Source organism: Nocardia sp. BMG111209 (assembly GCF_000381925.1).
GTDB lineage: Bacteria > Actinomycetota > Actinomycetes > Mycobacteriales > Mycobacteriaceae > Nocardia.
This window is the reverse complement of record NZ_KB907307.1, coordinates 4591704-4647819: the sequence shown is the minus strand read 5'-3', so window position 1 is coordinate 4647819 and position 56116 is coordinate 4591704. Positions and strand designations below refer to the sequence as shown.

Here is a 56116-nt window from a genome sequence, read left to right as displayed (position 1 = left end):
TCGCGGAAGGCGATTGGATGCGCACCGGCGATCTGGGCGCCTATCACCGCGGCGAGCTGTTCATCACCGGCCGGGTCAAGGATCTGGTGATCATCGACGGCCGCAACCACTATCCGCTGGATCTGGAGAACACGGCCCAGGAGGCGTCGACCGGACTGCGGCCGGGGTTCGTCGCGGCGTTCTCGGTCGCGGCCGAGGAACTGCCCGAGGAGGTCCGCGACGGATCGCCGGACGAGGTCGGGGAGCAGCTGGTGATCGTGGCCGAACGCGGCAGCGGCGCCGCCAAGGCCGATCCCGAACCCATCGTCGAGGCGGTGCGGACGGCGATCGCGCGGCTGCACGGGCTCGCGGTGCGGGATCTGCTGCTGGTGCCGGCGGGCTCGATTCCGCGGACCTCCAGCGGCAAACTGGCCCGGGGTGCTTGCCGCACAGCGTATCTGGAGGGCAACCTGCGCGGCAGTCACCGGCAGCAGTCCTTCCCCGACGCGACGGACTGAGCCACCGCATCCGGCGCGCTGGTGGCTCGCGTTCGTGGCTGCCAGCGCGCCTCGCCTCCCGGACACGCCGGTGTCCGCGCCTGTCCCAAGGGATTTGCCGAATCGTGAGCTAATATGGAGCTACTTCAGGTTCCGTGTGACGGCACAAGGGGCTGGCCATATGGATTACTCGTTAGCCGAATTGCTTGCGGTGGCGGCACATTCGACGCCGATCCGGCCGCTGACGCTCGCGCGCGCACACCGCGTCATGCAGGTCCACGCCGGTTGCGGTACGGACAGCTGTCGCAACAAGCGCGCCGCCTACGAGGCGCTGGTGAGCGCGGGGCATCTCGTCCCCGACAGCTCGCGTCGCCGCCGCTCCGGGTAGCCCGGAAGGTCCCGCATCGGACCCCTCGTTCGGTGTGCTGACCGGGCCGCATCTGTGGCAGACTCGGCAGGCACGATGCGGCCGGGCCGACGACCGTGTCCACATTGCGGGAGTTGGTATGGCCGTGGAGCTGAGCGCGATCGAACAGCAGGTCGCCGACGATCGGCGGACCGCGGCGCAGGAGCGGACGGTCGATGCCGACCTGCGATTGGCCACCTCCCTGTGCGAACTGGCCCGGGCCTTCATCGCCACCAAGAGCAACGGGTCCGATCGCGACCGCGCGCCCGCCGCGCTGGAGCCCGCGCAGGAGGCGGTGCTGATCAGGCTGCGGCACCTGGTCGGCGGCCGGGTGACGGCCCAGTTCGCCGGGCAGGTCCAGGAGGCGCTGCGGCTGTTCGAGGAGGCCGCCCGCACCATCGGCCACCGCGAGCTGGCGACCGCGACCATCCGCAAGGCCTGCGACGCGTATCGCCATGTGGCACGGCAGTATCCGGCGGCGGCGGCGGTCTGCGCCGACGGTCTGTCCAAATGCGGCGTCTGGCTCATCCGGCTCGATCCGGACACCGCCGTCGCGGCCAGCGAGGAGGCGGTGCGCATCCGCGCGGGCCTGTTCGCGGCCAATCCCGATCAGGCGGCCCGCTACCTGTCGAGCCTGAATCTGTTGTTGCGCACGTTGATGATCGGCCGGCAGCGCAAGCAGGCGCTGGCCACCTATCGGGAGCGGTACGCGGCGTGGACCTCGCCTGCGATGACCACCCGGTTGCGGGACACCCGCATCGAGGAGATCGACTTCACCAGCAAGACCCAGACGGCGCTGGCGAAACTGGACTGCCAGACCCTGGAGCGGGCCGGCTATCTCACCCAGCAGCAGATCCTGTACCAGACCGACGGCGATCTCACCACCATCGAGGAGATCAACTGGAAGCTGGGCCTGATCGGGCTCAAGCCGCTGGCCGCGGGCGCGCTGGCCGATCCGCCGTCCAAACCGGTGGAGATCTCCGCCTCCTTCGGCGCGCTGACCGTACTGTGCTCCGAACCGGACGCGGTGGGTCTGGTGCGGGCCGCAGTCCTGGAGGCCTACGCCGACGCCGGGGCCTATCCGGTGGGCAGCACCGCATTCCTCGGGGTGCACAAATCCCATTGGGGCATGCCGGATCCCGAGCTGAACACCGCCATGGAACTCGGCGACGACGTGGTGCTCGTGGAACGCACGGGCGGTAACTGGATCGCGGTCAAGAGCCTGTTCTGGGAACTCACCCCGCTGGGCAGACATCCACTGGCACTGCGGCTTTCGCAGCAGTGGCCGGTGCTGGCGGTGAACAGCACGGAGAACCTGGCATACGAATTGTGCTGGTACGAGGACGGTTTCGCGAGCAACTACGCCGCGCTGGGCCGCCCGGCCGGACAGTCCGCGCTCGATCGGCCGTTGGCGCCCATCGACTTCGCGGCGCTGGCCGAGTACGGCGCCGACTACGCGTCGGAGACCCAGGTGCGGGCCGCCTTCGGCAACACCGCCATGTTCGCCAAGCTGACCCACCTGCCGGGCAGCGGGATCCGGCAGGAGAGCCAGTCCCGTCCGCTGTCGGACTCGGGGGAGAACGTGCTGTTCTTCCGGCAGAACAGCCGGCCCACCCGTTCCCGCCGCACCACCGTGGACGAGCCCGCGCAGGCCGGCTAGTCCGCGACACCGCAGCGAGACCCATGGATCACTACCGCGGTCCGGCCATGGATCACTGTCGGGGCCCGGCAGTAGGGTCACAGGCGTGGAGCTTCACGTGGGGTGTGCGCAGTGGACGCATCCGGCCTGGCAGGACCGGCAGCCGAACCCGCGGGAACGCCTGCGCGGCTATGCGAACTGGTGCAACGCGGTCGAGGGCAACACCACCTTCTACGCCACCCCCACCCGGCAGACCGTCGAGTCCTGGGCGCGGCAGACCGCGGCCGATTTCCGGTTCGTGCTGAAGCTGCCGCGCGCGGTGACCCACGAGCGGCGCCTGCGCGGCGCCGAGCCGGAACTGCGCGAATTCCTCACCGCCGTCGAACCGCTGGGCTCGCGGCTGCACGCGCTGTGGGTGCAACTGCCCGCCTCGTTCGGCCCCACCGATCTCGGCGCGCTGTGGGGGCTGCTGCGGGCCCTGCCGGACGGACACCGGACCGCGGTGGAGGTCCGGCATCCGGCCTTCTTCGAGGATCCGCGGGCGCGGGAACAGTTGGCGCAGTTGCTCGATCGCGCGGGCGCGGAATGGCTGCCGTTCGACACCACCGTCCTGTTCGCCGCGCGTCCCACCAGCCCCGCCGAACGGGACGCGTGGTCGAAGAAGCCGCGGGTGCCGCGGCACATGCGGGCGTTGACCGAACATCCGATCGTGCGCTACATCGGCCGCGACGATCACGGCGCGACCGTCGCCGGTTGGCGGCCCTGGGTGACGGCCGTTGCCGACTGGTTGCGCGAGGGCCGGTCGCCGACGATATTCATCCATACGCCCGACAACGCCGAATCACTGTCACTGGCCCGCCGTTTCCACGCCGAGGTGGTGGCGGAAGTGCCCGGACTCGATCCGCTGCCCGAACCGGCGCCGACCGAGCCGATGACGCTGTTCTGAGCGTCCGCCTGCCCCCGTCCGGGACCGGATGGCTTGCGGCACACTGGCATCGGTTATAGTTACCGCCAGGGGTGGGAATTTCTTCAGGTTCGACAAGCGTGTGCTCGATCGGCTCGACCGCAGTACGGCAACTGTCCCTCGCGAACCGAAGCAGGCCTGCATATGACGAATTCGACGACCCGGGAACCGGCTTCGCCGACGGTCCCGGTGAGTGATGCGAGCGCGTCACTGTCGCATCGGCAGATTCTCACCGTTCTCTCCGGCCTGCTGCTGGGCATCTTCCTGGCGGCCCTGGACCAGAACATCGTGAGCGTGGCGATCGTGAAGATCGCCAACAGCCTGCACGGTTTCGACCAACAGGCCTGGGCCACCACGGCCTATCTGATCACCGCCACGATCTCCACGCCGCTGTACGGCAAGCTGGCCGACATCTACGGCCGCAAGCCGTTCTACTCGGTCGCCATCGGATTGTTCGTGATCGGTTCGGCCGCATGCACATTCGCCGGCACGATGTATCAGCTGGCCGGTTACCGGGCCTTCCAGGGGCTGGGGGCCGGCGGCCTGATGTCGTTGGCGTTCACCATCATCGGCGATATCGTGCCCGCCCGGGAGCGGGTGCGGTACCAGGGCTACTTCATGATGGTGTTCGGTTCGGCGACCGTGCTCGGGCCGGTGCTCGGCGGGCTGTTCTCGAATTACGATCGGCTGTGGGGATTGTCGGGCTGGCGCTGGGTGTTCCTGGTGAACGTGCCGGTCGGCGTCCTCGCGCTGATCGTGGTGGCGCGGGTGCTGAACGTGCCGCATCCGCGGCAGCGGCATCGGGTCGACTGGTTCGGGGCGGTGCTGCTCACCGTCTGCGTGGTGCCGCTGCTGGTCGTGGCCGAACAGGGCCGGGGCTGGGGCTGGACCTCGCACCGGGCGCTGCTCTGCTACGGGATCGCCGTCGCCGGGCTGCTGTCCTTCGTCCTCGTCGAATACCTCATGCGCGACGCGGCGCTGATCCCGTTGCGGCTGTTCGGCAATTCGACGTTCGCGGTGACGATCCTGGGCGGCTTCATCGTCGGCGTCGCCATGTTCGGCGCGATCTCCATGGTGCCGCTGTATCTGCAAGTGGTGCGCGGTTTCTCGCCGACCAAGTCCGGTCTGCTGATGCTGCCGCTGGTGCTGGGCATCATGATCGGCTCCCAGCTGGCGGGGCAGCTCACCCGCACCACCGGGCGATACAAGATCCAGCCGGTGCTGGGCACTTTCGTGATCGCCGTCGGCGCCGCGCTGTACGCGCAGGTGCACTACGACAGCCCGCTGTGGCAGCCGCTGGCGTACAGCCTGGTGATCGGATTCGGCCTGGGCGGGTGCATGCAGACCCTGATCACCGCGGCCCAGAACGCCGGTCCCCGTTCGGATATGGGCGTTTCCACCGCGACCGCGACGTTCTGCCGCCAGATGGGCGGCACGCTCGGCGTGGCGGTATTCCTCACCATCATGTTCAACCTGCTCCCGCACCGGATCGTCGCCGCGTTCGGCGGGCGGCTGCCGGCCGGCTTCGACGGCGGGGAACTGAGCCGATTGCAGAGCAACACCAGCGGTATCGCCGCGCTGCCCGCGGCCGTCCGCCGGCCGGTACTGACCGGCTTCACCGAATCGCTGCAGGGGGTCTTCTACGCCGGCGCCGGGGTCGCGCTGGCCGCCTGCCTGGTGCTCGTCTTCATGAAAGAGATTCCGCTGCAGGATGTTCCGGTGCATGTGAGCGAAGATGTCCCCGTCCGTGAGGAATTGCGCGCCGAGCCCGCGCCGGCCCGTCCGGAGACCGCCGCACCCGCCGTGGAACCGATGGTGGCCCGGCAGGCCGACCCGGCCCACTGGGCCGCGACATCGCCTGTGGCCGTGCCGGATTCGCCCCACGAGGACGGGCATCCGCTGATCGGTCACATCCGGCGCGACGACGGCCATCCGGTCCCGGCCGCGGTGCTCACCCTGATCGACCCGCTCGGCCGGCAGGTGGCCCGCGCGGTGTGCCGCTCCGACGGCGAATATCGCATCGCCGCACCGGATCACGCCGGCTATGTGCTGATCGTGTCGGCGCTCGGGCACCGCCCGGCGGCGATGAGCGTGACCGTCGGCGAGCGTCCGCAGACCCTGGACATCACGCTGCCCGGCGCCGCCGAGGTGTCCGGCGTGGTGCGATCCGGACGCGGCGACCTGCTGTCCGGCGCCACCGTCACCCTGACCGATTCGCACGGCGAGGTGATCGGCACGGTGGTCACCGGCGAGGACGGCCGCTACGTCTGCCACGGGGTGATTCCCGGCCACTACACCCTGGTCGCCGTCGCACCTCACCTCCGCCCCGCGGCCGCCACGCTCACCGTGCCCGACACCGGCCTGCTCCGTCACGACCTGGAACTGGCCTCGATGGCGGTCCTGGCCGGTTCGGCCTGGGCCCGGGGCCGGGTCGTGCCCGACGCGGAGGTGACCGTCCTCGACGCCGGCGGCGTGCCGATCGCCGCCACCCGCACCGACGATCTGGGCCACTACCTCGTCCCCGACCTGCCCGAGGGCGACTACACCGTGGTGGCCCGCGGCTACCCCTCGGTGCGCAGCACCGTCACGATCACCGGCGGCGAGGTCACCCACGACGTATGGCTGGGCTACGAGACCTCGGTCTGACACGCACCCGGCGGACGGCCCGGCGCCGGTAGCCTGGACCCGAATTCGGGCAGGCGAGCGGATCGCACGGTTTCGAGCTTCGAGGGGACGACGATGGCGGACAAGGTGGCCGACACCGCGGTGGGGCCCATCCTGATCGCGGCGGCCGAGTGGCAGTTGCCGGCCGGAAAGCGTTTGTGCACAGACGAAATCGCGCAGCACATGCTGCCGGGACCGGCGCGGGCGCTGCTGCGGGCCGGGCTCGTGCGGCGCATGCTGGTGGCGGCGATGGAGCGCGAGGCGCCGGGAGTCTGGGCCGGGATCGCCTGCCGCAAAAGGTATCTCGACGAACAGGTGACCGCGGCGCTGGACGCCGGGGCGGAAGCGCTGGTGCTGCTCGGCGCGGGATTCGACACCCGCGGGCTGCGGCTGGCGGTACCGCGCGGGATACCGGATTTCGAACTGGACAAGCCGGCGAACATCGTGGCGAAGCGGAGACGAATCACGTTGCCGGACACGGTGTCCGCGGTACCGATCGATTTCGGGACCGATGATCTCAGGGCCGTGCTGACGCAGGCGGGCTGGCGGCCCGCGAGCCGGACGATATTCGTGTGGGAGGCGGTCACCCAATATCTGACCGAGGCGGCGGTCCGGTCCACGCTCGCGGTGCTGGCGGGCGCGGCGCCGGGCAGCACGCTCGGATTCACCTACGTGCAGCAGGATTTCCTCGACGGCACGAATCTCTACGACGCGCCGAAGATGCGGCAGCGCTTCGTGATTCGTGATCCGATCTGGAAGTTCGGACTGACGCCGGCGCAGGTGCCGGACCTGCTCGCCGAATACGGCTGGCAGCAGACCGAGCAGGCCGGCGCGGCCGAATACCGCACCCGCTGTCTGACGGCGGCGGGCCGCACCGAGCCGGTCAGCGATGTCGAGCGCTGTGTCCGGGCCGTGAAGTCCTGAATTCGCTGCCGCCGGATTGTCGGTCCCGCGGAGTACGGTTGGCGGCGACGTTCATTCGAGGCGGAGGTGAGTCATGGCGACGACGGCCGATGTACTGACAGATGCGTTCGGGCGGATCCGCGAGGTGGTGTACGAGGCGGTCGGCGAGTTCGAGGAGGCCGACCTGGCCTACCAGGTCGATCCGGCGGCCAACTCCATCGCCTGGCTGGTCTGGCATCTGACCCGGGTCCAGGACGATCATGTGTCCGAGGTGGCCGGCGTCGATCAGGTCTGGACCGGGCAGGGCTGGTTCGAGCGCTTCGGACTGCCCATCGACCCGCACGCCACCGGCTACGGCGACGGCGCCGAGCAGGTCGCGGTGATCCGCACCACGGGAAAGCTACTGACCGGTTATTACGATGCGGTCCACGAGCAGACGCTGCGCTATCTCGCCACCCTGTCCGATGCCGATCTTGACCGCGTCGTCGACACCCGCTGGGATCCGCCGGTGACGCTCGGTGTCCGGTTGGTGAGCGTCATCAGCGACGATCTGCAGCACGCCGGTCAAGCGGCCTTTCTGCGCGGCGTCATTTTGCGCGCCGGATAACTCAGTCCCTGTTCCGGCCGGGATCTCCGCTGCGAGTTCCGCGACACGAAGGCCCGCGCGAGGACGGACCGCCACGCGAAGAACCGCGACACCAGGGACACAGCCGGTTCCTTCGCGGGCGTGCCGGTCTCGAATCCCGGTGCGGGCCCGGATCTTCCGTGGGTGGACTGTCCGGCGCCGGCCGGCTCTCGCTCCGCGGGGACCGGCTCCGGAGATACCAGCTCCGGCTGGGCCGGGTCAGACGACGGTACCTTCCGGGGCGATGATGTTGTCCGCGCTGTCGGTGACAGCCAATAGATGGTGCTCCGCAGGTGCGTCTTCTTCGGTGCGGACCCGGCTGCGCTTGTTGTGCACGAGGCTGCTGACGAAGGCGGCGGTGATGATTGCCACACCGATCAGGCCGGTGGCGACCTCGTTCACGTGGTGGCCGCTGGAGTACAGCAGCACCAGGGCCAGCGCGCCGATGGCCCAGTGCGCGCCGTGCTCCAGGTAGACGTACTCCGACAGGGTGCCCTTGCGGACCAGATAGATCGTGATGGAGCGGACGAACATCGCGCCGATCAGGCCGAGGCCGAGCGCGATGATGATCGGATCGGCGGTGATGGCGAAGGATCCGATCACGCCGTCGAAGGAGAACGAGGCGTCGAGCACTTCCAGGTACAGGAATCCGAAGAACGCCGCGCGGCCGGTGGCCAGCGCCGCCCTGGACGGCCCGGTGCGGCCCGCCTGCTCGTTCTCGAAGTGCGCGCCGAGGCCGTCGACGACGAAATAGGTGACCATGCCCAGCGTGCCGGCCACCATGACCACATCGGCCTTGTCGTCGGGGGCGATGAAGCCGGCGGTGAGTACCAGCAGCATCAGCGTGACGGTAACCGGGAACATCGGGAACCGGCCGAGCCGCGCCAGCGGCCGCTCCAGCCAGGACAACCAGGTCACCGGCCGTTCGGCGCAGACGAAGTTCAGGAACAACAGCAGCAGGAATACGGCGCCGAAGGTGGCGATCTTCGGGTTGGCGTCGGCGAGCAGCGCCTCGTAACTCAGCCGCCCGTCCGGAAATGCACCGGCCCCGTTGGCCGGTGGGTTCAGCGCCAGCTCCAGGGCCCGCAGCGGGCCGATGTGGGCCCCCACGGCGACCACGGCCAGCGGGAACAGCAGCCGCATGCCGAACACCGCGACGACCACGCCGACGGTGAGGAACATCCGTTGCCAGAACTGGCTCATCCGTTCCAGCACAGCGGCATTCACCACGGCGTTGTCGAACGAGAGCGATATCTCCAGCACACCCAGCACGGCGGTCAGAATCAGCGCCTGTGGTCCGCCATACCAAGCGGCGGCCGCCAATGCCAGTCCTGCGACGAGAAACGACGGGGTGAACACTCGCACGAACATGACGCTGCGCCTTTCGTCAGCCCTGCTGCGGGGTGCCTCACGAGGGTTGTTCGAACAGACGGATCACGAAGCTGTGTAATTCCCGAGACCCACGCCGATTGTGCCAGTTGTTCTGGGGGCGCGACAACGTCTCCAGGGTTACATGGCGGCGTCGAGGCATCGTCGTGGCAGCGAGAAGGCAGCGCGGGCGGTGGACAGCGGCCGTCGATCGACTCACGAGCGAGGCGCGAAATACGCCGTATCGCTACCGGTGGCCGTCGCCGGCCCCCGCCGATCCCGCCCGGATCGCCACTTTCGCGCAACCCCGCCGAGGTTGCCGGGTGTCCGTCCGCCGCACCCGGCGCAGCGCCACCCGGCCGAACGAGGCTGCCCCGCCCGGAACACCGGGCGGGGCAGCGGATTTCAGTACCAGTGGTGCTTCTGCCAGAACGCCCAGGCGGCGTTCGGACTGCCGTAGCGCTGGTTCATGTACTCGTAGGCCCAGCGGATCTGGGTGACCGGATTGACCGGCCAGTCCATGCCGGCGCTGAACATCTTGTACGCCGGCAGCGCCTGCGGCAGACCGTAGGCGCCGCTGGACGGGTTGATCGCGAACACGTTCCAACTGCTCTCGTGCGTGATGATCTGATCGAACGAGTCGAATTGGTTGGGCGGCACGATGACTCGCGCGATCGCCTGCGGCGCGACCCGGAAGCCGGGCAGGAATTGCGACAGCATCTCGGTCAGTCCGGCATCCGAGCGCAGCACCTGATCCTGCCGGGGGCCGCTGCCGTCGGCGGCCAGGTCACGGTCGGCCGCGTCCACCTCCGGCGGCTGTTCGGTGGCCGCTCCGGGATCGGGCCGGCCCTCGATGATCGGGCACAGATCGGTGCAGGCCACGGCCGCCGCCGGGGCGGACTGCCACGCGAGCACCCCGGTGGTGAGGACGGCCCCGACGACGAACCCGGCCGCACACACCCCGGCATTCCAGCGCTGACGCCTGTTCATGGGAACTCTCCTCGAAGGTCGCATGTGGTCACCGGCCCGCCGAGTTCCAGGTGTTGCTGTTCGGGCCCGCGGCGCCCGGCGGGACATCCTCGAGCGGCGGCTGTTCGTCCGTCCCGCCCGGGATCGTCTCCTCGCCCTGGGGGAAATCCATTCCGCCCGGGACGTCGTTGTCTTCGGATTCCGGACTGCCCGGATTGTCGGGGACGTCCTCCTGGTTGTTGTCCGGGTTGTCCCGCGGCGAGGTGTTCGGATCCGATTCGTGGAACGGCGTCCCCGTGACGGCCGGCTCCGCCGCGGTCGCGGCGGTCGCCCACCAGGTGATCGAGCCGATCACCGCCACCACCGCGATCCCGGCGGCGGCCGCCGTCAGTGGCCGGAGGGCCGGCACGGCGTTCCCCCGTCCGCTACGCGGCAATGATGCGGCCGCATCTGCAACGGCCCGCCGTAGGTGAGGGTCGGATCGCTGAAGGCCCGCAGAATATCGGCCGTGGACAGACCACCCAGCGGTGAATCGTCGGTGTATTCCGGCGAATCCGTGGACACGGTGGCGTCCGGGCCCGGATCGGTACAGACGGTGTCACATTCCGCGAGGGCCGGTGCGGCCCAGGCGGACAGTCCGACCAGCGCCACGGCGCTGGTGAGAGCGATGCGCCCGGCGACGCGGGGTAACGACGGCAATGTCGGCATCGGCGTTCCTTTCGGCGATTCCACTGATCACGAAAGTCGGTAACGCGATCAGAGCAAACCACTAGTGAATCCGGATGTCGGCTATCCGGAGCCGCGTGTCGGCAGGAATGGGATGTCGACGGATTCGACCGTGTCGGGCCGATCGTCCGTGTCCGGTGCGATGTCGCCGATGTTCCGCCGGCGGATCAGGCCACGCAGCGCGCGATGGCGCCGACGACCGCGGGCCAGGTCGCGGAGTTCGGATCGGTGAGTTCGAAATGGCCCGCGCCGGGCAGTTCGACCAGTTCCGCACCGGCCTTCGCGCAGTAGTCGCGGGCGATCTCGATCGGCACGTGGTCGTCGCGATCACCGTGCACGACGATCGTGCGGACCCCGGGCCCGCCGAGCAGGAACGGGTCCACCGCCGCGTATCGGGCTGCGACCTCGGTCGGGCCGCCGCCGAGCAGTTCGGCGATCGTCCCGGTGCCCCGATCGGCGTGGTACGCGGCGGTGAGATCGGCCACCGGCGCGAGGGCCACCACGCCCGCGATCCGCGGCGGCGTGAACGTCTTCCACGGGAAGCCGAGCGGCGCCCGGTCGCGCATCGCCGCCCACAGCGCCAGCTGCCCGCCCGCCGAATGCCCGGCGTAGACGATGCGTTCGCGGTCGACGCGGCCGGGAGCGACCGCGTCGATCAGGTTCGGCAGCAGATCGAGGGCGACCGCCGTATCCAGGAATGTGGCCGGGAAGCCACCGCCGTTGCCGAGCCGCCGATAGTCGACGTTGGCGACCGCGTACCCGGCCGCGGCCAGTGCCCCGGCCGTCGGGCCGGTGATCGCGCGGTCGTACTGCGCGCGCCAGCCGCCGCCGTGCAACAGCAGCACCAGCGGCGCCGGATCGGACCGTTGCGGCAGGTAGAGGTCGGCGACCTGCGCCGGATCGGCGCCGTAGGCGATGGTCGTGACGGGCGTGGCGACTGACATGGAATGCGACATTACGGCCTCGATCCCGGAGGTGCCCCGGGCCGGACCGCCTTCCCCGGGCGAGCGTCTCGAGTGTTCATCTCGGTGAACGGCCGGATTCGCCACCACGCAGTTGTCCGGACGGGACCGGGCGGCACCGTGAGCTCTGTGAAATCCACGCGCTATCTGGAGATCGCCGATCAACTGGCCGGCGAGCTGGCCGACTGCCGGCCCGGTACCCGGGTCGCGAGCGAACACGACATCGCGGCCCGGTTCGGGGTCGGCCGGGCGGCGTCGCGGTCGGCCCTGCAGGAACTGGAACGGCGGCTGGTGGTGCGGCGGGTGCAGGGCGCGGGCACCTTCGTCAACCGCCGCATCGACTACGTCATCTCGCACGATCGGCAGCCGTCGTTCGGCGCCACGGTCCGCGCGGCCGGTGCGGTGCCCCGATCCCGGGTGAAGGTGACCGAGCGGATGCCGCTGCCCGCCGAGCCGGCGCTGTTGCTGGAGGTGCCGGCCGGCACCCCGGTGCATCATGTGATCCGGCTCGACTACATCGACGACGTACCGGCCGGCTGGATCCAGGAGTGGATCCCGGTCGAGGTCGCCGCCGATCTGGATCTGGCGCTGCGCACGGTGGAATCGCTGGAACTCGCACTGCGGCAACTGGGCCGCGTGCAGCCGGTGCGATCCTGGTGCCGGGTCAGCCTGGACGTCCCGCCCCGGGTGGTTCCGGTCGAACTCGGTATCGACCAGGGAATTCCGGTGTGGCACATCGAAAGTCTCAGCCGCGATGCCGACAGCGGCCGCCCGCTGCTCTACCGCGAGGCCTGGAACCGCACCGACGCGGTGCGGGTGGTGGTCGAACTCGGCGACGGCGGACCGCCGCCGGCAGGCACCGCCCCGGATCCGGCCACGTTCCCGGGGAGGTCGTGAATTCCCTTCCCCGGGAACATGTTTCATCGTCCCGCGGCCGGCGCGGCGCACCGCGCCATCGGCCCGCCTCAGCTACCGGCGACCGAGCCGAGCGCGCGGTCCAGGATCTCCAGGGCCGTGGTCACCTCGGTGGTCGTGGTGGTCAGCGGCGGAACCAGGTGCAGCCGATTGGCATTCACCATCGGCAGCAGTCCGTCGGTGCGGCAGGCCTTCACGATCCGCCCGATCGCGCCCGCGTCCAACGGTTCCCGGGTGACCGGGTCGGCGACCAGTTCCACCGCCCAGAACGCGCCCACACCACGCGCCTCGCCGATCCACGCGTGCCGCTCCGCGAGGCGGGCGAGGCCGGGTCCGAAGACCTCCTTGCCCAGCGCCGCGGCGTGCTCGACCACCCGGTCGTCCTCCATCGCGCCGATGGTGGCGACCGCGGCCGCGCACGCCAGCGGATGACCGGAGTAGGTCAGGCCGCCGGGATACACCCGGCCGGCGAAGGTCCGGTAGATCGGATCGCTGATCGCGACCCCGCCGAGCGGCACGTAGCCGGAGTTCACCCCCTTGGCGAAGGTGAGCAGATCCGGGACGATCGGGCCGTGTTCGGTCGCGAACCACCTACCGGTCCGGCCGAAGCCCGCCATCACCTCGTCGGCGATGTACACGATCCCGTACCGGTCGCACAGCTCCCGCACACCCCGCAGGTAGCCCGGCGGCGGGACCATGATGCCCGCGGTGCCGGGGACCGATTCGAGGATGATCGCGGCGATGGTGGCCGGACCCTCCAGCTCGATGACCTGTTCCAGATGCTCCAGCGCGCGCCGGCATTCCTCCTCCGCGCCGGTCGAGGAGAAGGCGCTGCGATAGCTGTACGGGCCGAAGAAGTGCACCACGCCCTGGGTGGCCTGGTCGTTGGCCCAGCGCCGCCAGTCGCCGGTCACGTTCACGGTCAGCTGGGTGCCGCCGTGATAGGAGCGGTAGCGCGACAACACCTTCGGCCGGCCGGTGTGCAGCCGGGCCATCCGGATGGCGTGCTCGTTGGCCTCGGCGCCGCCATTGGTGAAGAAGATCCGGTCCAGGCCCTCGGGGGTGTGCGAGGCGATCAGCCGCGCGGCCTCGGACCGGGTGCCGTTGACATATCCGGGCGCCACGGTGGCGAGAACGGCCGCCTGCTCCTGGATCGCCCGCACGATCCGCGGATGCTGGTGCCCGAGATTGGTGAACACCAGCTGCGAGGTGAAGTCCAGCAGCTTGGCGCCGTTCTCGTCCCAGACGTACGAGCCCTCGGCCTTGGTGACGACCATCGGGGTCCGGCCCTCCTGGGCCACCCACGAATGGAAGACGTGCCGCTGGTCCAGCTCGTAGGCGCGAGCGGCGTCCTCGGTGAGGGTCTCGAAGTCAGACATTTCGTGGGAACCCCAGGTTCAGGCCGCCCTCGGGGCGGTTCGACGGATCGATCCAGCGGGTGGTGACAACCTTGGCCCGGGTGAAGAAGTGCACACCCTCCGGGCCGTAGGCATGCGAGTCACCGAACAGCGACGACTTCCAGCCACCGAACGAGTAGTAGCCCACCGGCACCGGAATCGGCACGTTGATGCCGATCATGCCGACCTGGATGTCCTGTTCGAAGCGCCGGGCCGCACCGCCGTCGTTGGTGAAGATCGCGGTGCCGTTACCGTACTTGTTGGCGTTGATCAGCGCCACCGCCTCGTCGTAGGTGCCGACGCGGACCACCGACAGCACCGGTCCGAAGATCTCCTCGGTGTAGATCTCCATGTCGGGGGTGACGTTGTCGAACAGGGTCGGGCCCAGCCAGAAGCCCTCGGCGCCGCCGCGCGCCTGCACGTCGCGGCCGTCGACGACGACCTTCGCGCCGGCCTTCTCGCCGGATTCGATGAAGTTCGCGACCCGGTCCCGGTGCGCGCGGGTGACCAGCGGACCCATGTCCGCCTCCTTCTCCGCGTAACCCTTGGTACCGTCGCCGACCACGACCCGGCCGGTGCGCTCGGCGATCTTGGCGATCAGTTCGTCGCCGATCGGGTCCACGGCGACCAGCACCGACACCGCCATGCAGCGCTCACCGGCCGAGCCGAAGCCGGCGTTGACGGCGGCGTCCGCGGCCAGATCCAGATCGGCGTCGGGCAGCACCACCATGTGGTTCTTGGCGCCGCCGAGGGCCTGTACCCGCTTACCGTTGCGCGCGGCGTTCTCGTACACGTACTGCGCGATCGGGGTGGAGCCGACGAAGCTGATCGCCTTGATGTCCGGGCTGGTCAGCAGCGCGTCCACGGCGGTCTTGTCGCCCTGCAACACGTTGAACACGCCGGCGGGCAGCCCCGCGTCCTGCCACAGCCGCGCGAGCCACAGCGCCGCCGACGGATCCTTCTCCGACGGCTTCAGCACCACGGCGTTACCCGCGGCCAGCGCGATCGGGAAGAACCACATCGGCACCATGGCCGGGAAGTTGAACGGGCTGATGATGCCGACCACACCCAGCGGCTCGCGGCGCGAGTGCACGTCGTGCCCGGTGGAGACGTTCGGCGACTGCCCGCCCTTGAGCAGATGCGCGATGCCGGTGGCGAATTCGACCACCTCGAGGCCGCGGGCGATCTCGCCGAGCGCGTCGGAGTGCACCTTGCCGTGTTCGGCGGTGATGAGCTGCGCGAGTTCGTCCTTGCGCGCGTTGAGCAGTTCGCGGAACGCGAAGAGTATCTGGGTGCGGCGTGCCAGCGAGGTGGCGGCCCAGCCCTTGCTCGCCCGCGCGGCCGCATCGATGACGGCCTGCGCGTCGGCCTCGTTCGCCAGGGCGACCCGGCCGCTCACCACGCCGGTGGCCGGATTGGTGACATCCGCCCAGTTGTCGGCGGTTCCGGTGAACTCGGCGCCATCCACCCAGTGGACGATCGGATTGCTCATGAGCGGGCTCTCTCCCTGTGTCGCGAGCCGTCGCGCGGACGGTCCTACCGTCCTCGATTCTCGTCGGCCGCGAGCCGGGAGGCGAGAGACAGACTGTAGTATCAGGTCCCGATATTCCGACAGTATGCAGGCCGGTGCTCGATTGCTGACAATTCGCGACGTCCTCCGCATGCCGGTGCTGCGGGCCGGTGGGGCCGAGCTGGTGGCCGGCCGGTCCGGCGCCGACGGCGAGGTCCGCTGGGTGCACGCCACCGAACTCGCGGATGTCGCACCCCTGTTGCGGTCCGGTGACCTGGTCCTCACCACCGGTATCGCGCTGCCCGGCAGCCGGTCCGGCCTGGACGAATTCGTCGCGAGCCTGGTGGCCCGGGGCGTCGCGGGCCTGGTCGTGGAGCTGGGCCGGCGCTGGACGGCGGTACCGCATCCGCTGGTGCTGGCCTGCGAGTCGCGCGGGCTGCCGCTGATCGTGCTGGCCCGGGAGACCAGTTTCGCGGCGGTGACCCAGTCGGTGGGGGAGCGCATCGTGGAGGAGCAGCTCGAGGAACTGCGTGAGGCGCAGCGGGTGCACGACACCTTCACCGAACTGAGCATCGCCGAGGCGGGCCCGGCCCAGATCCTGGACGCGGTGCAGCAGCTGTCCGGCGCCGCCGTGGTGCTCGAGGACGAACAGCACCGGGTGGTCGACTACCGGTCCGGCAGCGCGGACATCGCCGGCTTCCTCACCAATTGGCAGACCCGTTCCCGTGCCGTGGAGACCACCAGCCGCACCCTGTGGCACGAGGCCGACGGCTGGCTGGTGACCCGGCTGGGCCGCCGCGATCGCGGCTGGGGCCGGCTGGTGTTGCAGGTGCCGGGCCCGCCGCCGCAGCGGCTGATCGCGATGATCGAGCGGGCCGCGGCCGCGCTGGCCATGTACCGGCTGCACGATCAGAACCGCAGCGGGCTGGTCCGCCGCACCCACCACGAACTGCTGCTGGCCATCCTGACCGATCCGGACGCCCCCGAGCTGCCCCAGCGCTGCGAACTGCTGGGCCTGGCGGTGACCGGCCGGGTCTTCGTCGGCGTCGCGGTGCGCCCGGTACTGCCGATGGACCGGCCGGGCGGCCCGCCGTCCTCCCTGGCCGACGACGTGATCGCCGCACTGGTCCGGGCCGCGCGCGAATCGGCCGTGCCCGCCCTGGTCGCGACCGTGGAGGGCGAGATCCGGGCCCTGCTGTCGATCGCCGCCGAGGCCGATGCCCGCGCGGTGGTCGACGAGATCGCCGAGCGGGTGGCCCGGCGGCATCCGGTGGTGTTCGGGGTGGGCCGGACGGTGGCGCGGATCCACCTGGCCGACCGCACCCTGAAGGAGGCCCGGCACGTGGTCGAGTCCGTACCGCAGGAGGCCACCGGCCGTCCGGTGCACCGCATCGACGATGTGCACGTGCGCGGCCTGCTGACCGTCCTCGGCGACGACGAGCGGCTGAGCCTGTTCGTCGATCGCGAACTGCGGCCGCTGCGCGAATACGACGAGCGCTACGCGGGCGATCTGATGGACGCGCTACGGGCGTTGCTGCGCTTCCCGGGCAACAAGTCCGGGGCCGCCGCCAGCCTCAGCATGTCCCGGCCCGCGTTCTACGACCGGCTGGCGAAGATCGCCGCGCTGCTGCGGGTGGATCTGGACGATCCCGACATCCGGGTGTCGCTGCACCTGGCCGTGATAGCCGACGAGATGCTACGCCGCCCGTAGCCGAGCCCGAAGGTATCGGTAACAGCACGACCGACCGTGTCACGGAACGGTTTCCGTCGTTGTCACCACCTCCGGCATCGTGTTGGCTGAAGATCTGCCGAACTTCCGGACGGTAGTACTTCCGGGCGGCAGTACCGGAACGGGTGAACGGGTCAGAAAGGTCATCGTGACGACTGCGCCGGCTTCCGGGTTCCAGACCCGGCGAATCGTGGAGAGCGCCGCCGCGTGCAGCGGCGCGGTGGTGGCCGGGCTGTCGTTGATGGTCCCGCTGGACCCGCGGATGATGGGCAACACCTCGGCGCTGGAGGTCAGCCTCACGGTGCTGAACGCCCCGCGCTCGGCGGCGGCCGGCGCCATGCTCGCGGTGGTGGCCGCGGTCTACGCCATGATCTTCGGCGCCCGGGTGGCCTGGTGTGCCTCCTTCGTCGCCGCCTCGGTGCTGCTGATCTGCGCGATCGCCATCTCCGGCCCGGTGAGCAGCGGATCGCTGGCCATCGTCAACTTCATCGAATGCGTGACGGCGGGCATCCTGGTCGGCGCGCTGGCGGCGGCGACCCTGCGCCGGCCCGGCGTGGGGACGGCCTACACCGTCGGGATCCTCTGCGGGATCGTCATCGGTGACCAGCTCCAGATGCCGGAGGCCGGTGCGGCGATGTCCCGGTGGCGCTGGCTGTACGCCGCCGCCCCGCCGCTGTGGCTGTCGGTCCTGGCGGTGGTGCTGCTCGGCGTGGGCCTGTACTGGCATCGCGACCAGGCGCCGATCGTCTCCGAGAGCACCGTGATCAGCAACGTCCCCCTGGTGCCGATCCTGGCCGGGGCGCTGATGCTGACCGTCGTCACCACCACCTCGGAATGGACCGCGCGCTACGACTTCGGCGCCGCCGGCCTCGTCTGCGAGATTCTGGTGCTGGCCGGGGCCGCGCTCGTGGCGGCGCTGCTGCTGCCCGGACAGGACGGCACGCTGATCCTCCTGGCGACCGCGACGGCGTCGGCGGGCAGCGCCGTGGTGGCCGTGCCGCATCCGCGATGGAGCTGGTCGCTCACGCTCGCGGCGCTCGCGCTCGGCTTCCTGGCCGGCCGGCTGCGGCCCGCGCCGTTGGTCGCGGCCGGGCTCACCACCGCGCTGGCGGTGTACGCCGTCCTGACCTGCGGTATCGCCCACACCTATCTCCTGCTACCGGTGATCGGTTGTACGGCAACGGCATTCGTGCTCGGATACGCATTCGGCGCCGCGGTGCCGCACACCGTCTCGGGCATGGTGCTGGGCATCGTGATCCTGGTCGCGCCGTGCATGATCGTGGCGTTGCGCGGGCACGAGAACGGCACGGTCGGCTATTCGCCGAACTGGTACCGGGATCCGAACGGCACCGAGGGTCTGCTGCCGCCGATCGTGGCCGTGGCGGTCACCCTCGGCTGCACCCTCGGAATCCTGCTCCTGCGGCAGCTGCGGCCGGTCACGGCCGGCCACATCCGGCGCCTGCCCGGCCGGGCGCTCGGCGGTAAGTTCGCCTAGACGACGGGCCGGTACAGCGCGGCCGCGGCGGTGGCCGGCGCCGACCGGAGGCTGTCGCGTTCCCGGGCCAGCAACCGGCCGACGTGCCGATGGATACCCGGCATGCTCGCCGCGCCGGCCTCGGCGATCAGCGCGCGGGCGTGCTCGTCGTGGGCGGATCCGGGGTGGTACAGCGTGTCGCGGGTGAAGGTGGTGTGCCCGGCGTCGTCCTCGATCAGCCGGTAGCGCAGGCCGACGCCGAGGGTCTCCTCCACCAGCAGGGAATTCCTGCCGTATTCCTGTTCGACGCACTGCCACACCAGATGATGTTCGGTGCCGTCGTCGAGCTGCCCGAATTCGTAGACGATGTCACCGACCCGATAGGGCCGCTGGGTCACCCCGGCGATGCCGTGACTCGACACGTGCCATTCCGGCCAGAACCTGGCCTGGGTCACGAGATCGAACACGGCGTGGGCCGGGGCGTCGAAGGTGACGGCACTACTGTCGCCGACGATCCAGGTGTCGTGATCGGTCATGGATTACCGCGGGCCCGCCTTGTAGCCGACCCCGCGGACCGTCACGACGATCTCCGGATTGTCCGGATCCTTCTCCAATTTCGCGCGCAGTCGCTGCACGTGCACGTTGACCAGCCGGGTGTCGGCCGAATGCCGATAGCCCCACACCTGCTCCAGCAGCATCTCGCGGGTGAACACCTGATTCGGCTTGCGGGCCAGGGTGACCAGCAGATCGAATTCGATCGGCGTCAGCGAGATCATCCGCTCGCCGCGGGTCACCTTGTGCGCGGGCACGTCGATGTCCACGTCGCCGATGGTCAGCTGCTCGATCGGCTCGTCGGTGGCGCGGCGCAGCCGGGCCCGCACGCGGGCGATGAGTTCCTTCGGCTTGAACGGCTTGGCGACGTAGTCGTCCGCTCCCGATTCCAGGCCGACGACCACGTCGATGGTGTCGGTCTTGGCGGTGAGCATCAGGATCGGCACATTGACCGATTCGCCGCGCAGCGTGCGGCACACGTCGACGCCGTTCATTCCCGGCAACATCAGATCCAGCAGCACCAGATCCGGTCGCAGATCGCGGACCGCGTCCAGCGCCTGGGCGCCGTTGTTGATCGCGTAGGGCTCGTATCCCTGTTTGCCCAGCACGATCGTGAGCATTTCGGTGAGCGCCAGATCGTCGTCGACGATCAGGATCCGCGGTTTGACCTGACGGTCGCGATTCCGGTCCGGTCCGGCGTCGATCGCGGTGCGGATCTGCGGGCGATGCGTGATGCGGATACTGCCGCGGGCGAGATCCTCGACCGGCCGCGGTTCGGTCGCGGTCCGCAACATCACGTCGGGACCTGCCGGTTCGGCGGTCTCCGCGTACTTCGTGTAATCCGGTAGATACCGGGGCGTGCCGGGACGGATTTGTTGACTCACACCGACTCCATTCTGTCTGCCGCGCTTCGTATCGGGTCATTCCCTCCGTACCCGGACCGGCGGGGCAAATATGTCCAGGTCGTGACCGACGCTAGTTTCGTTACCCGAGTTCAGGCAACCTCCGGAGATACAAAACACGTCCGGTGCGGCTATTTGATCCCGAGTCGTTACTTTAATTCGACAGAAATGATATTCGGCGGATCAATTCCGTACCGATAGTACGGCAAATGATCAGCAAATCTTGGTAGGCCGGTAGCGTCGGTTTCGTGCGCGCGGTACGCGACCTCCTCGACCCGGTCACCGTGTGGGCCGCGGCCGCGGTCGCCGGACTGACGTTGACGATCCCCCTCAAATCGGCCTGGATGGCGCGGGACCGGCCGCTGCGGGTGGATCTGATGCTCTTCGATGTCCCCCGGGCGACCGCGGCCGGCTCGTTCGCGGCGGTGATCGCCGCGGCGGTGACCGTCACGCTGGGCAACACCGCCGGGCGGATCGGCGCGATCGTCGCGGCGGTGGTGCTGCTGGTGGGACCGGTTGCTGTTGCGCGGCGCCGGCAACGACATGTTGTCCACGCTGAACTACCTCGACTCGTTCTTCGGCGGTGTGCTGCTGGGCGTGATCGGCGCGGTCGCCTGGCGTCGGCGCCGGACCGCCGCCGCGTACCTGTTCGGCGGTCTGCTCGGCGCCGAACTCGGTGATCTGGCCGAATCCCCCGCCGACCGGACGGGCATGTCACCGAGCGAGCTCGTGGTGCTGCAGGCGCCCTCGGTACTGGCGGTCGTCGCGGTGCTGGTCTTGCTGATCGCGAGCATCGTGACCCACCGGAACGGGCCCGATTCGATCAACAGCCCGCTCGGGCTGATCCCCATGGGCCCGATCCTGGCCGCCGCGCTCGCGATTCCCGCGGTGCTGTGGACCTCGGAGTGGCTGGTGCGCTCGGGTGACCGGCTCACGGTGACCGCCGTCGCGGTCGTGGTCGTGGTCTCGGCCGTCGTCGGGGCCGCGCTGGTCCTCCCCGGCCGGGAGGGCCTGCCCCTGCTGCTGGCGGTGGCGTTCTCGGCGGCCGGCAGCGTGCTGATCCTGGTGCCGCGGCCGGACTGGGCACTGCCGGTGCCGATCGCGGCCCTGGCCCTGGGCCTGTACGCCGGGCGCCGGCGGCCGTCCCCGGGGATCGCGATCGTGCTGGTGCTCGTGCTCGCCCTCGCGGGCAGCGCCGCCCCGCTGGCCGCGCCGAGCAGTTTCCTGCTGCCCGTACTCGGTTGCGGCGCAGCGACTTTCGTCGCCGGATACGGTTTCGCGTCCACGGCGCCGCTGTATCCGACCAGCATCGTGCTCGCGCTGTCGGTACTGGTGGTGCCGTCGGCGGGAATGGCCATGCGCGGGCGGGATTTCGGGCGGCTGGCGTATTCGCCGTACTGGTACCGCTCCACCGACGTCTCGCACCAGTCGGCGCCGGGAGTGGTCGCCGCGGCGGTCACGGCCGGCTGCGGACTCGGCGTCCTGCTGATCGATCGGCGGCGCGCGCCGGGGCCGCTGTCCACGGTCCGGCATCGCTACTCGCGTCAGCACATCCGCCGAGAAAATATCCAGCAATCTTCTGGCTAATTATGCCGAACCGGTGGAATACCATCGAATTTCGGCCGCGGCGACCCGTTCCCGGAACCGTCCGGAGATACCGCTCGGCAGGGGTAACGGCGGGGTTTCATGAGAGCCACCGGAATGCATCGAGCCATGTACCGCAACGATGCCCGATGCTAGGTTCTACAGGGTAGCCCGTCGAATCCCCTGAAAGGCAGCACATCCGGCAGCACATCGGAGCCGGGTCGTCCGGTCGCGCAATTGTGCGGGCCCGCGGAACCCCCTCGATGTCACCGTGCACGGACCGACGACGGTCCGAACGTCCCCATCCGTATTCTTTGCACGATCGGAGTTCCGGATGAACGATACCGACCTTTCCGTCGTCATCACGGCAGCGCTGCCCGTGGGTTTTCCGGGCCGGTTCACGCGATTGCCGTCCGAGCGTCCGGATGCGCCGCTGTCATGAGCACGTCGAAGACGGTCGCGACGGTCGCGGCACTGCTCGATGCGGTGGAGCGCCGGTTCGATGTGATCGAGGTGCTGGGCACGATCTGCGGGGTTCCCCGGATCACGCTGGCCCCGGGGGTGATGCTGACCGGCGGCACCCTCTGCTTCGGCGGTAAGGGGGTCCGCCTGACCTGCGACAACGTGCTCGACGATATCGCCGTCGTATCGCCGGTCGACGAGGTCGCGGTGTACAACGACCTCGAGATCGAGGATTTCGGCACGCTGTGGCTTCGGCAGGTGCGGACGATCGGGCAGGTCGCCTTCACCGTCGGCGGGCGGGTGCGCGGCGGTCATCTGCGCATCGAGGGCCTGCGCGTCGAGGAGGCCGATGTGCGCGGTCGCAGCGACCGGCCGTCGGGCTACGGCGTGGAGACCATCCAGGGCGGGTTCACCCTGTGGAACCGCAGCGCCGATCCGGAGGTGGTCGTCACCGCCGATCTCCTGGACATCGGCGCCGGCACCGTCGAACATCCGATCCGTGGTTGCGGGGTGCTGGTCTGCGGCGCGCCCGGCGCCGGCACGCTGGGTGTGAAACGGTTGCGCACCAACGAGATCCACGCCGACGGTCATATCCCGCCGACCACCACCGATCTGATCGGCGGCGGCCTGCTGGTGCTGTCCGGCGCCCAGATCGGGCATGTGGTGGCGGCCGGGCCGGTGACCACCTACGGCCACAACGATCTCGCCTTCGACAACTGGGGCGAGGTGGCGCAGTGGACGGTGCAGGGCCCGGTGCGGTCGAAAGGCACCGGCGGCAGCGGATTTCGCAATCGGGGCGCGATCACCCGGCTCGAGTTCCTGGGCTCGCTGGAGACGTTCGGCCACCGCGCCAACGGATTCGACCTGGAGTGCGGGTCGATGGGGGAGGCCACCTTCACCACCATCGTCACCCACGGTGACGGGTCGATCGGCGCCCGCATCGGTTGCCGGCTGCGGCGGCTGGAGATCATCGAGACGCTGTGCACCCACGGCGGCGAGGCGTTCGCGGGCCACTATTCGGATCAGCCACCGCCGACGGCGTCGGCCCTGCGGATCGAGCCGGGCAGTGTGATCGAGGCGCTGTTCGTCGGCGGCGAAATCCACACCAGCGGAGACGGTTTGGCCACCGTGCACGTCGACGGGCTGATCGGCGCGCTGGCGGTGGGCGGCGAGATCCGGGCCACCGGACACGGTTCGGACGCGGTGCGTTCCGAGGAACACATCCCGGGTCTGGAGGATGTCACGCTGATCGCGCAGCACGGCTCGCGCTTCGTCCTGCAACGCGAAACTTGGGCGGACACCGGCGATTCGGACCGGGCGATGGTGAATCCGGCCGGTACGCACGGCGGCGACGGACTCGGCGGCGGCCGGCGCACCCTCGCGCCGCGACCGCCCGCGGTCACCGCCACCGATGCCGAGGCCGGTGAACCGACCCTGCGGCAACCGGTCTGAATATCGCCGGTATCGGCTACTTCTTGCGGCCGATACCGGCGGCGACACAGCGGCGGACGGGCGACAACGGCGCCAGATGCGGGCCGGTGGGCCACCAGTCGTCGGCGACGACCAGACCGGGCGGCACCATTTCCAGATCGCCGAACATCGCCTCGATCGCCGGGAAGGTACGGAAACGTCCACTGCCCATCGGACTGTGGATGAATTTGTCCTCCATATGTTCGGCCAATTCGGTCAATTCGGGCACCTCGGGATCGTGGAAATGGCAGATCGCCACATAGGAACCGGGTGCGAGCGCATCGATGTAGGTCTGCATCAATGCCGCCGAATCGTCGCCGAGATAATGGTGCAGGGTGCCGATCTGGAACAGTGCGAGTGGACTGTCGAAATCCAGTTCGTCGCGGATGATCTCGTTGCCGAGAACCTCGAGCGGCCGGAAGATGTCGGCGGTGACGATCGAGGTGTCCGGATTGTCCTCGAGCAGCGCGCGGGCGTGGGCGAGCACCATCGGATCGTTGTCGACGTACACGACCCGCGCGTTCGGGACGATACGCTGCACCACCTGGTGGGTGTTCTCCGCGGTGGGCAGCCCCGACCCGAGATCGAGAAACTGGCGGATACCGGCCTTCTGCGCCAGAAATCGTGTCGCGCGGATCAGGAAGTCCCGGTTGGCCAGCGCCAATTCGGCCGCGCCCGGCGCGACTTTCTTCACGTTCTCGAAGACCTGGCGGTCGATCTCGAAGTTGTCCTTGCCACCGAGGAAGGCATCGTAAACTCGCGCGATACTCGCTCGCGAGATGTCCACCCCCACGGGCGCGACGCTCGGATATGTGACCGGCGATTGTGATGACATCGGGAACTCCCCTGGCATCTTCGGTTGCGACATTGCCGTCAAGTCTCCCGCATCCCCGGCATTCTCGCGGAACTACCGCCGACATTCCCCCGAGGTTGTGCACATGCTGTGGAAATCGCGGCGGCGCACCGATCGCGGATCCCGGCGGCCACCGGTTCGGAATCACGATCGGTGGAACCCTGGTGCGCGGGCCGCGGCGCGGTGAAGATGGGCCGATGAGCCGTGCGAGCGGGCCGGCGATCACCGGCGAAGTCCTGGTGGGCGCGGAGATTCCCGAACGGTACCGGGTGGACCGGTCCGGGTACGTGCCGGTGGGCGCGCCGGCGGTACTGGTGCGCGCGGCCGACGTCGACGATGTCCGGCAGGCGGTGACCTACGCTGCCGGGCAAGGACTTTCGGTGGTGGTGCGGGGCGCGGGCACCGGACTGGCCGGCGGGGCCTGCGCGGGTGCGGGCACGCTCGTGCTCGATGTCGGCGGTTTGGACCGCATCCTGGAGATCGCCCCCGCGGACGAGCTGGCCGTGGTGCAGCCCGGCGTTTCGGCGGCGGTACTCGATTCCGCCGCAGGCGAATTCGGTCTGCGATACGCCCCCGATCCGGCCAGCGCGGCGATCTCCACCATCGGCGGCAACATCGCCACCGCCGCGGGCGGGCTGCGCTGCGTGAAGTACGGCGTCACCGCCGACGCGGTACTCGGGCTGAGCGTGGTGCTCGCCGACGGGCAGCTGCTGGACACCGGCCGCCGGACCGTGAAAGGCGTTGCGGGCCTGGATATCACCCGACTGTTCACCGGATCCGAGGGCACGCTCGGCGTGATCGTGGCCGCGACGGTCCGGCTGCAGCCGATTCCGGTCGACACCGTCACCGTCGCGGCGAGTTTCGACGACGTCGACGACGCGGCCGCCGCCGCGTCCGCGGTGATCGCGGCCCGGGTCCGCCCGGCCCTGCTGGAACTGCTGGACGAGGCGTCCCTGCGCGAGGCGCGGGACCTGCTCGGGATCGAGGAGCGCGCCGCCGGCGCCTTCGTGATCGCGCAGACGGACGGCTTCGGCGCCCGCGCCGAGGCCGAGGTGGTCGCGGATGCGTTCCGGCAGTTCACCTCCCGGGTCGAGGTGGGCACCGATCCGGCGTCCGCCGATCAGCTGCTCGCGGTCCGCCGCGCCGCGCTGCCCGCGCTGGAACGGCACGGCCGGGTGCTGATCGAGGATATCGCGGTACCCCGCTCGGCCATCGCGGCGGCGGTACGGCGGATCACCGAGATCGCGCGGCGGCACGACAGCCGCATCCACACCTTCGGCCACGCCGGCGACGGCAACCTGCACCCGATCATCGTGGTGCCCGCCGGCGATCCGGCAGCGGCGGCCCGCGCCACCGCGGCCGCCGACGAAATCTTCGCCACCGCACTGGAACTCGGCGGCACCATCACCGGCGAGCACGGCGTCGGCGTGCTCAAACGCCGCTGGCTGGCACGCGAACAGGGCACGGCGGCACTGGAAGTCCAGCGGGCGATCCGCCGTGCCCTCGATCCCGCCGGGTTGTTCAACCCCGGCAAGGTCGTCTGACCACGCCTGCCGGAAACATCCGGTGGCTCAGTGCGTGTCGGCCCCCGCGACGGGACGGCCGGGCTCCGAACTCCACTGCGACCAGGAGCCCGGGAACAGGGCGCCGTCGATGCCGAGGATGCGCAGGGCGGCCAGGTCCACGGCGGCGGTGACGCCCGAACCGCAGTAGGCGCCGACCCGCTCCGCGCCCTTCGCCTCGGCGAAGACGGTCGCCAATTCCGCGGCGGGACGGAAGAATCCGTTCTCGTCGAGGACCGAACCACTGGGCACGTTGCGGGCGCCGGGGATGTGGCCGGGCACCTTGTCGACCGGCTCCACCTCGCCGCGGTAGCGCTCGGGGGCGCGCGCGTCGAGCAGCACGCCGGAGTCGGCGAGGGCGGCGGCCTCGTCCGCGGTCAGCGTCGGCGCCGCACCGGAATACAGGTCGGGGACACCGATCTCGATATCGCCGGGCTCGGGCGGTTCGGCGCCGGTGGCGAGGGCGTGCCCCCCGGTGGTCCAGGCGCCGAGGCCGCCGTCGAGGATTCGCACATCGGTGAGCCCGGCGGCGCGCAGCACCCACCAGGCGCGCGCGGAGCCGGCGCGATTCCAGTTGTCGTACACCACGACCGGGACATCGCGGCGCAGACCCCAGCGCCGGGCCGCCGCCTGCAGTGCCGCACCCGACGGCAGCGGGTGGCGGCCGCGGCCGGTCACCGCGTGATCGGACAGTTCGGTGTCCAGGTCCACGTAGACCGCACCGGGAATGTGGCCCGCCGCGTACGCCTCCCGGCCGTCGGGGCGGTCCAGCTGCCAGCGCACGTCCAGCACACCGGTCGGGGCCCCGCTGCCGAGCCGCTCGGCGAGCTCGGCGGCCGTGATGAGAGTGTCCGGGCGGGAAGGCATTACGCGACTCCTCGAAGCTGTCGGTCGGATGTGGGACGGTAGTGCGCCGCGATCGCCGCGACGGCGGTGGCCTCGATACCGCTGCCCAGTCCGCGCCGGGCCACCAGCCGCACGTCGACCGAGCCCATCGCGGGCAGGCCGCGCACCTCGGCGACACCGTCGGGGATGGCGGTGTGGAAGGGTAGCAGGGCGATGCCGAGCCCGGCCCGCGCCGCGGCCAGCACACCGTCCAGACTGCCGGATTCGGCGGTCACCGACACCTCGAAGCCGATCTCGGTGAGCCGGTGCACCGCGCGGCGGCGCAGCCCGCACGGCTCCTCGAAGGCCACCAGCGAGATCGGTCCCGGCACCGCCGGCGGCTGCCAGTGCGGCCCGGCCACCCAGCGCAGCTCCAGCGCGCCGACCTCGGTGCCGACCGGATCGCCGTTACCGCCCAGTACCACCGCCAGATCGAGAGTGCCCTTCAGCACCGCGTCGGTGAGCGCGGTGGACCGCTCGATCCGGAAGTGCAGATACACGTCCGGATACGCCGCCCGCAGCACCCCCAGCAACTGCGGCAGCAAACCGTCGGCGGCGTGTTCGGTGGAGCCGATGGTGATGCGCCGCGGATCCGCCGGGGCGAAGCGCGCCAGCACGCTGTCGTGCGCGGCCAGCAGTTTCCGGGCCTCCACCACCAGGCGCTCGCCGTCGGCGGTGAACCGGGAGCCGCGGCCGTCCTTCTCCACCAGCGGCAGTTTCAGCCGGCGCTCCAGCAACCGGACATGCTGGCTGACCGTCGGCTGGCTCAGGTGCAGGGCGTCGGCGGCGCGCCGGAAACCCCCGGTATCGGCGATCGTCACCAGCGTGCGCAGATGCGTCAGATCCAATGGTTCCGGCATAGTCGAATTCTCGTCCGCGCGCCGGGCGGGGAAACCCTTGTACTCAGGCAGATCCGAAAGCACCGATCGGACTTCCCGTTATCGGTTGCTATCGGCGAAATTTATCTATAGCGCTGATTCGAAATCTGTTTCCCCCCTCCGTGTCTCCCTAACATTGCGTCCTGCATCGAGCGAGCAGACCGGAAGAGGACCCTCATGACCGTCGATCCCGCCCCGGCGGACGTGCCCGCCACCGCCGCCGCGGAGGTGGAATTCATCAGCCTCACCCACACCAATCCGTCCACCGAACTGAACCCGCTGCCCAGCCGCGGCATCGACCTCGCCTTCGTGCGCCGCTACGTGCGGACGCTGGAGGACGCCGGATTCGACGCCACCCTGCTGCCCTACGGCTCGAACAGCGCCGATTCGTTCGTGCTGGCCTCGGCGGTGGGGCAGCTGTCGGAGCGGTTGCAGCCGATCGTCGCGGTGCGCCCGAACACAGTGTTCCCGACCGTCGCCGCGCAGCAACTGGCGACGCTGGACCAGCTCACCGAGGGCCGGGCCGTGGTGCACCTCATCTCCGGCGGCAACGACACCGAGCAGGCCCGCCAGGGCGACTATCTGCCGAAGGCCGAAAGATATTCGCGCACCAGCGAATTCATCGAGATCCTGCGGCGGTCCTGGACCGAGACCGCACCGTTCTCGCATGCGGGGAAGCACTACCGGTTCGACGGCTTCGGTCCCGGCTTCCCGCCCTACGCCGGACCGATCCCGATCTCCATCGGCGGCCAGTCCGACGCCGCGTTCGAGATCGGTGGCGCGCAGGCCGACATCTTCTCGTTCTGGGGAGAACCGCTGGCGGACATCAGGTCTCAGATCGAACGGGTGCACGGCCGCGCCGCCGCGGCCGGTCGCGCCGATCGCCCGCGGATCTGGGTGACGTTCCGCCCCATCATCGATCGCACCGAGGACCTGGCGTGGGCGAAGGCGCAGGAGTACGTCGAGCGGATCGCCCGCACCTTCCAGGAGGCCACCCACCGGCTCGGCGCCAAGGGCGAGCCGCAGAACGTGGGCTCCCAGCGCGCGCTGGAATTCGCCCGCCGCCAGGAGGTTTACGATCGCGCGCTGTGGACCCGCACCGCGGCCGCGACCAACGGCAACGGCGCCTCCACCGCGCTGGTCGGCACCCCGGAGACGGTCGCCGCGGCCATCGTCGACTACATCGACCTGGGGGCGGGCCTGGTCTCGATCCGCGGCTACGACACCCTCAACGATGTCGTCGACTACGGCCGCTACGTATTGCCGCTGGTCCGTGAGGAATTGGCGCACCGCAAGGCGACCGGCCGCCGCGGCAGCCTGCAGGCCGACCATCCGGGCGCCTTCGCGACGGCGGGCCGGGCGTGAGTACCGTCACCGCGCACCCGGCGCTGACCGTCCCTGATCGGTCGGCCCCCGCGCTGGCCGCCCTGACCGCGGAAATCGCCGCTACCGCACGGGAATACGACCGCAGCGGCGAGATTCCGGAGTCCGGGCTGGCGGCCGCGCACCGCGGCGGGTACCTCACCGCGACGGTCGCCACCCGGTACGGCGGGCCCGCCGTCGACCCGATCGGGCTGGCGCGCATCCTGATCGCGCTGGGCGAGGGCGATCCGTCGGTGGCGCTGATCGCGGCCAACAACCTCAACACCCACCAGACCCAGGCCGCACACGGGACCTGGCCCGACGACGTCTACACCGAGCTGGTGCGCCGCTCGGCGGTGGCGCCGGCGCTGGTCAACGCGATCCGCGCGGAGCCGGAACTCGGCGCGCCGGCCCGCGGCGGCCTGCCTGCCACAGTCGCCCGCCGCACCACCGGCGGATGGATCCTCAACGGGCGCAAGACCTTCGCCACCGGCGGTAGCGCGCTGGCCTATCACGTGGTGTGGGCGGTCACCGACGAGAATCCGCAGCGGGTGGCGCATCTGCTGGTGCCGGCCGACGCACCCGGTATCACCTGGCACGAGACCTGGGATCACCTGGGCCTGCGCGCCTCCAACACCCACGACGTCGAATACACCGATGTCCCGGTGCCGTTCGCGAATTTCGCCGAGATCCCGTTCACCGACGGGGTGTACCGCGATCCGGCGGTCGCGGCCGGGCCGACCTCGTTCGGGCATGCCGCGCTGTATGTCGGTGTCGCCCGCGCGGCGCGCACCGCCTTCGCCGATTTCGCGCGTAGCCGGGTACCGACCGCACTGGGCCGCCCGATCGCCGAGACCGAGCGCATCCAGGCGGTGGCGGGCGAGGTCGAGGCGCAGATCGTGCAGGCCGAGACCCTGCTCTTCGGCACGCTCGCGCTGCTCGCCGCGGGCGAACCGGCGGTGCCGCACCGGCTTTCGCTGGTCAAGGCGCAGATCGCGCGTTCGGTGGTGGCGGCGGTGCAGACCGCCGTCGCGGCGCTGGGCAACGCGGCGCTCACCCGGCACAACGACCTCGAGCGGCATCTGCGCGATGTGCTCTGTGTGCGTGTGCATCCGCCGCAGGAGGACGCCGCCGTACTGGCCGCCGGACGCGCCGTACTGCGCCCGGCCGTCTGACCGTCCGCACACCACACCGCTGTCTCCGTCGCGGAATCCCTGCCGCGACAACCGTTGTCACCGCACCGGGGCGCACGCCGCCTCGCCCGAACCGAGGAACTGCTTCCGCGATGAACATCACCACCCGTACCGCCCGCCGCCGGCGGATCGGACGACGAGCCGCGGCCGCGGCCGCCGCCGCGCTGACCCTGCTGGCCGCCGCGTGCGGCAGCGGCGGTGGCCAGGCCAGCGGGCCCAGCGGCGAGGGTAAGGACCCGGTCCGCGGCGGCACGCTGAATATCGCCTTCTGGCCGGACAACACCGCATTCCTGTGCATCGATCCGTTCCAGACCTATTGGATCGAACATCGTTCGCTGATCCGCAATTTCGCGGATTCGCTGACCGATCAGAACCCCGACACCGGCGAGATCGTGCCGTGGCTGGCCACGAAGTGGGAGATCGGCCCGGACGGCCTGGACTACACCTTCCACCTGCGCGACGGCGTCACCTTCGCCGACGGCGCCCCGTTGGACGCCGCGGCGGTGAAGACGAATTTCGACGCCTTCCAGGATCTGGTGCGCACCTCGGGCGGAACCGCGTTCGGCGCCAGCTACATCGTGGGCCTGGACAGCACCACGGTCGTCGACCCGAGCACCGTGCGCTTCCACTTCACGCAGCCCAATGCCTCGTTCCTGCAAGCGACGTCGACCACCAATCTGGCGCTGCTGTCCCCGGCGTCGTTCCGGAAGACCCCCGCGCAGCGCTGCAAGGGCGATGTCGTCGGCTCCGGTCTGTTCACCCTGGACAAGTACGTGCCGGAGCAGAGCGTCACGCTCAGCCGCCGCGCCGGCTATCACTGGGGTTCGCCGCTGAGCAAGAACACCGGCGAGGCCTACCTGGACAAGATCCAGGTCAGCTACGTCGCGGAGGACAGCGTCCGCACCGGCAACCTGGTCAGCGGCCAGATCGATATCGCCTGGCCGCGCAACCCGTTCAGCGTGGAGGACCGCACCCTGATCACCGCCTCGGGTGCGTACCTGAAGTCGCGCCCGCTGCCGGGAGTGTCGTACACGTTGTGGCCCAACGTCTCCGACGGACATCCGCTCGCCGACGATCAGGTGCGGCAGGCGCTGTACCACGCGGTCGACCTGAAAACCTACGCCTCGGCCGTCTACGGCCCCGACTACCCGGTGGTCGCAGGCGACTTCGACAGCACCACACCGTATTTCAGCAGCCAGGCGGCCAAGCTGGCCTACGATCCGAATGCCGCGGCGCGGATCCTCGACGCGGCCGGCTGGAAACTGGCCCCGGGCGACCAGTACCGCAGCAAGGACGGCAAGCGGCTGTCGGTGCAGTTGGTGCTGACCACGCACGGCGCCGGCGCCGACCTGTTCCAGGATCAGTTGCGCAAGGTCGGCATCGAGGTGCAGCAGAAGATCGTGACCGCGGCCGAGCGCACCGCCGTCGTCACCAACGGCCAGTACGACCTGATCGAGAACTACTTCACCCGCGCCGATCCCGGTGCGCTGCAATTCATCCTGAACGAGCAGCTGGCCAACTCGAAGGCGATGGCCCGCGCGTTGCAGAAGCCGGACACCGCCGTGCAGATCCGGGATCTGCTGAACTCGGCCGGGCAGGCCACCGACGAGAACCGCCGCAAGCAGAGCTACGCCGATCTGCAGAGCCGGCTGATCGACAGCGGGGTCGGACTGCCGCTGTTCGAACGGGTGCAGTACGCCGGATTCCGCAACAAGGTCAACGGATTCCGCTTCACCTCCGAGAGCTTCCTGACGCTCAACGACGTCTGGATCCAGCCGTGATTCTGCTCCGCTACATCGCGGGCCGGGTGGCGCAGGCGGTCGTGGTGTTGTGGGCGGCGTTCACGGTCACCTTCGTGGTGCTCTATCTGCTGCCGAGCGATCCGGTCTCGATCCAGCTCGGGGCCGCCGGTATTGAACCGGATTCTCTCACCCCGCAACAGCTTTCCGCGGCGAAGGCGAAGTACGGCCTGGATCGGCCGGTGCTGGAACAGTATTGGACGCTGCTGACCGGCGCCCTGCACGGGAACTTCGGTCTCTCGATCGCCAAGGGCGTGCCGGTGGGACATCTGATCGGTGCGCGCATCGGCGGCACCCTGGTGCTCAGCGCCTTCGCCGGCCTGCTCGCGGTCGTACTGGGCACCGGGCTCGCGTATCTGGCCGCCTTCGTCCGGATCCGCTGGCTGCACCTGCTGCTGGACCGCGTGCCCGCGCTGGGGGTCGCGATCCCGGGCTTCCTGGTCGGGCTGGTGCTGATCCAGTACTTCTCGTTCGATCTGGGCTGGCTGCCGTCCTCGGGCAGCGGCGGCTGGAAATACCTGGTGCTGCCGGTGATCACGATGGCGCTGCCGACGGCGGCGCAGCTGGCCCAGGTGCTGGGCCGCAGTTTCGAGCAGACGCTGACCGAGCAGTACATCGTGACCGCGCGGGCGAAGGGCCTGTCCCGCGGCGCGGTGCAGTTGCGGCACGCGTTCCGCAACGCGGCGCTGCCCGCGCTGACCATTCTCGGTCTGCTGGTGGGCGTTACGGTGACCAGCTCGATCGTGGTGGAGAACGTGTTCAACCGCAACGGGCTCGGCCGGCTGGCGCAGGACGCGGTGCTGACCAAGGACGTTCCGGTGGTGCAGGCCATCGTCGTGATCGCCGCGGGCGGTTTCGTGCTGGTGAATCTGATCGTGGATCTGCTCTACCCGCTGCTGGATCCGCGCATCACCCACATCGCGAGGACCGAGGTGAGCTGAATGGCAACCGATCTCATGGCCGCCGCCGCACCCGTACTGCCCCGGCACGGTGCCGACCGGCCGGCCGAACCGGACCGGGCCGGACCGGCACGGCGACGGATCCTCCCACCCGGGGTGCGCCGGGTGGCCCGCCGGCCCGGATTCGTGGCGGCGGTCCTGCTGGTGCTGTTCGTGGTCGTGTCGGCCTTCGCGCCGCGGGTGTTCACCGCGCGGGACCCGTACGCGACCGCACCCGCGCAGCGGCTGCGGCCACCGAGTGCGGCGCATCCGTTCGGGACCGACGACGTCGGCCGCGATCTGTGGACGCGCACCCTCTACGGTTCCGAGCTGACCGTCAAGGCCGCGCTGATCGCGGTGGGTATCGCGCTGATCACGGGCCTGGTGCTGGGCCTGTTGTCCGGATTCTTCGGCCGCTGGGTGGACACCGTGATCATGCGGATCGTGGACGTGCAGTTGGCGATTCCCGGCCTGTTGTTCGCGCTGGCCATCGTGACCGCGCTGGGCTTCGGCACCGTCCCGGTCGCGATCGCGGTGGGGGTGGCGAGTGTGCCGGCCTTCGCCCGCACCACCCGCGCCGAGGTGCTCCGGGTGAAGACGCTGCCGTATGTCGAGGCGGCGCGCGCCGGCGGCGCGTCCTGGCCGCGGGTGCTGCTGCGGCACGTGCTGCCGAACTCGTGGGGTCCGGTGTTGTCGCTGGCCGTCCTCGATTTCGGCACCACCATCATCTACGTTGCGGCACTGAGCTTTCTGGGCTTCGGTGCGGCCCCGCCGCGGGCGGAGTGGGGGTCGCTGGTCGCGGGCGGCCGCAATTTCCTGATCACCGCGCCCTGGGTGTCACTGGTGCCCGGCACGGTCGTGGTGCTGACGGTGCTGGCGCTCAACCACATCGCCAAATCGTTGCCGGAGGTGCGGCGATGACCGCGACCGTCACCGACGGAACCCGCACGGCGGCAACCGGATCCGAGGCCGAGCCGGTCGTGGACATCACCGGCCTGGCGGCCGGATATCTGCGCGGCGGCGGTATCGTGCCCGCCGTCCGCGACGTCACCCTGCGGGTGCGGCCCGGCGAGATCGTGGCCCTGGTCGGCGAATCCGGCTCCGGCAAGTCGACCATCGCGCACGCGATCATCGGCCTGCTGCCGGACAGCGCGCGCATCACCGCGGGGTCGATCGCCGTACGCGGCACCGACGTGGTCGGCGCGTCCGAGCGGGTGCTGCGCGGGCTGCGCGGTTCCACCGTCGGCCTGGTGCCGCAGGATCCGATGGTGGGCCTCAACCCCACCCAGCGGATCGGGCAGCAGGTCGCCGAGGCGGTCCGGCTGCGCGGCGTGCGCGGCCCGGCGGTCGCCGCCGAGGTGCGGGAGTTGTTGCGCCGCGCCGGATTCGACGATCCGGAGCATCGGCTGCACCGCTATCCGCACGAACTGTCCGGCGGCCAGCGGCAGCGGGTGCTGATCGCGATCGCACTGGCCGGCGCGCCGGATCTGATCATCGCCGACGAGCCGACCAGCGCCCTGGACGTCACCGTGCAGGCCCGCATCCTCGACCATCTGGAATCACTGGTACGCGACAGCGGCACCGCGCTGCTGATCATCACGCACGATCTCGCGGTGGCCGCGGACCGCGCCGACCGGGTGATCGTGCTGCGCGACGGCCGTATCGTCGAAACCGGTACGCCCGCCGACATTCTCGTGGACAGCGCCGACCGCGATCCCTACACCCGCCGACTGATCGCCGCGTCGCCCGCGCTGGCGCACGGCGGCGTGCTCGAACCGCGCTACCGGACCGCGGATCCCGACGGGCCCGCCGATCCGGTCCTGGAACTGCGCGGCATCCGCAAGGAGTTCCACACGCCGCGCGGGATTCCGAATGTGATTGCCCTGGAGGACTTCTCGGTGCGGGTCGAGCGCGGCCGCACTCATGCGATCGTCGGCGAATCCGGCTCCGGCAAGTCGACCGCGCTGCGCATCGCGATGGGCCTGACGGCGCCGACCGCCGGATCGGTGCGGTTCGACGGCACCGAACTCACCGGCCGGTCGTGGCGTTCGCTGCGCCCGCTGCGGCGGCGCTTCCAGCTGGTGCAGCAGAATCCGTACGCCGCCCTCGATCCGCGATTCTCGGTGCGGGACAGCATCATCGAGCCGCTGGTGTCGTTCCGGGTGGGTACCCGCGCCGATCGCCGCGCCCGCGCGGACGACCTGCTGGACCAGGTCGCCCTGCCGCGGGCATTCGGGGACCGACTGCCTGCCGAGCTGTCCGGCGGCCAGCGCCAGCGGGTCGCCATCGCCCGCGCGCTGGCCCTGGAACCCGAACTCGTCCTGCTCGACGAGCCGGTTTCGGCCCTGGACGTCTCGGTGCAGGACCAGATCCTGACCCTGCTCACCGGCCTCCAGGAAAATCTCGGCCTCACCTACCTGTTCGTCTCGCACGACCTCGCCGTCGTCGCCCGGATCGCTCACACCGTGTCGGTCCTGCGCAACGGCCGGGTGGTCGAATCCGGTTCGGCCGCCGCCGTTTTCCGCGACCCCGCCGACGACTACACCCGCCGGTTGCTGGCCGCCGTCCCCGGCCGCCGCGCCGTCCACTGATCACCGCATCGAAAGGAATCCCGTGACCGCCACCACCGACACCTGGCTCGCCGACCTGGAGGACTGGCACCACCGGCGCACCGCACAGGCCACCGCCGACCACGGTATCGCCGCCCTGACCGGCACCCACTGGCTCGACGCCACCCCCGAGCCGATCGACGGCCTGCCCGGCAGCTGGTCCGCCGTCGACGGCCGGATCCTCGGCACCGCCGCGGGCCTGCACGTCGACCTGTCGCCGGGCGACCGCTACGAGCTGGGCGAGCGGGTGCTGGTGGCACTGGCCCGCGCCGGCCGGCTCGCGCTGCGGATCTTCGATCCCGCCGCGCCGACCCGCACCACCCTCGAACGCATCGAATCCTTCGGACCCGATCCGGCCTGGGTGCTCACCGGCACCGCGGAGATCGCCGAAAACGCCACGCACGCACTGAAACTGGAACACGTCGACGGTTTCGTCAGCGACAACACCGGCGTGCGCGTGCACCTGCCGATCGCCGGCGTGGAGCACGTGTTCGAGGCCGCCGCCGCGGCGGACGGGACGTTGCAGATCACCTTCTCCGACACCACCGTCGGCGGCGAGACCCAGAACTTCCGCTTCCTGACGATCCCGGCGCCCGATGCCGAGGGCCGCGTGGTCGCGGACTTCAACCGCGCCTACCTGCCGCCCTGCACCTTCACCGACCACTATCTGTGCCCGCTGCCCCCGGCCGAGAACCGTCTCGACCTGCCGGTCCGCGCGGGTGAGGCCCGGCTGCGCCGGGTGCGCTGACCTGCGGCCGGAACAACCTGTCGATAGCGATGATCGGTACGGCGTGCGGCCGTACCCGGTGGTGCCCACGGGCACCGGAGGAGGTGTGCGGTGACGCGATACGTGATCGTGGGCGCCGGTGCCGTCGGCGCCTGCCTGGCCGTCGAGCTGGCGGACCGGGGCCACGAGGTGCTGCTGATCGCACGCGGTGCGACGCTGGAACAGCTTGCCGCGCAACCATTGTCGTATCACACGCACGCGGGTGAGCGGCAGGTGCGGCTGCCGGTCGCGGCGATCGGCGACGACCTCGGGCTGCGGCTCGGCGACATCCTCGTGCTCGCGGTGAAGACGCAGGACGTGGCCGGGGCCGCCGCCGAACTGGCCTGGCGCGACGTCGTCGATCGGCAGGGCGGCGTGCTGGGTACGGCCGCCGAACTGGTGCCGATCGTCACCGTCCAGAACGGGCTGGACGCCGAGCGGGCCGCGGCCCGCTGGTTCGAGACCGTGATCGGTGCGGTCTTCATGATCTCCGCGCAGTACGTCCGCGTCGGTGAGGTGCGCGTCGGCGGATATCCGGCGATCGGCGCCGCGATCGCGGGGGTCGCCGCCGGTGATCCGGCCACCGGGGAGCAGACGCTGAAGACGGTTGTCGCCGATCTGCGCGCGGCGAACTTCGGGATGGCACCGGTTGCCGATATCCGCGCGTACAAGGCGGCCAAGATCCTGCACAGCGTCCGCAACGGCGTCGAGGTCCTGGCCGGTGACCGGTCCGCGAAACAGGCCGTCGGCGACGCGCTGGTGGCCGAGGCGCGACGGGTACTGGCCGCCGCCGGAATCGCGCATCACGAGACCGAGGATCTGGTTCTGGACCCGGATCAGGAGAGTTTCAGCGAGGCTTCCGGGGTCCGGCGCCACCGGCAGTCCACCTGGCAGAGCTTCGCCCGGGGCGCGGGTGGTCACGAGGCCGACTATCTGAACGGCGAGATCGCGCTGCTGGCCCGCCTGCACGGTACCGATGCGCCGCTCAACGCACGCCTGCAGCAACTGCTCGGCCGGGCGGCCCGCCACGGTGGCGGTCTGGAACAGCCGGGCCTGGACCTGCTCCTGGAGCGGATCGCCGGGAGCTGATCGGACCCGCGCAAACGCTTGCGCCGCGGTGGCGGTGTGCGCTTAACTTTGTTGAGAATTTCATTCTCGAAGCAAAGAATGCCATATGTGCAGGTCGGGCTCGCCGGTGGCGGGCGCCTCCGACGGTACGGGTGCGGAATACGCCCGGCGGCCGGCCGCACTGCCCCGTACCGAGGCCGCCGCCGCGACCCTGCGGCAGACCGGCGGCACCATGCGACGACAGGGAGCACGATGACGACCGTCGAGGAATCGGAACGCGGGATCCGCGCGGACGTCACCGACGTCCTGGTCCGCTACGCCACCGGCGTGGACCGCCGCGACTGGGACCTGTTCCGCACCTGCTTCACCGACGACTGCACCGCCGACTACGGCGAGATCGGCGTCTTCCACGATCTGGACAGCTTCACCGATCGCTGGGCGCTGGTGCATTCGCACTGCGGCCCGTCGGTACACCGAATCACCAACTGCGACGTCACGATCGGCGAATCCGGCGTCACCGCGCGCTGTTATGTGGACGCGGTCGTGACGACCCCGGACGGCAGCCGGGCCAGTCACGCCGTCGGCTGGTTCGACGACGAACTGGTCGAGACCGCCGACGGCTGGCGGATCGCCCGTCGCCGCTACACCATGATCCTGCTGCACACCATCGGCAACGAGGGCCGCGGCGGCGGTCCGGCGTCCGACATCGAGGCGATCCGGGCCCTGAAGGGCCGCTACTTCCGCACCCTGGACACCAAGGACTGGGACGAATTCCGCGCGGTCTTCACCGACGACCTGGTGATCGACACCACCGGCTCCGGCGGTCCGCGCATCGAGGGCGCGGACGAATTCCTCGCCTTCCTGCGGACCGGCCTGGCCGAGGCGGTCACCGTGCACCACGGGCACACCCCCGAGATCGAGCTGACCTCGGCCACGACCGCCACCGGGGTGTGGGCGATGGCCGATCTGGTCCGCTGGGCCGACGGTTCCCAGCTGACCGGCTACGGCCACTACCACGAGACCTACCGCAACGACGGAAACGGCTGGCGGATAGCGTCTTCCGCGCTCACCCGGCTGCGGATGGACTTCACCCCGGCCGCGGCCGAGTGAGCCACGGCCGAGTGAGCCACGGCCACGGGCCGAGTGAGGTGCGGCCACGGGCCGAGTGAGGTGCGGCCGGGCGGATTCCGGCCGTCCGGCCGTACCTCAGTCGGCCGGGAGTTCCACTCCCGCAACGCATTCCGCCACGAAGGCGAGCAGGCTCAGATGATAGGCGCGGGCGGTGTGGCCGATGCTGAGATTGTGCCCGGCGTCGGCCTGCAGGTGGACGACCCGCCGGGGTGAGTGCGTGAACAACGCGGCGGTGGCGGCGAGGTGTTCCGGATCGTTGCGCCAGACACTCTCGTGCTCGCCGGCGGTCAGGCGCACCGGGGCGCGGACCGCGGCGGCCAGCGTCTCGTAGCTGTCCTTCGACCAGTAGGCCGCCGGATCGGTCTCGTGCGGCGGCCGCGGCGATCCGATCGGCTTCCCGCCGAGGATGTCCGGGGGATACAGCCGGTTCGGCAGCCACAGCCGATGGGCCGGTACGCGCGGGCGGCCGCCCACCACGGCGGCCCGGTTGTCGAGGTCCGCCTGTACCTCCGTGCGCATTTCCCGACCGGCGCCGCCGATCTCGAGACCCAGCAGTTCCGCGCCGCGCGGGTCGGCGGCGAGGCGCAGCACGAGTTCGCTGGCGGCCGAATGCGCGGCGAGGAAGATGCCGGCGCCGCGGTCCAGCCCGGCCAGGTGCGCCTCGATCGCGCCGAAGGTCAGGGCGACCCGCCGGGCCGGATCGGCGAGTCCGTCCGGCCGCGCGCCCGAGGCGCCGTAACCCGGGCGGTCCAGGGCCAGCACCGTGTAGCCGAGGGCGGGAGCCAGCCGCAGCAGCGACAGCCGCGGATGGCCGGGGCAGTCGAAATACGCCGAGGTCGTGCCGCCGCCGTGTAATGCGACGATGACCGCACGCGGGGTGGCGACGGGGGCCAGCAGTCCCGACATTGGGGTTCCACCGACATCGGCGACGACCGGGACAGGGATATGTCCCGAAATCGTCGTCTCCGTTTCCGAAAGTGACATTCTCACTCCTGCCGAACTGTATTCTTGCTCGACCAGACCACAGATCACCTGGTCAGCGCAAGCGGCTGGGATCCGAATCTCACCTCTTGTGGCCGTGGACTGGTCACCGCGACAGGACGCATCCGCGTCCCGGGTCGCGGCCGAGCGTCGCCGGCAGCCGCTCTTCTCATCAAATTCCAGCCCGTAGTGGGGAGCTGTCAATGAAGATTCGTCCCGTTGTCATCGCCGTGTTGTTCGCCGCGGCGACCGCGGTCGGCGCCGGTTGGACCACCGCCGCCGCCGCGCCGCTGGTACACACCGATATTCCGTCGAGTGACTGTGCCGTCCTGAAGCAGATCGGCGGTTCGGTGGTCGGCACGCTGGCGCCGCTGCAGTCCGCGCCGCCGGACCAGGCCGCGGCGACCATGGCGAACTATGTCGCCAACCTGCGCGCCAAGGAGGGCCAGGTCAGCTCGCCGGAGGCCGCGGCCGATATCGAGGGGCTGGCCAGCGCCCTCGAGAGTGCCACCGGGCCCGACGGCGCGGGAGCGATCTACAGCGCCATCGGCAAGATGAACAACGCCTGCTGACAGGCGGTATCCACCGGCAGCGCCCGGCGTGCGATCGCACGCCGGGCGCTGTGCGCTGTCAGTTCCCGGCCGCCGCGGGCGCGGGCGGGCGATTGGCGAACCAGACGATCGTGTCGACCATCTTCGCGCTCCGCCAGCCGTCCGCGGTCCGCACGACCTCGTGGTGGTAATGGCCGCCGCAGTAGCTGAGCTGCTCGTTTCCGGGCAGTCGCATCGGGTTGAAGAACAGCGCGCGCACCGCGGCGCGGTCGCCGTCGAGGTCGATCTCCACATTCGTGATCAGGTGCTGGGTCATCGGCACGTCGTCGAGGCTCGCCGCCCACCAGGCGATCAGATCGTCGCGCGAGCCGGTAGGCTTCGCGCCCGAGGTGGGCAGGTCGATCTCGGCGTCCGGGGTGAACACCGTCCGCAGCAGCTCCCAATCCTTCGTGTCGACGGCTCGCGCGTACCGGGCCAGCAACTCCGCGATCTCCAGCCGGTCGATGAGATGCTGCATATGGAAACTCGATTCTCTGAAATCAGAACGCGATACTGTATTAATGAGAGCGCATTAACCATCGCGCGTCAATCACGGCACAGCCGGTCGGCCCACCGTCGTGGGGGACCGGGAGAGGAAGACATCATGGGAGACGATCTCGGCGCCGCCGGCCTCCGGTTCGAGCGCGAAGGGTCCATCGGCTGGTGCGTCATCGACCGGCCCGAGGCCCGCAACGCCCTGACCCCGGCGATGTACTTCGGCATCAAGAAGGCGGTGCGCCTGGTCAACAGCGACCCCGATCTCGCGGCGCTGATCATCACCGGATCCGGCGACGTGTTCGCACCCGGCGGTGACCTCGGTGGCCGGCGGCAGCCCGGCGACGCGGAGGTACCCGATGTGGGCCAGGAGATCCTGCCGTTCCTCAACATTCGCGACAGCCGGGCGCCGATCATCGCGGCGGTCAACGGCATCTGCCAGGCCGGCGGCCTGCTGATCGCCATGCTGTCCGATATCTGCGTGGCCAGCGACCGCGCCACCTTCCGGGTGCCGGAACTGTTGCGCGGCATCCCCGATGCCACCTACGCGGCGGTGCTGCCGGCGCACGTCGGGATCGCGGCCGCGCGCGATCTGCTGCTGTCCGCGCGCAAGTTCGACGCCGCGGAAGCCTTTCGGCTGGGCGTGATCTCGCGAGTGGTGCCGCACGAGACGTTGCGGGAGGAGGCGATCCGCGCCGCCCGCGAGATCCTGCAGACCCCGCCGATGGCCCGCATGCACGTGAAGCGAATGCTGAACGAGCGCTACGGATTCATCGATTACCAGACCATGTTCTGGGCGCTGGAGGAATCGCCGGAGCCCCGCGAGGGGATGCGCGCGTTCATGGAGAAGCGCGCGCCGAACTGGGTGCCCGACGATGTGGCGGGTGATCCCGGCACGGAACCGAAGGCGCGGCAATGAGACTCGGCTTCCCGATGCCGCATCTGCTGCGGCTGCCGGCCAACTGCCGGCCGTGGGAGGCGGTGGTGACCGGCGCCGACCAGGCCCGGCTGGCGCGCTGGGCGGAACGGCTCGGCTACGAGATGATCAGTGTCCCGGAGCATTTCGTGATCCCGTCCGGGCACGTCGAGCGCTCGGGTGCGCACTACCTCGCCGCCTATCCGGCCATGGCGTATCTGGCGGGCGCCACCGAGCGCATCCGGGTCAACTCCTGCATCGCGATTCTGCCGCTGCAACATCCGATCGTCACCGCCAAGGCGCTGGCGAGTATGGACTGGCTGTCCGGCGGCCGGGTCACCGTCACCTTCGGCGTCGGCTGGCTGCCGGAGGAATTCGAGGCGCTCGGCGTGCCCTTCGGCGAACGTGGCGCGCGCAGTGAGGAATACATCCGCGCGATCCTCGAACTGTGGACCGCCGCGGAGCCGGAGTTCGAGGGCGAGTACGTCTCGTTCCGGGACGTCCGGTTCGAGCCGAAGCCGATCCAACGCCCGCATCCGCCGGTCTGGTTCGGCGGTGACGCCCCGCCGGTGCTGCGGCGTGCGGCGCGCTACGCCTCGGGCTGGTGGCCGTTCCTGACCAAACCCGAGGACATCCCGGCCCGGCTCGACTACGTCCGCTCGCAGCCGGACTACAGCGGCGGGCTCACCGATGTGTTCTACGGTTTCGCGACCACCCGGGTCGGGGAAGGCCATGTCGCGCAGGAGGATCCGCGGGCCCGGCCGGGGATGACCAAACAGGAGATCATCGACCGGCTGGGCTGGTTCACCGAACTGGGCGTGACGATGAGCGCGGTCCCGATCCCCGAGGTGCGGCACCTCGACGAGTACTTCGACTACACCCAGTGGGTGGCCGAGGAGATCATGCCCGCGGTCGCCTGACGATCGCCCGCGTTCCCATCGTTGTTTCAATCACTGATTGAAACAACGATGGGAACGTGTTCTACTCATGACATGACCGACACCGCCCCGAGTACCCGCGACCGGCTGCTGTCCGCCGCCGAGACCCTGTTGCGGACCGCGCACTACGACGAGGTGTCCGTCCGCGCGATCTGCGCCGAGGCCGGGGCGAATCCGGCCGCCGTGCACTACCACTTCGGCTCCAAGGAGGCGCTGGTCGCCGCGCTGCTGGAGGAGCGGCTCGGGCCGCTGTGGGCCGACCGGCTGACGGCGGTGGCTGCCCGCGGCTCGGTCGCCGACATCGTCGACGCGGTGCTGGCCCCGTTCGTGGAGCTGGCCGCCGATCCGACCGGCCGGCTGTATCTGCGGCTACTGGCCCGCTTCGTGCTGGGCCGCCGCGCCACCGGATTCCACGGCCCCTGGTTCCGGCTCGATTCGTGGGTGGATCTGCTCCCCGGCCTGGACGAACGGATCGGCCGGCGGCGCTGGATGCTGGCCTTCGACCTGATCATCATGCGCTTCGGCCAGGCCGGGGCGGAGGAACGAGAGCTCGCGCCGGACATGCTCGCCACGCTGCGGCGGTTCGTGGTGGCCGGTCTGACCGCACCGGCGGAGCAACCCGCATCGGCAGGAGAAATACGATGACCGACATCTTCGAACCGGCCACGCTCGGCCCGGTGACCCTGCGCAATCGCGTGCTCAAGGCCGCGACCTTCGAGGGCCGCACCCCGGACGCGCTGGTCACCGACGACCTGATCGACTTCCATCGCGAGATCGCCGCCGGCGGTGTCGGGATGACCACGGTCGCCTACTGTGCCGTCGCCCCCGGCGGCCGCACCGACCGGCACCAGATCTGGATGCGGCCCGAGGCGGTGCCCGGCCTGCGCCGGCTCACCGACGCGGTGCACGCCGAGGGCGCCGCGGCGAGCGCGCAGATCGGCCACGCCGGGCCGGTGGCCAACGCCGCCTCCAATCGCGTTCCGGCACTGTCGCCGAGCCCGATGTTCAGCCCGTTGTCCATGAGCCGCATGCGAGTTCCCGACGAGCACCAGATCGCCGAGGTGATCGCCGCCCACGCGAACGCCGCGCGGCTGGCGGCCGAATCCGGATTCGACGCGGTCGAAATCCATTTCGGCCACAACTATCTGGTGAGCTCCTTCCTGAGCCCGAAGCTGAACCACCGCAAGGACCGCTACGGCGGCTCCACCGCCAACCGGGCCCGGCTGGCCCGCGAGATCGCCCGCGCGGTGCGGGCGGCCGTCGGCGACCGGCTCGCGGTGACGGCGAAGCTGAACATGACCGACGGCGTGCGCGGCGGCCTGGAGGTGCCGGAATCGCTGCAGGTGGCCGCCTGGCTGGAGGCGGACGGCGCGCTGGACGCACTCGAATTGACCGCCGGCAGTTCGCTGTTGAATCCGATGCTGCTGTTCCACGGCGACGCGCCGCGCCGCGATTTCGCGAAGGTGCTGCCCACTCCCGCGCGGCTGGGCTTCTACGTGGTGGGCCGGAAGTTCCTGAAGGAGTACCCGTATCGCGACGGCTTCCTGCTGGAGCGGGCGCGGCACTACCGCCGGGAGCTGTCGATGCCGCTGGTCCTGCTGGGCGGTATCACGAATCTGGCGACCATGGAGCTGGCGCGGGCCGAGGGCTTCGATTTCGTGGCGATGGGCCGGGCCCTGCTGCGCGAGCCGAATCTGTTGCACCGCATCCGATCCGATGCCACCACCCGGTCCGCCTGTGTGCACTGCAATGCCTGCATGCCGACCATCTACACCCGCACCCGCTGCGTGTTCCGGCCCGATCAGCCGGCCGAACCGCTGACCACGGAACCGGCCTGAGGGCCGGGAAGCGAAGGGGCACAACATGAGTGGACGACTGGCCGGCCGCGTGGCGCTGATCAGCGGCGGCGCCTCGGGGATGGGCGCCTCGCACGCCCGCGCATTCGTCGCGGAGGGTGCGCGGGTGGTCCTCGGCGACATCGCCGCCGAGGCCGGCGCGAAACTGGCCGCCGAACTGGGGGACAACGCCGCCTACGTCCCGCTCGACGTGACCTCCGCCGCGGCCTGGACGGCCGCCGTCGCCCGGTCGGTCGAGCTGTTCGGCAAGCTGGACGTGCTGGTCAACAACGCCGGCGTCCTCGACGGCGGCGCACTCGGCACCTATACCGAACAGCAGTGGCAGCGGGTGCTGTCGATCAACCTGACCGGCCCGTTCCTCGGCCTGTCCGCAGCCCGCGACGCGCTGGTGGCGGCCCGGCCCGCCGCGGTGGTCAATATCTCCTCGGCCGCGGGTATGCAGGGCGTGGCCGGGATGCACGCCTACACCGCCTCCAAATTCGGCCTGCGGGGCCTGACCAAATCGGCCGCGCTGGAACTGGCTCCCCATGGCGTGCGGGTCAATTCGGTGCACCCGGGCGGGATCCTCACCCCGATGATCGGCGCACCGACCGGCGCCACCGCCGACCGCGAGGCGAATACGCTCACCCGGCTCGGGGTGGCGGAGGAGGTCAGCGGCCTGGTGGTGTTCCTGGCCAGTGCCGAGTCCAGCTATTGCACCGGTTCGGAATTCGTCGTCGACGGCGGCATGACCGCGGGCTGAGCGCTAGCGGTCCACCGCCACCGGCACGTCGTCGTCCCAGGGCTGACGGGTCACCAGATCCGCCACCCGGACGGTGCCGCGCTCGAATTCCCCGGTGGCCGCGTCGATCAGGCGATACCGCTGGGTCTGCCGATGGATCGGCTGAGCGTCCAGCAGGATCACGCGGACCTCGCCGGGCTCGAATCCGCAGCGCCGCTGCAGGGCCGCGATCAGCTGCTCGTTGTGCATATGCCCGTCACCGAAATTCCAGCCGATCGCGGTGCTGCAGATCCGTTCCCCGTCGGTGACGGTGTACTCGGCCGCCCGGTCGGCGGGTATCGCGCGGTGCACCAGCGTGAACAGCGCCCGCCCGTGCGAATTCATCGCGCGGAACGCGTATCCCAGATAGAGCGGGATCACCGCGCGATCCTTGCCGTACACCCGCTCCAGCTGGGCCTGCGGCATGCTCGCGATCGCCACCACGTGCTCGTCGATCTTCCGGGCCGCCGAGGGCAGTACGCACCACAGCGTGGTGTCCCAGTTCCCGGCGTAGTACCGCATGCCGGGCAGGAAGGAGACCTTGCGCGGGAACAGATTTCCGGCGACCACGACCCCCGCCGCCAGCAGCGTCAGCAGCACGGCCGGCGCGGGATGCGTCAGATTCCACGGCCGCAGGTCCGCGTGTGCGACGAACAGCGCCAGCACGCCGTAGATCATGAAGACGTTCCACTCCAGCGGTACCCCCATCGGGATCGCGGTGAGGATCGCCAGGTGGAAGCACACCAGGACCGTCGCCACGACCGCGGTCACCGGGCCGCCGCCGGAGCACAGCAGGACGATGCCCCCGGCCATCTCGATCGCGGTGGAGACGTGCGCGACTACCCGCGACCATCGGCCCGGCCGCAGATCGTCCGGAAAGCGTTCGAAGAACCGGCGTTTGAGCGCGCGCGGCCGCATCACCGGACTGTTGGACATCATCGTCGACACCACGAAGGGGAAGTGCCGGTTCAGTTTCGAGGTCGCCGCACCCACCCAGATCACGACGAAGATCAGCTTCGCCCCGATCACGGTATCGGCGCCGCCGAACAGGAAGGTGACCGTCAGCGTCGCGTACACCTCGCCGCGAGCGGCCAGGAAGATCACCTTGTCGCGCAGCCCGGCCGCCGCCAGCAGCACCAGGATCAGCCCGATCTCCCAGCGCGGCAGCAGTCCGGTGCCGTGGTGCGACACCGGATCCGGGCCGGCGCCACCGGAACCCAGCGCCCAGCAGATCGCCACCAGCAGCGCGGCGTAGAGCGCGACGTCCACCGGCGTGCGGTCGTCGCCCGCCGTGAACGGCACCCGCCGCGGCCACGGTGGCAGCCGAATCGTGTGGGGCCGCAGCCAATACAGGACGGACCCCATCGGCGGGAAGTACCGGTTGTTCAGCGGCCCGAATCCGCAGCCCAGCCCGATCACCTCGAATAGCATGGTGTACAGCACGATCTTCTCGAACACGATCGGCTCCGACCACCACGATCCGACCGCGGTGGGCCCGCCCAGGCCGGGGGTGCAGCCCGCGATCAGCCAGCCGCCGAGCAGATACAGCCCGATCTTGGCCACGTAGAACAGGTGCAGCACCGCCGGCGTGCCGAAGCCGACCTCGGCCCAGTGCCGGGCCATCGGCCGGATCCGTTCCCCGCGTGAGCCTTTCGACCATTCCGCCAGATCCAGCGTGGGCAGCTCGGGCTCGAGAAATCCCATCGGAACGCCTCCGTCCCCGGCGTCACGCCCCGATGCGGCAGCCGGTCCGGATACGGTGACATCCGCGGCCGATGCTGTCAATCACGTGATAGACACACGGTGGCGGGATCCGGTCGCGGGCCGGATCCCGTCGCTCACTGTTCGTCGAGTTCGATCGCCAGCGCCGGGCACAGCCGGGCGGCCTGGCGCACCCCGTCCTCGTGGGCGGCGGCCGGATGCTCCTGGAGCAGCACCACGATCGCATCGTCGTCGCGCTGGTCGAACACCTCCGGGGCCACCAGCACGCACTGCCCCGAACCGATGCACTTGTCCTGATCCACAACAACTTTCATGAGTCGGTCCTCACCAGGTGACGGGCAGCGCGTGGACGCCGTACACGATCATGTCGTGTTTGAACTCGATCTCCGCGAGCGGAACGGCCGAGCGCAGCGTGGGAATTCGGCGATACAGCGTGCCGTAGACGATCTGCAGTTCCATCCGGGCCAGCGGCTGGCCGAGGCACTGGTGCACGCCGTAGCCGAAGGCGATGTGGTGCCGGGCCTGCCGATGGATGTCGAGCCGATCCGGTTCGGGGAACGCCTCGGCGTCCCGGTTGCCGGCGTCGTTGGCCAGGATGATGCCCTCACCGGCCCGGACCAGCCGCCCGTCCACCTCCACATCCTCGGTGGCGACCCGGCGCCGGCCGGAATGCACGATGGTCAGGTAGCGCAGCAGCTCCTCGACGGCGTTGGCGACGAGCGCCGGATCCCGCGTATCGCGCAGTTCGGCAAGCTGATCCGGATGGTGCAACAGCGCCAGCGTGCCGAGACCGATCATGTTGGCGGTGGTCTCGTGCCCGGCGATCAGCATGAGCACACCCATGCTCACCACCTCGTCGACGGTCACCGCACCGGCGGCGAGCTGATCGGCGACCAGCCGGCCGAGCATGTCGTCGGTCGGCGACCGCTGCTTGTCGAGGACGAGATCGCGCAGGTACGAACGCAATTCGTTGCTCGCGGCCAGCGCCTCGTCGACCGGCGTGTCCCGGGAGATGAGTCTGCGGCTGCACGCCTGGAAGAAATCGTGATCCGCGTACGGCACCCCGAGCAGCTCGCAGATCACCAGCGAGGGCACCGGTAACGCGAAGGCGCGCACCAGATCCGCCGGTTTCGGCCCGGCCAGCAGTGCGTCGATGAGCTCGTCGACGATCTGCTGCACCCGCGGTCGCAGCGCGTCGATGCGCTTGATCATGAAGTTGCGGGTCAACATCTTTCGCAGCCGCGCGTGTTCCGGATCGTCCATCACGATGAACGGCCGGAAGTCCCGGCGGCGCTCGGCGGTCGAGGCGGACTGGTGCGGGAAGCCGGTCCGCTGGGTATCGGCGCTGAACCGCTGATCGGCCAGCACATCTCGCTGAGCGTCGTAACTCGTGACGAGCCAAGGAGTCTCGCCGCTCCAGATGCGAACCCGGCCGACCGGTTCGACGTCGCGCAGGTCCGGAGGTGGATCGAACGGGCTGTCGGCGGCCCGGGACATGGGGTAGGTGGGAAGGGTTTCGGTCACAGCGACCCCCAAGAGTTGTTACCAAACAAACGTTCACTAACCCGACCAGGATAGAACTCATTCGTTCCCCTGAGCAACGATCGGCGGACCGTCTCCGTGCGCGCGGACGGTTGCCCGCGGCGGCCCGGATTGCCAAGTGCCAGGCCACAATACGTTGCCGAGCGGTCGCGGACCGGTTCATCGATATCCCGCCGCCGAGTGGCCGGTCGGTATGTTGCCGGGCCGTGGCCGATATACCTAAGCGGTCGGTATTCGCGATTACGGATGCCGCGCACGTGCAATCCGGTCATCCTGTGAGACACGAAGTATCGGCCGACACCGCCCCGTCGGGTGGCGGCCGCCGGACGATAGTTGGGAACCGATGACATGCCTGCGGTCAACGATGATGGTGGCGTAGAGACGAAGCGGGAGCCGTGCCACATCCATGTGAGCTTCGCGACCCCGCCGGTGGAACTCGACTATCAGGACGACCGCGCCGTCGCCGACCGATTCGCCGAGGCGATGGCCCGCTCCGGCGCGGTCGTGACGATCGACGGCGAGCTGGGCGGCGATCTGCCGCTGCTGCCGTGCCGGCGACTGTGGCTGTGACGGCCGCAACGACCACAGCACCGTCGCCGGCCCGGCGAGCCGATTCAGGACCGGGTACGCGAACCCGGTAGCGCGACCGCGAACAGCGCCGCGGACGCCAGGCAGACCGCGGCGTCGACGGCCAGGGCGGTGGCGACGCCGTGTGCGATCCCGCCGGCGGCCGCGGTCACCACGGCCGACATGATCGGCGTGCCCAGCGTGATACCGACCTGCTGACTCATCGTGGCCAGTCCGGTCGCCAGCCCCTGCTCGGAATCGGGCAGGCCCGAGGTGGCGGTCACCATGAATCCCACGATCGCCACCAGATTCGCCACGCCACCGGCGAAGGTCGCCACCAGCAGCACCACGAACCAGCCGGGCATCGAATCGAGGAACACCAGCGGCAGCGTGGCCGCCGCCTGCACCGCGAAACCGGCTGCCACCGCGTACTTTCCGCCGATCCGGCCGATCACGTGCGGTCCCGCGATCCCGCCCAGCACGGTGCCGAGCCCCATCACCGCGAAGGTCAGGCCCGCCTGCAGCGGCGTGAACCCCCGCGCGTTCTGCAGGTACAGGGTCAGCAGGAACACCACCGAGGTCTCGGTCGCGAAGGCGAGCATGCCGGCCGGGTTACCCCAGCCGATGCCGCGGCGCCGCAACAACATCGGCGGCACCAGCGGCTGCGCCACGCGGCGTTCGATCCCCGCGAACACGAGCAGCAACACTACGGCGGCGAGCAGGAAACCCCAGCACCGCGGATCGCCCCAGGACCGCTGACCGGCCTGGGTGAGCCCGTAGACCCCGGCCACCAGCGCCAGCGTCACCGTGATCGCCCCCGGCGCGTCCAGCCGCGGCCGGACCTCGGACCGGTTCTCCCGCAACACGATCGGTCCCACGGTCAGTACGGCCACCGCGACCACGACATTGACGAAGAACGCCCACCGCCAGCTGATCAGATCGGTCAGCAACCCACCCAGGATCGCCCCGGTGGTGAATCCGGCCGCCATCAGCGCCCCGTTGAGCCCCAGCGCCCGCTCCCGCAGCCGCCCCTCCGGGAACGACGTGGTGAGCAGCGACAGCGCGGCCGGTGTCACCGCCGCGGTGGCCAGCCCCTGGACCACCCGGGCGAGCAGCAGCACCCACGGTGTCGTGGCGAGCCCGCCGGCCAGCGAGGCCACGCCCAGCACGGCCATCCCGGCGAGGAATTGCCGGCGGCGCCCGAACAGATCCGCCAGCCGCCCGAAGAACAGGGTGAACCCGGCCGCGCACACCGCGAACGCGGTGGCGATCCACTGCAGATCGGCCAGGCCGAACCCGACCTCCGCGCCGATCCGCGGCAGCGCCACATTCAGAATCGAGAAGTCCACGGCGAGAGTGAAACTCGCGGTCAACAGGACGAGCAGCGCCACCCGGTCACGCAGCCGGACGGAACGCTCCGGTGCGGTGTCGGTGACGACGGGAGAGTCGATGGTCATGTCGGCGACTCTCGTCCGGCCGCCGGCGGGCAACCACTCCCGGCGATGGGTACCACTGCCAGGGTCAGCCTCGCCGCCACCCGAGCGGGCACACTGGAGTGATGCGGGCACACTCACGGCACACTCCGGACGATTCGGCCATCCCGGCGGCCGCGACCGCGCCGTCGCAGGGGACCACGCCGTCGCAAGGGACCACGTCGCCGCAGGGGACCACAGCGCCGGAAGGGACCGCGCCGCAAGGGACCGCGCCGCAAGGGACCGCGCCGCAAGGGACCGCGCCGCAAGGGACCGCGCCGCAAGGGACCGCGCCGCAAGGGACCGCGCCGCAGGGGACCGCGGCGTCGCGTGCGGCCCGACCCGGCCCCGCCGCACCGCCCGCGAACGAACTGGGCGACTTCCTGCGCACCCGGCGCGCCGCGCTCAGCCCGGCCGATGTCGGCCTCACCACCTGGGGCGCCCGGCGGGTACCGGGCCTGCGCCGGGAGGAACTCGCCCAGCTGGCGGGTATCTCGATCAACTATTACATCCGGCTGGAGCAGGGACAGTCCGCGAACGCGGGGGATTCCGTCATCGAATCCCTCTCCCGCGCACTGCGTCTCGCCGACGACGAGCGCGCCCACCTCTACGCGCTGGCCCGGCCCGCCGCTGCGCGCCGGCCCCGGCCGGGCCGCCCGGAGGCGCCGAGCCCCGGTGCGGTCCGGTTGCTGGAATCCATGCCCGATGTACCCGGACTGCTGCTGGGCCGCCGCAACGACATCCTCGCCTGGAACGAACTGGGCCACGCCCTGCTCGCGGGACATCTCGACCACACCGCCCCCGCGGATCCCGCCCGGCGGCCCAATCAGATGCGGCTGCTGTTCCTCGATCCGCACACGCGCGAGCTGTACCGGCGCTGGTCCGACGAGGCGGCCCTCGCGGTGGCTTCGCTGCGGTACGTCGCCGCCGAGTATCCGGACGACCGCCTGCTGGCCGAACTGATCGGCGACCTCAGCATCAAGAGCCCCGAATTCGCCACCCTGTGGGCCCGCCACGACGTCCGATTGTGTTCGCGCGGAAGCAAATTGCTGCATCACCCGGAGATCGGCGACGTGGAGTTGCACTACGAGGCGATGCAGTTGCCCGACACCCAGGGCCAGCGCCTGTTCACCTACACCGTCACGGCCGATTCGCCCGACGCCGACGCGCTGACGCTGCTGCGCCGCCGCTGACCGGTCAGTCGTCGCTGCCGCGCCGATCGCCGAGGAAGGCCAGCAGTTCCGGATCGTCCGAGGTGAACCGGTCCACCTCCTCACCGCCGGTGCACGGGTAGAGGGCGACGGTCACCCGATCGCCCCGGCGGCCGAGCACCCGCCAGATCGCCCCCGCCTCCGTCCAGCGGGACAGAATCGCCACCGGATCCGGGGGTGCGTGATCGGTCCGATTTTCCGGCATATTCCCGATTATCCGTAACGCGCTGTTCACGAACGTACACTGCCGGAGTTATGCGCTCACGGAACAAGATCCTCGACGCGACGCTCGACGTGATCCGGAGCGAGGGTTTCGAGGGCGTCAGCATCGCCGCCGTCGCCCATACGGCCGGGGTGACCCGCCAGACCGTGTACTCCAACTTCGGCTCCCGCGAGGATCTGGTCTCCCAGGCGCTGATCGCACTGCTGATGCGGACCCTCGCCGACATCCGTGCGAAACTCGCTCCGGTACAGGATATTCCGGCGTACATCTGCGAACTGTTCGTCGCGATCCGCTCGGTGGTCCGCGCGGATCCGGTGCTGGGCCGGCTGCTCGCCGCCGAGACCCACAATCCGTTGTTCGACCCGATGATGACCACCCGCGCGAAACCCGTGGCGCGAGAACTGCTCCTGCCGGTGCTGGAGTTCGATCCGGGCCTGGAACCGCACCTGGACGACATCATCCAGATCGTGGTCCGGCTGGGCATGTCGGTGGTCGTCTTCGACGGCGACGATATCCGTTCGGACGACGATCTGCGGCGCTTCGTCGCCCGGTGGGTGTTACCGGCCCTGATGTCGCCGCCGATCTTTCGGGACTGATCACAAACCGCGCGAAGCTGATCTTGACACTTACCCGCAATACTGTCTAGTTTTGCGTCGGCCCGCCGATCTCGAGCGGGCGTCCAACTCGCAAATCGGTTCGTTCGCAGGACAACTCGACGCAGCACTCCGGTAGCCCGGATGCTGCGCCGACGTGTCCTGATGCGTCACGGAGGTCGGTCATGTCCGCAGTCACCCGCCGTTCGTTCCTGGGCGCGGCCGGCGCCGCGGCGCTCGGGCTCGCCGCCGGACCGCTAGCCCGCGCCGACATCCCGACCCCGGTGCGGGTGCCCCTGACCCGCGAGAACCACCGCGTGATCGTGATCGGCTCGGGCTTCGGCGGCGGCGTCGCCTCGCTGCGGCTGGCCCAGGCGGGTGTGTCGGTGTTGCTGCTCGAGCGCGGGATGCGCTGGCCGACCGGCCCGAACGCGCAGACCTTCCCGCTGGCGAGCGATCCGGACAAGCGGATCCTCTGGTATCGCTCCGCCAAGCGACTGTTCGGCGAACAACTCGACCTCGAGCCCTACACCGGCCTGATCGAGGCCGTGTCCGGCGACAACATGACGGCCCTGTGCGCGGCCGGCGTCGGCGGCGGATCGCTGGTCTATCAGGGCATGTCGCTGCAACCCGCCGAGGACGTCTTCCACACCCAGTTCCCCGCCGAACTGGACTGGGCCACCATGAACCGGGTCCACTACCCGCGGGTCGCGAACATGTTGCAGCTGGCCGTCGCCCCCGATCAGCTCGTCGACAGCCCCAACTACCTGGCCGCGCGGGTCTTCGCCGAGCGCGCGCGGGCGGCCGGACTGCCGGTGTCGAAGATTCCGATGCCGATCGACTGGAACTACGCGCTGGACGAACTGGCCGGCAAGATGACCCCGTCCTACACCAACGGCGCCGGCGCGCTGGGTGTGAACAACGGCGGCAAGCATTCGGTCGACGTCACCTATCTCGCGGCGGGCGAGGCCACCGGCCGGGTCGAGGTCCGGTCCCTGCACCACGTCACCGACGTCGAGCGGGCCGCCGACGGACGCTGGACGGTCCACGTCGACCGCATCGACACCTCCGGCGCCGTACTGGAGAACCTGATCCTCACCACCGGCACGCTGATCATGGCCGCGGGCAGCCTCAACACCACCCGACTGCTGGTGCGCGCCGCCGCCAAGGGCCAGATCCCGGACCTGCCCGACGGCCTGGGTGGTAACTGGGGTACCAACGCCGACCGCATCTACGTCTGGACCGATATGGGGGAGCCGCTGGGCAGCCCGCAGGGCGGTCCGGTCGTCTACGGCAGCCTGAACTGGTCCGATCCGGCCGCGGCGGCCACCGTGATCCAGGCGTCGATCCCGCCGCTGAGCGTCGATCCGCGCAGTACCGTCCTGGTCGGCTACGGCGTCAGCTCGGGCCGCGGCCGGTTCGACTACGATTCGGCGACCGACGACGCGCTGCTGCGCTGGCCCGGCGACGGCGACGCCGCCATCCAGGATTCCCGGATCGGCCCGCTGGTCCGGGCCATCGCCGGCCCGGACAGCACGCTCACCGACACCAACGCCGTGGTCCCGTCGACCTGGCATCCGCTCGGCGGCGCCGCGATGGGTTCGGTCTGCGATCTGGACGGCCGGGTGCTCGGCCAGCGCGGCCTGTACGTCCTGGACGGCGCGCTGATCCCCGGCAACTGCGCCGCCTGCAACCCCTCGATGACCATCGCGGCCGTGGCCGAGCGCGCACTGGACCACCTGGTCACCCAGGACGTCGGCACGATCATCTGACGGTTAGGGAGCCCTCGGCGGGCACTGTGATACGAGTTCTCCCGGATGTGCGTGCCCACCGGACCGGCGAGACCCGCAGCCCGTCAATGGATCTCCGGATTCTGGCCCGCGTGGACGATCAGCCGGTTGATGTACAGCGAGCGGCGGTTGCGGATCAGAAATCTGCTGTCCCACAGGTGAACCACCTTGCGCTGCGGCAATCTGCTCACATCGAGGGCGAGATAGTGCGTCGGAATGGTGTGGTAGACGCCGATCTCGCCCGACAACGTCAGATCGGAGACCGTGCCCGGCGCGGTACTCGTCACGAACTGCCCGCGATGACCGCTCGAATCCCATGCGGGGCGCAGCTTTCCGGTGCCGAGGATCTCCTCCAGTTCCTCGCGCGAGGTGTAGCGGTACATCAGGCGCTGTGTTCGCGCCGCGTCCGGGTCGGTGAGCCGGGCCACGAATTCCGCTGCGGCCGGATACTTTTCGGGCTCGTCGGCGAAGCGGAACACCACGGCGCCGCGCTCCTCCGCCGTGGTCAGAATCTCCGAGCCGTCGGCCGATGTGCGGACCATGCCCTCCATCCGGTCGGCCAGCGCATCGGCGGCCCGCCGGGTGATCGCGCCCAGCTCGCTCGCGATCTTCGACATCAGGTTGATCGGTTCCGTCACAACGCTCCCGGCCGTCGGACCGGCGAGCGCCGCGAAGCTCAGCCGACGGTGACGGGCTCGCCCGGGGCGAGTACCCGAACTCGGGTGTCGGGTGCGTATTTCGCGGCAGCCTGCCGGAATCGTTCCGGCGTGCCATCGTATTTGAGGAACCAGCGGTCGCGCAGGGCTCCGGCGGTGAACGCATAGTGAATGGGGACCGCCAGCGCCGGTCGCAGCATCCCGCAGAGTTCCGCTGCCTCTTCGGCATTCATCACGACCTGGCGGTTGAACGCGGGACGGATCCGCAGCCCGTTGATCGGCAGCAGCGCGAGGTCGATATCCGGGAAACGCCGGGGTATTTCATCGAGGCCGGGGATGCGCAGGGTGTCGGCGCCGAAGAACACGGTGCGCCCGGCGCCCCGGATCACGAAGGTGATCTCGGGAACCCCGTGTTCGGCCGGGGCGGCGGTGATGGTGAGGCCGTCGACCGTGATCCCTTCCCACGCTTCGACTTCGGTGACATTCGTGAAGCCGGCCCGGTGGGCCTTGGCGCCCATGCCGCGCTTGACCACGAACGGTACGTCCCTGTCCCGATACGCGGCGAAGGCATCGAGGTCGTAATGGTCGTAGTGGTCGTGGCTCGCGACCACCGCGGTCAGGTCCGGCAGGGTCGCGGGCGTGTACGCGAGCGGTTCGCCGCGCAGATAGCCGGGCTTCTCCGAGAACCACGGATCGGTCAGCACGTATCGCCCGTCGAAATTCAGCAGGACGCACGAATGGGTCACGCGGGTCGCGGTCGTGGTGGACATGAGGACTCCCAACGGTGGATCCGGACAGCGGAATCGGGGCGGCAGAATAAGCTAAGGTATGTAAGCTTATGGTTCGTAGCTTAAGTTCGGACCCGCGACTCGTCAACCGGCGGAACGGTTTCGCGGCGGCAGGAGGAGCAGAGATGGCGGCGGCACCGGCCAAACGGCCCCGGAATCCGCGGGGCGAGGGGGAGCGGCTGCGCGCCGAACTCGTCGAGGCCGCGGCACGGCTGCTGGCGGCGTCCGGCGATGCCCGGCTGCTCACGCTGGCGGCCGTCGCGCGCGAGGTCGGG

Annotated in this window: 56 protein-coding genes (2 of these 56 only partly in view); 34 read left to right on the top strand and 22 right to left on the bottom strand. The window is 70.0% G+C overall.

Translation table 11 applies throughout. The annotated features are described in order from the left end of the window. The 7 genes from fadD32 to G361_RS0121555 form a co-directional block, all read left to right on the top strand. Nucleotides 1-497, top strand: the 3' portion of a protein-coding gene (fadD32, locus tag G361_RS0121585) for a long-chain-fatty-acid--AMP ligase FadD32 (RefSeq protein WP_155981728.1). 1375 nt of this gene lie to the left of the window's left edge; only the last 497 of its 1872 coding nucleotides appear in the window; the start codon falls outside the window, past its left edge; the stop codon is at nt 495-497. Nucleotides 498-657: 160 nt separating this feature from the next. Then, nucleotides 658-864, top strand: a complete 207-nt coding sequence (locus G361_RS49630; protein WP_155981536.1) for a hypothetical protein — start codon at nt 658-660, stop codon at nt 862-864. Between the two features lie 118 nt (nt 865-982). Beyond that, nucleotides 983-2542: a hypothetical protein gene (locus G361_RS0121575; protein WP_019929191.1), complete on the top strand. Its 1560-nt coding sequence runs from the start codon at nt 983-985 to the stop codon at nt 2540-2542. An 85-nt stretch (nt 2543-2627) separates the two neighbouring features. Continuing rightward, a complete protein-coding gene (locus G361_RS0121570) occupies nt 2628-3467 on the top strand; it encodes a DUF72 domain-containing protein (RefSeq protein ID WP_026343328.1) in 840 nt (279 codons plus the stop codon). Between the two features lie 162 nt (nt 3468-3629). Then, nucleotides 3630-6131, top strand: a complete 2502-nt coding sequence (locus G361_RS0121565; RefSeq protein WP_019929189.1) for an MFS transporter — start codon at nt 3630-3632, stop codon at nt 6129-6131. Nucleotides 6132-6224: 93 nt separating this feature from the next. Continuing rightward, nucleotides 6225-7073 (top strand): SAM-dependent methyltransferase, encoded by an 849-nt coding sequence (locus G361_RS0121560; RefSeq protein WP_019929188.1) that lies wholly within the window; start codon nt 6225-6227, stop codon nt 7071-7073. Nucleotides 7074-7146: 73 nt separating this feature from the next. Then, the gene (locus G361_RS0121555; protein WP_019929187.1) at nt 7147-7659 is read left to right on the top strand and encodes a mycothiol transferase; all 513 of its coding nucleotides are present in this window, start codon (nt 7147-7149) and stop codon (nt 7657-7659) included. A 237-nt stretch (nt 7660-7896) separates the two neighbouring features. Here the strand turns inward: G361_RS0121555 and G361_RS0121550 are convergent, their stop codons facing one another. From G361_RS0121550 to G361_RS0121530, 5 genes are all read right to left on the bottom strand, one after another. Beyond that, nucleotides 7897-9048 carry a DUF475 domain-containing protein gene (locus G361_RS0121550; RefSeq protein ID WP_019929186.1) on the bottom strand — a complete coding sequence of 384 codons (1152 nt, stop codon included), beginning with the start codon at nt 9046-9048 and terminating at the stop codon, nt 7897-7899. A 402-nt stretch (nt 9049-9450) separates the two neighbouring features. Then, nucleotides 9451-10035 (bottom strand): transglycosylase SLT domain-containing protein, encoded by a 585-nt coding sequence (locus tag G361_RS50460; protein ID WP_019929185.1) that lies wholly within the window; start codon nt 10033-10035, stop codon nt 9451-9453. A 28-nt stretch (nt 10036-10063) separates the two neighbouring features. Beyond that, nucleotides 10064-10423: a hypothetical protein gene (locus tag G361_RS0121540; protein WP_019929184.1), complete on the bottom strand. Its 360-nt coding sequence runs from the start codon at nt 10421-10423 to the stop codon at nt 10064-10066. After that, complete coding sequence (locus G361_RS0121535) at nt 10402-10722, bottom strand: hypothetical protein (protein ID WP_019929183.1); 321 nt, start codon at nt 10720-10722, stop codon at nt 10402-10404. Before G361_RS0121535 ends, G361_RS0121540 begins: the two co-directional genes overlap by 22 nt. 185 nt (nt 10723-10907) lie before the next feature. Next, entirely contained in the window at nt 10908-11684 is a 777-nt protein-coding gene (locus tag G361_RS0121530) for a S9 family peptidase (RefSeq protein ID WP_026343327.1), read from the bottom strand. Between the two features lie 147 nt (nt 11685-11831). Between G361_RS0121530 and G361_RS0121525 the strand changes: the two genes are divergently transcribed. Beyond that, complete coding sequence (locus G361_RS0121525) at nt 11832-12599, top strand: GntR family transcriptional regulator (RefSeq protein WP_019929181.1); 768 nt, start codon at nt 11832-11834, stop codon at nt 12597-12599. Between the two features lie 68 nt (nt 12600-12667). Here G361_RS0121525 and G361_RS0121520 read toward each other — a convergent pair whose 3' ends face one another. Together G361_RS0121520 and G361_RS0121515 are read right to left on the bottom strand one after the other, a co-directional pair. After that, on the bottom strand, nt 12668-13996 hold the full coding sequence (locus G361_RS0121520) for an aspartate aminotransferase family protein (RefSeq protein WP_019929180.1): 1329 nt from the start codon (nt 13994-13996) through the stop codon (nt 12668-12670). Continuing rightward, the gene (locus G361_RS0121515) at nt 13989-15506 is read right to left on the bottom strand and encodes a CoA-acylating methylmalonate-semialdehyde dehydrogenase (RefSeq protein WP_019929179.1); all 1518 of its coding nucleotides are present in this window, start codon (nt 15504-15506) and stop codon (nt 13989-13991) included. The genes G361_RS0121520 and G361_RS0121515 overlap by 8 nt, the downstream gene beginning before the upstream one ends. A 124-nt stretch (nt 15507-15630) precedes the next feature. On the opposite strand from G361_RS0121515, the gene G361_RS0121510 reads away from it, so the two are divergent. After that, on the top strand, nt 15631-17235 hold the full coding sequence (locus tag G361_RS0121510; protein WP_036494197.1) for a PucR family transcriptional regulator ligand-binding domain-containing protein: 1605 nt from the start codon (nt 15631-15633) through the stop codon (nt 17233-17235). Nucleotides 17236-17401: 166 nt separating this feature from the next. Continuing rightward, entirely contained in the window at nt 17402-18748 is a 1347-nt protein-coding gene (locus G361_RS0121505; RefSeq protein ID WP_026343326.1) for a hypothetical protein, read from the top strand. Here G361_RS0121505 and G361_RS0121500 read toward each other — a convergent pair. From G361_RS0121500 to G361_RS0121490, 3 genes are all read right to left on the bottom strand, one after another. Next, entirely contained in the window at nt 18745-19263 is a 519-nt protein-coding gene (locus G361_RS0121500; protein WP_019929177.1) for an SRPBCC family protein, read from the bottom strand. The two genes, G361_RS0121505 and G361_RS0121500, sit on opposite strands and share 4 nt — an antisense overlap. A gap of 3 nt (nt 19264-19266) precedes the next feature. Beyond that, nucleotides 19267-19983 carry an MtrAB system response regulator MtrA gene (gene mtrA, locus G361_RS0121495; protein ID WP_255359836.1) on the bottom strand — a complete coding sequence of 239 codons (717 nt, stop codon included), beginning with the start codon at nt 19981-19983 and terminating at the stop codon, nt 19267-19269. A 352-nt stretch (nt 19984-20335) separates the two neighbouring features. Beyond that, the gene (locus tag G361_RS0121490; protein WP_155981534.1) at nt 20336-20632 is read right to left on the bottom strand and encodes a hypothetical protein; all 297 of its coding nucleotides are present in this window, start codon (nt 20630-20632) and stop codon (nt 20336-20338) included. A gap of 65 nt (nt 20633-20697) precedes the next feature. On the opposite strand from G361_RS0121490, the gene G361_RS0121485 reads away from it, so the two are divergent. Both G361_RS0121485 and G361_RS44375 read left to right on the top strand, forming a co-directional pair. Beyond that, nucleotides 20698-21768, top strand: coding sequence for a hypothetical protein (locus G361_RS0121485; RefSeq protein ID WP_019929174.1), 1071 nt, complete (start codon nt 20698-20700; stop codon nt 21766-21768). Between the two features lie 435 nt (nt 21769-22203). Beyond that, nucleotides 22204-23679, top strand: a complete 1476-nt coding sequence (locus G361_RS44375; protein WP_019929173.1) for a hypothetical protein — start codon at nt 22204-22206, stop codon at nt 23677-23679. A gap of 16 nt (nt 23680-23695) precedes the next feature. On the opposite strand, the gene G361_RS0121475 is transcribed toward G361_RS44375, so the two are convergent. After that, complete coding sequence (locus G361_RS0121475) at nt 23696-24532, bottom strand: SAM-dependent methyltransferase (protein ID WP_019929172.1); 837 nt, start codon at nt 24530-24532, stop codon at nt 23696-23698. 215 nt (nt 24533-24747) lie between these two features. On the opposite strand from G361_RS0121475, the gene G361_RS0121470 reads away from it, so the two are divergent. Beyond that, nucleotides 24748-26094 carry an FAD-binding oxidoreductase gene (locus tag G361_RS0121470; RefSeq protein WP_155981533.1) on the top strand — a complete coding sequence of 449 codons (1347 nt, stop codon included), beginning with the start codon at nt 24748-24750 and terminating at the stop codon, nt 26092-26094. A 27-nt stretch (nt 26095-26121) separates the two neighbouring features. Here the strand turns inward: G361_RS0121470 and G361_RS0121465 are convergent, their stop codons facing one another. Beyond that, entirely contained in the window at nt 26122-26979 is an 858-nt protein-coding gene (locus G361_RS0121465; protein WP_019929170.1) for a sulfurtransferase, read from the bottom strand. Further along, nucleotides 26979-27857, bottom strand: a complete 879-nt coding sequence (locus G361_RS0121460) for a LysR family transcriptional regulator (protein ID WP_036495322.1) — start codon at nt 27855-27857, stop codon at nt 26979-26981. The genes G361_RS0121465 and G361_RS0121460 overlap by 1 nt, the downstream gene beginning before the upstream one ends. A 195-nt stretch (nt 27858-28052) precedes the next feature. Here G361_RS0121460 and G361_RS0121455 point away from each other — a divergent pair, with 195 nt between their 5' ends. The 10 genes from G361_RS0121455 (at nt 28053) to G361_RS51865 (ending at nt 38720) form a co-directional block, all read left to right on the top strand. Then, nucleotides 28053-29240, top strand: a complete 1188-nt coding sequence (locus tag G361_RS0121455) for an LLM class flavin-dependent oxidoreductase (RefSeq protein ID WP_019929168.1) — start codon at nt 28053-28055, stop codon at nt 29238-29240. Further along, nucleotides 29237-30412, top strand: coding sequence for an acyl-CoA dehydrogenase family protein (locus G361_RS0121450; RefSeq protein ID WP_019929167.1), 1176 nt, complete (start codon nt 29237-29239; stop codon nt 30410-30412). Before G361_RS0121455 ends, G361_RS0121450 begins: the two co-directional genes overlap by 4 nt. A 110-nt stretch (nt 30413-30522) precedes the next feature. Further along, complete coding sequence (locus G361_RS0121445; protein ID WP_019929166.1) at nt 30523-32211, top strand: ABC transporter substrate-binding protein; 1689 nt, start codon at nt 30523-30525, stop codon at nt 32209-32211. Next, nucleotides 32208-33170, top strand: coding sequence for an ABC transporter permease (locus G361_RS0121440; protein ID WP_019929165.1), 963 nt, complete (start codon nt 32208-32210; stop codon nt 33168-33170). The genes G361_RS0121445 and G361_RS0121440 overlap by 4 nt, the downstream gene beginning before the upstream one ends. Then, nucleotides 33171-34088 (top strand): ABC transporter permease, encoded by a 918-nt coding sequence (locus tag G361_RS0121435; RefSeq protein ID WP_019929164.1) that lies wholly within the window; start codon nt 33171-33173, stop codon nt 34086-34088. Then, entirely contained in the window at nt 34085-35758 is a 1674-nt protein-coding gene (locus tag G361_RS0121430; protein ID WP_019929163.1) for an ABC transporter ATP-binding protein, read from the top strand. The genes G361_RS0121435 and G361_RS0121430 overlap by 4 nt, the downstream gene beginning before the upstream one ends. 22 nt (nt 35759-35780) lie before the next feature. Continuing rightward, the gene (locus G361_RS0121425; protein ID WP_019929162.1) at nt 35781-36524 is read left to right on the top strand and encodes a DUF1684 domain-containing protein; all 744 of its coding nucleotides are present in this window, start codon (nt 35781-35783) and stop codon (nt 36522-36524) included. Nucleotides 36525-36614: 90 nt separating this feature from the next. Then, entirely contained in the window at nt 36615-37631 is a 1017-nt protein-coding gene (locus G361_RS0121420) for a ketopantoate reductase family protein (RefSeq protein ID WP_019929161.1), read from the top strand. A gap of 85 nt (nt 37632-37716) precedes the next feature. Continuing rightward, the gene (locus G361_RS49625) at nt 37717-37866 is read left to right on the top strand and encodes a hypothetical protein (RefSeq protein WP_019929160.1); all 150 of its coding nucleotides are present in this window, start codon (nt 37717-37719) and stop codon (nt 37864-37866) included. Further along, entirely contained in the window at nt 37863-38720 is an 858-nt protein-coding gene (locus tag G361_RS51865; RefSeq protein WP_019929159.1) for a nuclear transport factor 2 family protein, read from the top strand. The genes G361_RS49625 and G361_RS51865 overlap by 4 nt, the downstream gene beginning before the upstream one ends. A 96-nt stretch (nt 38721-38816) precedes the next feature. On the opposite strand, the gene G361_RS0121405 is transcribed toward G361_RS51865, so the two are convergent. Further along, nucleotides 38817-39647 (bottom strand): alpha/beta fold hydrolase, encoded by an 831-nt coding sequence (locus G361_RS0121405; protein ID WP_019929158.1) that lies wholly within the window; start codon nt 39645-39647, stop codon nt 38817-38819. A gap of 278 nt (nt 39648-39925) precedes the next feature. On the opposite strand from G361_RS0121405, the gene G361_RS0121400 reads away from it, so the two are divergent. Beyond that, the gene (locus G361_RS0121400) at nt 39926-40294 is read left to right on the top strand and encodes a hypothetical protein (RefSeq protein WP_019929157.1); all 369 of its coding nucleotides are present in this window, start codon (nt 39926-39928) and stop codon (nt 40292-40294) included. Between the two features lie 58 nt (nt 40295-40352). Here the strand turns inward: G361_RS0121400 and G361_RS0121395 are convergent, their stop codons facing one another. Next, a complete protein-coding gene (locus G361_RS0121395) occupies nt 40353-40790 on the bottom strand; it encodes a nuclear transport factor 2 family protein (RefSeq protein ID WP_019929156.1) in 438 nt (145 codons plus the stop codon). Between the two features lie 126 nt (nt 40791-40916). Here G361_RS0121395 and G361_RS0121390 point away from each other — a divergent pair, with 126 nt between their 5' ends. From G361_RS0121390 to G361_RS0121370, 5 genes are all read left to right on the top strand, one after another. After that, a complete protein-coding gene (locus tag G361_RS0121390; RefSeq protein WP_019929155.1) occupies nt 40917-41726 on the top strand; it encodes an enoyl-CoA hydratase/isomerase family protein in 810 nt (269 codons plus the stop codon). Beyond that, on the top strand, nt 41723-42643 hold the full coding sequence (locus G361_RS0121385) for a TIGR03619 family F420-dependent LLM class oxidoreductase (RefSeq protein ID WP_026343321.1): 921 nt from the start codon (nt 41723-41725) through the stop codon (nt 42641-42643). Before G361_RS0121390 ends, G361_RS0121385 begins: the two co-directional genes overlap by 4 nt. A gap of 72 nt (nt 42644-42715) precedes the next feature. Next, on the top strand, nt 42716-43306 hold the full coding sequence (locus G361_RS0121380) for a TetR/AcrR family transcriptional regulator (RefSeq protein WP_019929153.1): 591 nt from the start codon (nt 42716-42718) through the stop codon (nt 43304-43306). Then, nucleotides 43303-44499 carry an NADH:flavin oxidoreductase gene (locus G361_RS0121375; RefSeq protein ID WP_019929152.1) on the top strand — a complete coding sequence of 399 codons (1197 nt, stop codon included), beginning with the start codon at nt 43303-43305 and terminating at the stop codon, nt 44497-44499. Before G361_RS0121380 ends, G361_RS0121375 begins: the two co-directional genes overlap by 4 nt. A 25-nt stretch (nt 44500-44524) precedes the next feature. After that, nucleotides 44525-45259 carry an SDR family oxidoreductase gene (locus G361_RS0121370; RefSeq protein ID WP_019929151.1) on the top strand — a complete coding sequence of 245 codons (735 nt, stop codon included), beginning with the start codon at nt 44525-44527 and terminating at the stop codon, nt 45257-45259. 3 nt (nt 45260-45262) lie between these two features. On the opposite strand, the gene G361_RS0121365 is transcribed toward G361_RS0121370, so the two are convergent. The 3 genes from G361_RS0121365 to G361_RS0121355 form a co-directional block, all read right to left on the bottom strand. Then, a complete protein-coding gene (locus G361_RS0121365) occupies nt 45263-46981 on the bottom strand; it encodes a DUF3556 domain-containing protein (RefSeq protein WP_019929150.1) in 1719 nt (572 codons plus the stop codon). A 134-nt stretch (nt 46982-47115) separates the two neighbouring features. Continuing rightward, nucleotides 47116-47313: a ferredoxin gene (locus G361_RS0121360; protein ID WP_026343320.1), complete on the bottom strand. Its 198-nt coding sequence runs from the start codon at nt 47311-47313 to the stop codon at nt 47116-47118. Between the two features lie 10 nt (nt 47314-47323). After that, nucleotides 47324-48496, bottom strand: coding sequence for a cytochrome P450 (locus G361_RS0121355; RefSeq protein ID WP_019929148.1), 1173 nt, complete (start codon nt 48494-48496; stop codon nt 47324-47326). 393 nt (nt 48497-48889) lie between these two features. Here G361_RS0121355 and G361_RS49620 point away from each other — a divergent pair, with 393 nt between their 5' ends. Continuing rightward, on the top strand, nt 48890-49111 hold the full coding sequence (locus G361_RS49620; protein WP_155981531.1) for a hypothetical protein: 222 nt from the start codon (nt 48890-48892) through the stop codon (nt 49109-49111). 44 nt (nt 49112-49155) lie between these two features. Here the strand turns inward: G361_RS49620 and G361_RS0121345 are convergent, their stop codons facing one another. Further along, complete coding sequence (locus tag G361_RS0121345; RefSeq protein ID WP_019929146.1) at nt 49156-50565, bottom strand: MFS transporter; 1410 nt, start codon at nt 50563-50565, stop codon at nt 49156-49158. Between the two features lie 101 nt (nt 50566-50666). On the opposite strand from G361_RS0121345, the gene G361_RS44370 reads away from it, so the two are divergent. Continuing rightward, nucleotides 50667-51773: a helix-turn-helix transcriptional regulator gene (locus G361_RS44370; protein ID WP_019929145.1), complete on the top strand. Its 1107-nt coding sequence runs from the start codon at nt 50667-50669 to the stop codon at nt 51771-51773. A gap of 4 nt (nt 51774-51777) precedes the next feature. Here the strand turns inward: G361_RS44370 and G361_RS0121335 are convergent, their stop codons facing one another. Continuing rightward, nucleotides 51778-51996, bottom strand: a complete 219-nt coding sequence (locus G361_RS0121335; RefSeq protein WP_019929144.1) for a hypothetical protein — start codon at nt 51994-51996, stop codon at nt 51778-51780. Between the two features lie 50 nt (nt 51997-52046). Here G361_RS0121335 and G361_RS0121330 point away from each other — a divergent pair, with 50 nt between their 5' ends. Both G361_RS0121330 and G361_RS0121325 read left to right on the top strand, forming a co-directional pair. Next, nucleotides 52047-52610, top strand: coding sequence for a TetR/AcrR family transcriptional regulator (locus tag G361_RS0121330; RefSeq protein ID WP_019929143.1), 564 nt, complete (start codon nt 52047-52049; stop codon nt 52608-52610). A gap of 182 nt (nt 52611-52792) precedes the next feature. Further along, on the top strand, nt 52793-54379 hold the full coding sequence (locus G361_RS0121325; RefSeq protein WP_019929142.1) for a GMC oxidoreductase: 1587 nt from the start codon (nt 52793-52795) through the stop codon (nt 54377-54379). An 83-nt stretch (nt 54380-54462) separates the two neighbouring features. Here the strand turns inward: G361_RS0121325 and G361_RS0121320 are convergent, their stop codons facing one another. Both G361_RS0121320 and G361_RS0121315 read right to left on the bottom strand, forming a co-directional pair. Next, the gene (locus G361_RS0121320) at nt 54463-55035 is read right to left on the bottom strand and encodes a hypothetical protein (RefSeq protein ID WP_019929141.1); all 573 of its coding nucleotides are present in this window, start codon (nt 55033-55035) and stop codon (nt 54463-54465) included. Between the two features lie 38 nt (nt 55036-55073). After that, nucleotides 55074-55823: an MBL fold metallo-hydrolase gene (locus tag G361_RS0121315; protein WP_019929140.1), complete on the bottom strand. Its 750-nt coding sequence runs from the start codon at nt 55821-55823 to the stop codon at nt 55074-55076. A 143-nt stretch (nt 55824-55966) separates the two neighbouring features. Here G361_RS0121315 and G361_RS0121310 point away from each other — a divergent pair, with 143 nt between their 5' ends. Continuing rightward, nucleotides 55967-56116, top strand: the 5' end (the start) of a protein-coding gene (locus G361_RS0121310) for a TetR/AcrR family transcriptional regulator (RefSeq protein ID WP_019929139.1). 468 nt of this gene lie beyond the right edge of the window; only the first 150 of its 618 coding nucleotides appear in the window; its start codon is at nt 55967-55969; its stop codon lies beyond the right edge, outside the window.

What these genes read in the sequence shown, in the direction of transcription:
- G361_RS49630 (WP_155981536.1), top strand. Translation starts at nt 658, where the DNA reads ATGGATTACTCGTTAGCCGAATTGCTTGCGGTGGCGGCACATTCGACG.
- G361_RS0121575 (WP_019929191.1), top strand. Translation starts at nt 983, where the DNA reads ATGGCCGTGGAGCTGAGCGCGATCGAACAGCAGGTCGCCGACGATCGG.
- G361_RS0121565 (WP_019929189.1), top strand. Translation starts at nt 3,630, where the DNA reads ATGACGAATTCGACGACCCGGGAACCGGCTTCGCCGACGGTCCCGGTG.
- G361_RS0121560 (WP_019929188.1), top strand. Translation starts at nt 6,225, where the DNA reads ATGGCGGACAAGGTGGCCGACACCGCGGTGGGGCCCATCCTGATCGCG.
- G361_RS0121555 (WP_019929187.1), top strand. Translation starts at nt 7,147, where the DNA reads ATGGCGACGACGGCCGATGTACTGACAGATGCGTTCGGGCGGATCCGC.
- G361_RS0121550 (WP_019929186.1), bottom strand. Translation starts at nt 9,048, where the DNA reads ATGTTCGTGCGAGTGTTCACCCCGTCGTTTCTCGTCGCAGGACTGGCA.
- G361_RS50460 (WP_019929185.1), bottom strand. Translation starts at nt 10,035, where the DNA reads ATGAACAGGCGTCAGCGCTGGAATGCCGGGGTGTGTGCGGCCGGGTTC.
- G361_RS0121535 (WP_019929183.1), bottom strand. Translation starts at nt 10,722, where the DNA reads ATGCCGACATTGCCGTCGTTACCCCGCGTCGCCGGGCGCATCGCTCTC.
- G361_RS0121530 (WP_026343327.1), bottom strand. Translation starts at nt 11,684, where the DNA reads ATGTCAGTCGCCACGCCCGTCACGACCATCGCCTACGGCGCCGATCCG.
- G361_RS0121520 (WP_019929180.1), bottom strand. Translation starts at nt 13,996, where the DNA reads ATGTCTGACTTCGAGACCCTCACCGAGGACGCCGCTCGCGCCTACGAG.
- G361_RS0121515 (WP_019929179.1), bottom strand. Translation starts at nt 15,506, where the DNA reads ATGAGCAATCCGATCGTCCACTGGGTGGATGGCGCCGAGTTCACCGGA.
- G361_RS0121510 (WP_036494197.1), top strand. Translation starts at nt 15,631, where the DNA reads ATGCAGGCCGGTGCTCGATTGCTGACAATTCGCGACGTCCTCCGCATG.
- G361_RS0121500 (WP_019929177.1), bottom strand. Translation starts at nt 19,263, where the DNA reads ATGACCGATCACGACACCTGGATCGTCGGCGACAGTAGTGCCGTCACC.
- G361_RS44375 (WP_019929173.1), top strand. Translation starts at nt 22,204, where the DNA reads ATGAGCACGTCGAAGACGGTCGCGACGGTCGCGGCACTGCTCGATGCG.
- G361_RS0121475 (WP_019929172.1), bottom strand. Translation starts at nt 24,532, where the DNA reads ATGTCATCACAATCGCCGGTCACATATCCGAGCGTCGCGCCCGTGGGG.
- G361_RS0121470 (WP_155981533.1), top strand. Translation starts at nt 24,748, where the DNA reads ATGAGCCGTGCGAGCGGGCCGGCGATCACCGGCGAAGTCCTGGTGGGC.
- G361_RS0121465 (WP_019929170.1), bottom strand. Translation starts at nt 26,979, where the DNA reads ATGCCTTCCCGCCCGGACACTCTCATCACGGCCGCCGAGCTCGCCGAG.
- G361_RS0121460 (WP_036495322.1), bottom strand. Translation starts at nt 27,857, where the DNA reads ATGCCGGAACCATTGGATCTGACGCATCTGCGCACGCTGGTGACGATC.
- G361_RS0121455 (WP_019929168.1), top strand. Translation starts at nt 28,053, where the DNA reads ATGACCGTCGATCCCGCCCCGGCGGACGTGCCCGCCACCGCCGCCGCG.
- G361_RS0121445 (WP_019929166.1), top strand. Translation starts at nt 30,523, where the DNA reads ATGAACATCACCACCCGTACCGCCCGCCGCCGGCGGATCGGACGACGA.
- G361_RS0121435 (WP_019929164.1), top strand. Translation starts at nt 33,171, where the DNA reads ATGGCAACCGATCTCATGGCCGCCGCCGCACCCGTACTGCCCCGGCAC.
- G361_RS0121430 (WP_019929163.1), top strand. Translation starts at nt 34,085, where the DNA reads ATGACCGCGACCGTCACCGACGGAACCCGCACGGCGGCAACCGGATCC.
- G361_RS49625 (WP_019929160.1), top strand. Translation starts at nt 37,717, where the DNA reads ATGTGCAGGTCGGGCTCGCCGGTGGCGGGCGCCTCCGACGGTACGGGT.
- G361_RS51865 (WP_019929159.1), top strand. Translation starts at nt 37,863, where the DNA reads ATGACGACCGTCGAGGAATCGGAACGCGGGATCCGCGCGGACGTCACC.
- G361_RS0121405 (WP_019929158.1), bottom strand. Translation starts at nt 39,647, where the DNA reads ATGTCGGGACTGCTGGCCCCCGTCGCCACCCCGCGTGCGGTCATCGTC.
- G361_RS0121400 (WP_019929157.1), top strand. Translation starts at nt 39,926, where the DNA reads ATGAAGATTCGTCCCGTTGTCATCGCCGTGTTGTTCGCCGCGGCGACC.
- G361_RS0121395 (WP_019929156.1), bottom strand. Translation starts at nt 40,790, where the DNA reads ATGCAGCATCTCATCGACCGGCTGGAGATCGCGGAGTTGCTGGCCCGG.
- G361_RS0121390 (WP_019929155.1), top strand. Translation starts at nt 40,917, where the DNA reads ATGGGAGACGATCTCGGCGCCGCCGGCCTCCGGTTCGAGCGCGAAGGG.
- G361_RS0121385 (WP_026343321.1), top strand. Translation starts at nt 41,723, where the DNA reads ATGAGACTCGGCTTCCCGATGCCGCATCTGCTGCGGCTGCCGGCCAAC.
- G361_RS0121380 (WP_019929153.1), top strand. Translation starts at nt 42,716, where the DNA reads ATGACCGACACCGCCCCGAGTACCCGCGACCGGCTGCTGTCCGCCGCC.
- G361_RS0121375 (WP_019929152.1), top strand. Translation starts at nt 43,303, where the DNA reads ATGACCGACATCTTCGAACCGGCCACGCTCGGCCCGGTGACCCTGCGC.
- G361_RS0121370 (WP_019929151.1), top strand. Translation starts at nt 44,525, where the DNA reads ATGAGTGGACGACTGGCCGGCCGCGTGGCGCTGATCAGCGGCGGCGCC.
- G361_RS0121365 (WP_019929150.1), bottom strand. Translation starts at nt 46,981, where the DNA reads ATGGGATTTCTCGAGCCCGAGCTGCCCACGCTGGATCTGGCGGAATGG.
- G361_RS0121360 (WP_026343320.1), bottom strand. Translation starts at nt 47,313, where the DNA reads ATGAAAGTTGTTGTGGATCAGGACAAGTGCATCGGTTCGGGGCAGTGC.
- G361_RS0121355 (WP_019929148.1), bottom strand. Translation starts at nt 48,496, where the DNA reads ATGTCCCGGGCCGCCGACAGCCCGTTCGATCCACCTCCGGACCTGCGC.
- G361_RS49620 (WP_155981531.1), top strand. Translation starts at nt 48,890, where the DNA reads ATGCCTGCGGTCAACGATGATGGTGGCGTAGAGACGAAGCGGGAGCCG.
- G361_RS0121345 (WP_019929146.1), bottom strand. Translation starts at nt 50,565, where the DNA reads ATGACCATCGACTCTCCCGTCGTCACCGACACCGCACCGGAGCGTTCC.
- G361_RS44370 (WP_019929145.1), top strand. Translation starts at nt 50,667, where the DNA reads ATGCGGGCACACTCACGGCACACTCCGGACGATTCGGCCATCCCGGCG.
- G361_RS0121335 (WP_019929144.1), bottom strand. Translation starts at nt 51,996, where the DNA reads ATGCCGGAAAATCGGACCGATCACGCACCCCCGGATCCGGTGGCGATT.
- G361_RS0121330 (WP_019929143.1), top strand. Translation starts at nt 52,047, where the DNA reads ATGCGCTCACGGAACAAGATCCTCGACGCGACGCTCGACGTGATCCGG.
- G361_RS0121325 (WP_019929142.1), top strand. Translation starts at nt 52,793, where the DNA reads ATGTCCGCAGTCACCCGCCGTTCGTTCCTGGGCGCGGCCGGCGCCGCG.
- G361_RS0121315 (WP_019929140.1), bottom strand. Translation starts at nt 55,823, where the DNA reads ATGTCCACCACGACCGCGACCCGCGTGACCCATTCGTGCGTCCTGCTG.